Below are 55,597 nucleotides of genomic sequence, written 5' to 3' on the forward strand. Positions count from 1 at the left end.
GCCTCGACGGTGGTGTTCAACGGCGGCACCGGCACCTTCGCCAATGGCGGCAGCACCGCCAGCTTCAACACGATCGAGGCCGTAACCACCGGCGCGGGCGCGGACAGCATCGATGCCAGCCTGAACACCGTGGCCGGCGCCGTGTTCACCACGGGCGCGGGCAGCGACACGATCACGGGCGGATCGGCAGCCGAGACGATCAATGCCGGGGCCGACGGCGACGTCATCGACGGCGGCGCGGGCGCGGATACCATCGATGCGGGTCTGGGTGACGATCGCATCGCCCTTGGCGCCAGCCACGGCAACGACACGATCACGGGCGGCGAGGGTGCCGACACGCTCAGCGGTGGCGGTCTGGCGGGCGCGCAGCCGGCAACCGTGACCTTCTCGAACGGGGCCGGGACCTTCGCCAGCAGCGGCGGGACCGCCAGCTTCAACACCATCGAGACGATCGAGACCGGGGCTGGTGCCGACAGCATCAACGCGGCCGCAAACACCGGCGGGGCCAGCTTCGTGACCGGAGCGGGCAATGACAGCTTTGTCGGCGGCCTTGGCGCGGAAACCGTCAGCGGCGGCGATGGCGACGACACCCTGCTGACGGGCGGGGGAAATGACAGCGTCGTGGCCGGGGACGGGAACGACAGCGTCGAAGCGGGCGACGGCGCGGATTATGTTGATGGCGGCTCTGGCGCCGACACGGTCGATGGCGGTGCGGGCAACGACACCCTTCTGGGCGGGGCCGACAACGACCTGCTGCGGGGCGGGGCCGGCGATGACAGTCTGCTGGGCGGCGCCGGCAACGACATCCTGCTGGGCGGCGATGGCGACGATTTCCTTGACGGCGGTCCGGGGGCGAACACGCTGACCGGCGGCGCCGGCAGCGACACCTTCATCGTGTCCTCGGGCGACATCATCACGGACTTCAGTTCCGGCAATGCCGGATCCGGGACCGATGGCGACCCGACCAACAACGACCGCCTTGACCTGAGCCGCTTCTACAACCAGGCCAATCTTGACATCATCAATGCGCAGCGGGGGGCGAACGGCCTGCAGCCCTACAGGTCGGTCCTGGGCTGGCTTAAGGCCGACCAGGAAGACGACGGCGTGTTGAACAGCCTTCGGACGGCCAACGGCCTGCCGGAAAACTTCACGCTGACGATCCAGAACGGCGGGACGGCGGTTTCCGCGGCCGCCCTGACGGACGAGACGACCGGCGTGGTCTGCTTCGGGGCAGATGCGATGATCGAGACGGCCGACGGACCCGTTCCGGCCGGTTCGTTGAAGGTGGGCGACCTGGTCCTGACCCGCGACGACGGCTATCAGCCGATCCGCTGGGTGGGGCACCGGACCTTGACCGCTTCGGACCTGGCGGCGAATCCGGCCTTCCGGCCAATCAGGATCCGCCAGGGCGCCCTGGGCGGCGGCCTGCCCGATGCCGACCTGATCGTCTCGCCGCAGCACCGCGTCCTGGCACGTTCCAAGATTGCCGAACGGATGTTCGGCACGCGCGAGGTTCTGGTCGCGGCAAAGCAACTGGTGGTGACCGAAGGCATAGACATCGCCGAGGACCTTGCGACGGTCACCTATGTCCACTTCCTGTTCGATGCACACCAGATCGTCATTTCGAACGGCGCGGAAACCGAGTCTCTCTACACCGGGGATGAGGCGCTGAAATCGATCCCGGCCGAGGCACGGGCCGAGATCCTGGGGCTTTTCCCGGAACTGGCGGAGGATGCCGTTCGTCCGGCGGCGCGCAAGATGCTGTCGGGCCGCATGGCGCGAAAGCTTGCGCAGCGCCATGCCCAGAACGGCAAGAAGCTGGTGGCGTGACGGTACCAGGACGCGGCGCCCTTGCGCCGCGTCCGTTCATTACCAAGCCTGCGCCTGTTGGCGGCCTGGCCGACGCGGCTATCTTTTCCTTTGCAGCAGTTTCAGCGTCGCGCTGCCCAGCAGCAGCATCGCCAGGGAAAGATCGGTTCTCGAGGAACTGTGCGCGGGTCTGCCCGACCTGCGCCCTGACCGGCTTCTTCCATTCCGGCTTTCGCCCGCCGAACCTGCATCTCCGGGCGGCGGGGTGTCGGCCTTGACCGCGCCGCGCGCACCCATCGGTTCGGGGGCTCCGGTGGTGGTGTCCTGCGCGGTCTGTTGTTCGGTTTCCGCGTTCAGTTCTGCACCTGCCAGGATGACAAAGGCCGAAAGCCACATCCAGGTCAGCAGCACGATGACCCCCCCAAGCGCCCCATAGGTTTCGGTATAGCTGCCGAAGTTCTGCACATAGATCGAGAAGCCGACGGTGCCGGCCAGCCACAGGGCCGTGGCCACGACCGCACCGACGCTGACCCAACGCCATTTCGGCTCGGATCGCGAAGGCCCGAAGCGATAGAGCGCGGCAAGCGCCAGCATCGCCAGGGCCGCCATCATGGGCCACCGCAACAGGCTGACGGCGGTCTCGAAGACCGGAGGCAGATGGGCCAGGGCCACCAGCGACGGCAGCAGGACCATCAGGGCAATGCCTGCCGCCGTGCCAAGGATGGCGCCCACCGTGATCGCGAAGGCGGTCAGGTAAAGCCTGACCATGCCGCGCGTCTCGGTTTCGTCATAGGCGATGTTCAGCCCCTCGATCAGGGTCATCACGCCCTTCATCGCGCCGTAAAGCGCCACCAGCACGCCGAACACCGCCACGATCCCGGTCCCGGCCTGGCTGCCGCTTGTGACCTTTGTCACCTGGTCCTGCAGGATCGAGGCTGCCTCGGGCGGCAGCATCCCGACGGCCGTCTGCAACTGTCCCGCGATGTCTGCGGGATCCACCACCAGCCCTGCGATGGACACAAGGGCCGCGATGGCGGGAAAGATCGACAGCAGCGCATAAAAGGCGATACCCGCCGCGACGACCGAGATATGGTCGCGCGAAATCTCGTCCTTTACCCGCCACAGGATCTGCTTCCATCCGCCTGCAGGGATGCGGCCTGGCGTTTCCGCGCTATCGTCCGGGTCGTTGCGGGAAACGCTGCGATCCTGGTTTGACATGGCGTGTTCCTTGTAAGGACGGTTCCTGATGGGCCGGTGCGGCGTTGGGCAGGGCGCAGATCTCCCCGCGCATTTCCCCGTGCGGCAAGGCGATTTCCCCGCTCGGGTTGAACGTCCGGGACGCGGCTATTGGTTCCGCGGGTATGTTGAACCGTTCGTCGAGGGAACAATCGAGAAACTGCGTTGTTGTCTCCTCATGACAAGGTTCGAACGCCGTATCCTCGGCGACGATGTCTCAGATATCGGGAGGATTCCCATGAATTCAGATCAACACGACACTTCGACGGGCAATGACCAGTCCACCCTGGGCGGCCTTAAGGAAAAAGCTGGCGAGAAGGTCAGCCAGGTCGCTGACAGCCTGAAGCAAGAGGCTTCCAAGCGGGAAGAAGGCTTCCGCGGCAGCCTTTCCGGCCAGGCCGACCAGCTTGCCTCGGCCCTGCGATCTGCCAAATCCGAAATCGACGCGGATTCCAGCATCGGCAAGATCTTCGACTATGCCGCCGACAGCGTCGGCAGCTTTGCCCAGAACCTCAAGTCCTCGGACACGACCGACCTTGTGGAGGGCGTGCGCGGCTTTGCGCGCCAGCGTCCGGGTGCGTTCCTTGGACTTTGTGCCCTTGGCGGCTTTGCGGCCGCACGCTTTCTTCTGGCCAGCGCTCCGGCGAGCAGCGGGCATGGCAGTGGCGGCGCCAGCTATTCCGGCAGGTCGCAGGGATCAGACTATCCCGGCAGCTATTCGCGCCAGGATAACATGACGGGCCGTTCGGGGGGGACTTCGGGCGTCCAGGCCCGGACCTTGACCGGCGCAGGCCAGTCGGGCCAATCGAACATGGGCCAGTCGGGCGCAGGGCTTGGAACATCGGGGTCCGGCACGTCCGGCAGTTCCCTGGGCCATGGTTCGTCCAGTTCCGGATCCGGCACCGGCGGGATCAGCGGGTCCGGACCGGCCAGCACCGGCATGACCGGCAGCGGGTCGGGGACCACGCCGTCCACGGCCAGCATCGGGTCGAACCCGTCCGCCAGCTCATCAGGGATCGGCGGCAGCGGCACCGGCAGCGAGGCCGGCGGCGATCTGTCGGGCACGTCCGGATCGCAGGGTGGCGCAAGCGGATCCTCGGGCAGCCAGAGCCACCGGAATCCGTCCGCCCCTGACAGGGATGGAGGTCGGAATGGCTGATTTCTCGAACGAAACGGGACGCAACGGCGATTCTGCCCGGCCGCAGGGCCCGGCATCCCTGGCCTCCGAGGCGCTTCGGCTTTCGGGCGATCTTGTCCGAAAGGAGATCGCCCTGGCCAAGGCCGAGGTTGGCCAGAACCTCCAGCGGGCTGGTGTCGGTGTAGGCTTCATCGCCGCCGCCGCCGTCATTGCGATCGTCACGATCAACGTGCTGGTCGCGGCCCTGGTGGCGGCCCTTGCCGAAACCGACCTCGGCCCGATCTGGAGCGCGGTCATCGTCGGCGTCGTGCTGGCGGTACTGGCCTATATCCTTCTGCGCAAGGGCATGAGCGACCTGAAGCCCGAGGCGCTGATGCCGTCGCGCACCGTTCAGAACGTGCAGCGTGACGCCCAGACCATCAAGGGGGCATACAATGACAAATGAGGCTGACAATCCTGAACGCATCGAGCGTGAGATCGAAGAAGACCGCGATGCCCTCCGCCGGACGCTGAACGACCTGCAGGACGAATTGTCGCTGGATGGCTTTGCCCGCCGTCTGACGGACAAGTTCCGCGAGAACGGTTCCGAATGGGCCAATTCCGCCAGCGACGCCGCCCGGTCCAATCCGGTCGCGCTTGCGCTGACGGGCGTGGGGCTTGCCTGGATGATCTTTGGCCGCGGCTACGATCCGACCCACAGCGCCAAGGATCATTACGACAAGCGTCGTGGCAGCACCTGGGACAGGCCGTCAAAGCCCTATTACGCCGGCACCTCGAGCGGCACCTCGACCGGCACTGCGGCCAGCACTGCCGACCGGTTCGAATCTGGGTCCGGCAGCGTTGCAACCAGTGGCTCGGCATCGGCCGGGCACGGGGGCTGGAAGACAAGCGGCGGCGGCACCTGGCACAACTCGGCTGGCAGTTCCAGCCACAACTCTAAGGAAGGGAGCGGCATGACCGATGGATTGCGTCAGAAGGCTCAGCAATGGCGGAGCCGGATCAGCGACGGGACCAGCAGCCTTCACGACCGGCTGAGCGAGGGCACCGAGGGGTTCAGCGAGGAGGCACGGCGCCGCGTGTATGACGCCCGCCGTCGCGCATTGGACGCCCGCGAAGACGCGAGCCGCCGCCTGCGCGAAAGCAGCCGCACCGTGTCCAAGGGCTATGACAAGGAACCCCTGTTCTTTGGCGTCGCCGCCGTGGCGATCGGCGCGGGCCTTGCCTGCCTGCTGCCGCGCACCCGGCAAGAGGACGAATTGCTGGGCCAATATAGCGACCAGCTTTTCCACGAAGCGGAAAGCATCTTCGAGGAAGAAAAGTCCAAGCTTCAGAATGCGGTCTCGGCCGGCCTGAACGAGGCGAAGTCAGCCGCAGGCCAGGTCACCGCTGCCGCCCGGAAGGAACTGGGGCATGGTGACGAAGACGGCGACGGGGGCAGCCAGAACAAGTCCAAGGACGGTTCCGGCACCGGCTCGTCCAGCGTGACGGGCACGGGCGGCCAGTCGGGCCGCTGACGGCCGGAAGGGCACAAGTCCAATCACCTGATGCGCCGTGCGAAGGATATTCGCGCGGCGCATTTTTTTCCGGGGTCGCCGCGCCGTGGCCCGGATGCGGTGCAGGTTATTCCAACAACGCCCCGTCGATGCTTTCGCCGGTCATCCTGCGGTAAAGATGCTCGTTCCAATAGGGCGTCCAGCAGACAAGCGCCTTTCCCGTCCCGCTATAGACGCGCAGCCTTTTCTGGCCGGAAATCAGGTTGCGCGGGAAGGGCGAGGAGTTGCGCGAATAGAACCGCAACCCGTCCGTCCGTCCCAGCACAAGCCTTCCCTGGACGCGTAACTCGCTGTCCGTGACCTCGACCGTCTCGACCGGGCCGGGCGCGTTGATGGCCACCCGCCCGGCATTGCAAAGCGTGGTCTTCCACACAAGCCCGCCATCCCCGGACCACAGGCTGGGCCAGAACCGTTCGCGCCGCATCCCCAGGCTGACGTCCCCTTCCGAGGCCCAGTAGACGCCGGGTTCCAGGATCCAGGTTTCATCGGGCTGCACGTCCAGGATATGATATCCCGACAAGGACGGCTGCAGCACGATCGACCCGCTGCCCTTGTAATAGGGCCGGATCCGCGCCTCGCTGGTGAACATTGACCGGAACACGTCCCCGAAGGACGGCAGCCTGGGGGTCAGCGAGATATCCCCGCGCATCGTCGACAGCGCCCCCCGGCGCGCGCGGATGGTTTCCTTGTCGATCTCGATGCGGACCTGCCGCATCCCCTCGACCTCGCGGATGGTGAAATCGGCCATGCGCGTCCTCCCTCAGGGTTCGTCCCAGATCATCACCCGGTCCCACAGGCGCTTCAGCGGATCGGGCTGGATCGCCGCCTCGCCCCGAAGGGGATCGTCAAGCGCCACGATCACGAACAGGATGACGCCCAGGAAAAAGGCGGTGATCGTGCCCAGAACGAACTGGCGCACCGGCCGCATCCGCAACAGCACGATCAGCAGGATGTTGATCGCCGCCCCCACAAGAACGGCATACCAAAGGACGTTGGGGATCTGGGTATAGACGCCGTTCAGGCGAAGCTGGCGCGCGCGGGTGAATTCCTGGAACGCGGCCAGCATCTGGGCGTGCAGCACCTCTTGTCCCGCCGTCGCGGGCTCGAAGGTTGCAAGCTTCTGGCGCATCGCGTTGACGCGGTTCGCGCCGCCGTCCAGGTAATTGCCCTGGGCATGGGCGGGCCAGTCCTTGTAAAGCGTGAACAGGACGTAATCGCGCATCATTGCCTTGGTCTCGGACCGGACGGGTTCGGGATAGGCATTCACGTCCGAATACAGGGCGGCAAGAACCGTGCTTTCCTGGAGGACGGCTTCCGATATGCGTTCGTTGTTCTGGTAGGCGGACACGGTCAGAAGACCCAGCAGCAAACCGTAGAACAGGTTGAAGCCCGCCGTGCCATAGCTGATCGCCTCGTTCAGGTCTGGCCCCGAACCGATCAGCAGCCGCAGGATCGGCTTGAGGACAAGCATCCCCACCACGATCGAGGCAACGGCTGCCAATGAGAAATACGTAGCAAGATCACGCAGGGGGATGTCATGGACAAAATCCGGCATCATCGGCTCGCAATGGTGACAGGCCCATAGTGAACGCAGGCCCGGATTTCCGCGAGAGAAATTTGCGGACTTGCCGCAAAATGGGCCCTATGCGCAAATGGGCGCAGTGATTGCGGGGGTGACGATGTTTCGCCTGATGCTTGCCTTGCTGATCGGCCCGGGCCTTGCTGCACAGGCCCAGGATCTGCGGCTTTACACGGTGGGATCGGGGGATGTCAGCGGCGGCTATTACGCAGCCGCAACCGCATTGTGCGCCGAGACCAACAGGATCGAACAGGATCTGCGCTGCAGCCCCGAAGCGACGCCCGGTTCGATTTACAACCTTGAAGCCCTGCGGAACCGGCAACTGGACTTCGCGCTGATCCAGTCGGATGTGCAGCGCATGGCCCTGACGGCGGAAGGCCCGTTCGCCGAAAGTCCACCCTTCGACAGCCTGCGCAGCGTCATGTCGTTCTATCCCGAAACGCTGACCGTTCTGGCACGACCCGGCGCCAATATCCTCAGCCTGGGCGGCCTGGTCGGGAAGCGGGTCGATATCGGCCTGCCCGCGTCGGGTAGGCGGGCCACGACGATGCGCCTGTTCGACGCACTGGGTCTGGACCGCAGCGACTTTCTGGCGCTTCTGGAACTGTCGGCCGGCACGGGCCTGGAAGAACTCTGCGCAGGCCGGATCGACGCAACCGTTCTGATCGTGGGCCATCCGAACGAATCCGTGCGGCGGGCCGTCCAGGATTGCGACGCGCGGCTTGTGACCATCGCCGGCCCCGAGGTCCGCGCCTTTATCGAGGCCGAGGGGGATTACGTCTATGCCTCGATCCCCGGCACGCTTTACGGGCGGAAGGGACGGACCCAGTCCCTTGGCGTCATCGCCACGCTTGTCACGCGGTCCGAGATGCCGGACGACATCGTGTCGGCCCTTGTCCGCAACACCATCGCGAACCTGCCTTCGGTCGGTGTCTCGGCCTCGGTCATGGAAAACCTGTCGCCCCAAGGGATGCGCAGCGCAGGGCTGTCCGCGCCGCTGCATCCGGCCGCCGAGGCCGCATTCGTCGAAGGATCGGACTAGGGTGCAGGACAGGCCCCGTCCGGGCCGCGGGACGCCCGGCGGAACCTTCGGATGGTCGCCACGTTGGCCCCGGAACCCGAAACCGGAGGATCCGAGATGCCGACACCCGATGAACTGAAAGCCCGCCTTTGGAAGTCCCTGCGGTCGGACATGACCGTGATGCTGGGACTGGTTGGCGGCGAACATGGCCATACCCGCCCCATGACCTCGCAAGTCGAGGAAGGAGATCACGGCCCGCTGTGGTTCTTCACCTCCAAGGACAACGCCCTGGTCGAGAAGCTGGGGGCAGGCTCGCAGGACGCGGCGGCGCATTTCGTGTCCAAGGGGCATGACCTCTGGGCGTCGATCGAGGGGTCCCTGACCGTGGATACCGATCCCGCCGTCGTCGAACGGCTTTGGAACAGCCATGTCGCCGCCTGGTATGAACATGGGAAGGACGACCCCAAGCTGGCCCTGCTTCGCTTCGATCTGCAGAAGGCCGAGATCTGGCTGGACGCGTCCAGCATCGTCGCCGGGGCCATGGTGGCGCTTGGGATCAGCGATCCCAAGGAAAGCTACAAGGACAATGTGGCCACCGTCCGACTGTAAGAAGTCATCCGGATGCCGGGCTTGGCCCCGGCATCCGCAGGCTTGCCGCAAGCAGGAATGGCCCTTTGCCATCCGTCAGCCTGGCTGCACGATCACGCCAGTGGAAACGGCCCGCCTTGCGACGGGCCGTTCAACTGTCCGGTGCTAGTTGCCGCCCTTGGTCACGGGGTTATGCGTGTGGTGGCTGTCGCGCACCCCGCCGCCGCTCGACACATCCGAGTCCGGGCCGTTGGTCGGCTCGCCGGGCTTCGGTCCCCGGCCCTTGGTCGGATCGGGCAGGTCTTCGCGCTGATGGCTGCTGCCGGGACCGCCGTGATGGCGGTTGGCGGCTTCGGTTTTCTTCGATGTGGACATTGGTCTACCTGTCCTGCTGAAGGCCCTGATTGGTGGTGTTCTGCTTGATGTTGCCCTGCCGCCCCTGCTCGTCCAGGTTCCGCTGATGCGGATCGGGGATGTTGGCATCCTGGCTGGCCTTGGTTCCTGCGGTGTCCCCGGGGCCCTTGTTGCTGCGGTTCGCCGGGGGGACGGGGGGAAGTCGCTGTGACATGATGCTTCTCCTGTTCTCAGGAAGGAACAGTCTGGAGAGGGTTTTGTTTCATCCCGCCCGCCTTTCCGCACCTGCCCGGGCCGGCGCAGGAAGGCGCCTTGCGCCGGTCAGGGCGCGCGTCCCAAGGCCTGGACGATCCTGCCGATGTCGAAGGGCTTCTTCAGGCGCAGGATCGACCCGAAGCGGTCAGGGATCATCGAATCGTCATAGCCGGTCGTGAACAGGAAGGGGATGCCATGCCCCATCAGCATGTCGGCGGCGGGATAGGCCATGGCCCGGCCCAGGTTGATGTCGACGACGGCCCCGTCGAAGGGGGCCTCGGACCTGATCAGCGCAAGCGCCTCGTCTAGGCTGCCGACGGGTCCCAGCACCTCGCAGCCCAGATCCTGAAGCCTTCCTTCAAGGGCATTCGCCAGAAGGTATTCGTCCTCGATCACCAGGATGCGCAGGCCGCGCAGTGACGGATCAGCCATGCTGCTGGTCCTTTCCGGGACTGGCGGACACGGGCAGGGCGATGGTGCAATGCACCCCGTCGTCCGTCAGCGAATAAGTCGTCCTGGCCTTCAGCTGATAGGGCAGGGCGCGTTCGATCAACTCGCGCCCCTGGCCCTTGACGCAGGACGACGCGCCCTCCGCCGGCAGCGTAATGCCTGTCTCGCGCCAGTCGATATGCAGCCACGGCGTGTCCGCATGATCATCGGCGTCAAGCGACCAAGTGACCGCCAGCCGGCCGCCGGTCTGCCCAAGCGCGCCGTACTTGACCGCATTGGTTGCCAGTTCGTGCAGCGCCATCGCCAAGGTCTGCACGGTCGAGGAGCGCAGGCGGATGCCGGACGGCCCATCCAGGGTGATGCGATCCGGGTCGCCGCCCATCGCCTCCAGCTCGTTCTGGATCAGCTCGTCAAAGGTCACCCGGTCCAGATCGCTCAGCCGGGACAACAGCCCCTGGACACGGGCAAGGGCTTCCAGCCGGCTTTGGAACCGCACCCGGAAATGGTCCAGGTCCGTGCTGCTGCGCGCTGTCATGTCCGACAAGGCCAGAACCACCGTCATCAGGTTGCGCGTCCGGTGATGCAACTCGCCGATCAGGACCTTTTGACGTTCTTCCGACTCGCGCCGCTCGGTGATGTCGGTGAACAGGACGGCGACGCGGTTTCGCGGCCTGTCCAGGCTGAAGACGTTGAGGTTGAAGGTGCGCCCCAGCCTGGGCTCCGTTTCCTCGACCCAGATGGGCTGGCCGCTGTCCAGGACCTGCCCGTAAAGCTGCGCCCAGCGGGGATTGGGGGTTTCCAGCAGTTCGGTGATCGTCTTTCCCACCGGCCAGGGCATCGACGTGTGCTTGAGGAAGGCCGCGTTTACCTCGATATAGCGAAAGTCGGACCATGCGCCGTGCTGGTCCTTCAGCGGCTCGACCACGGCATAGGCTTCGTCCATCAACTCGAACAGGTTGCGATAGCGTTGCTCGCTGTCGCGCAGCGCGCGTTCTGCTTCGCGCCGGGCCGTCAGGTCGGCGGTCACCGCCAGCAGGCTGCTGGGGCGTCCGTCGCGGTCGCGCAAAACCGTCAAGGTGCTGCTGGCCCAGATTTCCTCGCCATTTGCCCTGTGGTACCGCTTGTCAATCGAGACGGGCTGGTCGTTGGCGATCGCCTGGGCAAGGGCTTCCTGGCTTGCTCGGACATCATCCGGATGCGTCACCTGCCGAACCGTCGTGGCAAGCAATTCGTCCCGCGAGCGGCCCAGGATCCGGCACAATTCGCTGTTGGCGCGCAGGAAGCGCCCGCCCAGGTCAAGTTCCGAAAGGCCGACCGGGGCGCTTGCGAAAATCGCCTCAAGCCGTTCCTCGCTTTCCTCCAGCAGAATGTTCGCTTCCCGCTTTTGCGTCACATCCTGGCCGATCTTCAGATAGCCCGTCACCAGGCCCCTTCCATCCCGCAGGGGCCGCACCGAGCCGTCGATGAACACGCCAGAGCCATCCTTGCGCAGATGCCACCTGACATCGGGCGCGAAGCCGGTTTCGCGGGCCTGAACGACCTCTTGGACATCGACGCCTGCCTTGCGGTCCTCGGGCGTGAACAGAATGGCACCGGGTTGGCCGACCGCCTCTTCCTCGGTCCAGCCGAAAACCCGTGCCGCGCCCGGAAGCCAGTCGGTGATGCGGTCGTCGTTGTCGGTGATGAAGATCGCGTAGTCCAATGCCTGCGCCACCGTGAAACGGAACCGCTCCTCGCTTGCGCGCAGCGCGGACAGCTTGAGGAGGCGGTCCACAACCGATCCCAGGATGCTGGCATAGGTGCGCAGGAACTGGATATCGTCCTGTGCGAAGTCCCTCGGCTCGGACGCATCCACCTGCAGCAGCCCGAAGGCCCTGCCGCCTGGCAGGAAGATCGGGACATTCGCCAAGGCCCTGACGCCCGCTTCGCGCATGAAGCCGGGCACCTCGAAGCGGTCTTCCCGGCTGATGTCGGTGCTGATGACCGGCTTTCGCTGGTTGATGGAAAAGCTTTCGGACGAATGCTTGTTCATCGAGATCCGCGTCCTGCCGACGATATCCTGCGCCCAGCCGACGCCGGCGCGGACCAGCAGCTTCCTGCCATCCTCCTCGATCTCAAGAACCTTCGCCCGGCCGGTGCCCATCGCTTCGCTCACCAGCCTGCAGGCTTCGGTCAGGATGTCGTCCAGATCGTCGGACTGAAGCGCAAAGTCGCCGAAATCCGCCAGGATCTTCTGCTGCCGCAGCAGCATGTCTTCCCGCTCTTGCGTCAATGCTGGTCTCCCTTCCCGGGATGAAGGGCGCAAAGCCCAAGAACACAACACTACAGCGTCTGCTGCGGTTCGTCAGCCCGAGGATGGGAAGACAGGGGGGATGACCCGAGCTCTTGTGGCCCGGCCCGAGGTCCGCCACCAAAACAGCACTTCCAACACGCACGCCTCCAACCTTTCGAGGCGTTTCTGCCACGCCCGCAGGCGACCAGGCCGCGAAGCAAGGTTGTTGCGCGAATCGGGCGGCGAAACAGGAACGGGCGGCTGGACCCTTTGTCCTGCCACCCGCTTGGATTACTGAACGCGGGCAACCAGGCCCGGTGGCCTACGGCGTCGCGGCCCGCCGGTCGATCCGCCTCAGGTGTGGCGGATTTCGGTTCCCAGGACCTTCAGGCATTCCCGCATGAAGGCAGCCAGGCCGGTCCAGCCCTTGGCCGAAACCATCGTGCCATCCACATAGGCCTCGTGCGGCTTGACGTCGATGTAAGTGCCGCCGGCCAGGATCACCTCGGGCTCGCAGGCGCCAAGTGCCGCGACCTTCTTGCCGCGGATCACGCCATCAACGGCGACCAGGATCTGCACGCCGTGGCAGATGGTGAAGATCGGCTTTCCGGCCTCGTGGAAATGGCGCACCATGGCCTGGATGCGCTTGTCGGTGCGGATGTATTCCGGACCGCGGCCGCCGGCGCAGTAAACCGCGTCATAATCTTCCAGCACGACTTCCGAGAAGGTCTGGTTGATCTCGGCCAGGTGCCCGAAGCGCTCGATATAGGTCTGGTGTCCCTCGAAGTCGTGCAGGCTGGTCTGGATCATCTCGCCCTTCTTCTTGTCGGGGCAGACGACATGGACAGTGTGCCCGACGGCCTCCATGCCTTGCTGGAAAACGAAGATTTCATATTCCTCGGTGAACTCACCGCAGAGCATGAGGATTTTCTTGCCACTCATCCGTGGTCTCCTTGTGTCAAATCGAAGCCGGAGGCCGCTGGGCCTCCGGCACAGTCATCAGAACGGGCTGTCAGGGAAATAGAACTGGTCGGCGTTTTCCGGCGTGATCAGCGGCGCATCCAGCTTGAAGTTGCCGCGCATCGGCGCCTGGCCGGAAAACTGCGCGGCCGTCATGTAGATGGCCGACTTGATCATCGACGGAGGGTAGGGCGTCGAGATGGGGGTGACGGGATCGCCCGCCTTCACCATCTCGATCACGTCCTTCATGCCGTTGCCGCCCAGGGCATACTTGATCTCGGTCCGGCCCGATTGCTTGACCGCTTCCAGCACGCCCAGAAGCATGTCGTCGTCATTGGCCCAGACCGCGTCGATATGGGGATACTTGGCCAGATAGTCCTGCATCAGGCTGAAGGCCTCGTCCTGGTTCCAGTTGGCATACTGGATGTCCAGGATTTCGATGTTGGTGTCCTTCATCACGTCGGTGAAGCCCTGGATGCGTTCGTCGTCGATGACGGTCGGGATGCCACGCAGCACGACGATCTTGCCTTCGCCGCCCAGCTTCTCGGCCATCCATTTCGCGGTGTTCGCGCCCACGGCGATGTTGTCGCCCGCCACATACAGATCCTGGATGGTCGGGTCGGTCAGGCCCCGGTCCACGACGGCAATATAGGTGCCGTTCGACTTGACCTGCTCGACCGGGCCGGTCAGTTCCTCGGAGGTGAAGGGCAGGATCACCAGGGCGTCCAGCGTCTGCCCGGCCGACAGATCCTCCAAGGCCGACACCTGGGCCGTTGCGGAAGGCGAGGTCTTGACGATCACGTCGATGTTCGGAAAGGCCGCCTCGATCTCTTTCTCGGCCTGTTCGGCGTGATAGACCACGCCCCCGGTCCAGCCGTGCGTCGCGGCCGGGATCGACACGGCGATGGTCCGCTTGTCCTGGGCAATCGCCCCGCCTGCGGTCAGGGCCACCAGGCTTGCGGCAGAAAGCAGCCCCAGGGCGCGTCTTGCGGTTCTAGTCATAGTTCACTCCTCCCTTGTGAAAAACTCGTGCCTCTTGACGGGCATTCATTTGATGAAACGGTGGGCCAGCATCGCCAGGATGATGATCACCCCCTGGACGGCCGCGACCAGGTATTCGGACACCATGTTGGACAGCACCATGAGGTTTGCGATCACCTCGAGGATCAGGGCGCCGGCCACCGTGCCCCAGATGCGGCCCTTGCCGCCGCGCAGCAGCGTGCCGCCGATCACCACTGCAGTGATCACCTGCAATTCCCAAAGCTGTCCGGTCGTGGGTGTCGCCGCGCCAAGCCGGGGGATATAGCAGATCGCGGCGATCGCGACGCAAAGCCCCTGGATCACGAAGGCCGTGGTGCGTACCCGCGCCACCGACACGCCCGAGAACCGCGCGACATCGGCATTGGACCCCGCCGCCATGCAGCGACGGCCGTACTTGGTGCGATACAGGATGAAGGCACCGACCAGAACCACCGCCAGCGTGACGACCACGGGCAGGGGGATCCCCAGCACGTTGCCGAAGTAGACGGGGCGATAGGGGTCGCGCAGCGCCCGCTCGATCGGGATCGATCCGCCGTCCGACATCCAGGTGATCAGCGCCCGGAAGATGCCCATCGTGCCAAGCGTGGCGATGAAGGGCTCGATCTTGCCCACGGTCACGATCAGCCCGTTCAGCAAGCCGCATAGGGCGCCGACGATCAGCCCGAAGCCCGCGCCGACAAGGATGGCATTGGCCCCCATCGTGGGTTCCAGCCGGTTCATGGTCAGGATCATGACGCCCGTCACGAAGGCCATCATCGATCCGACCGACAGGTCCAGGCAGCCCGACGAGATGACGAAGGTGGCGCCCACGGCGATGATGGCGATGAAGGCCGACCGGGTGACGACATTGGCGATATTGGTGCCGGTCGCGAAATTGGTGTTGATCAGCGTGCCGATCAGCACGACCAGGGCCAATGCGATGAAGGGGCCCATATCGGCCCAGCGGATGCGACGCGGCGCGTCGGCAATCTCCGTGGTGACGGTTGTCATCCGGGTCTCCTCCCCCTGACGTTTCGGTTCAGGCGTATGTCTGTGCCGCACGGCCCTGCGGCTCGGCTTCATGTCCCTCGCCGCTGGTCGCGGCGTAGACGACGTTCTGTTCGGTGATCGCGTCCCCCGTCAGTTCCGCGACGATGCGCCCCCCGCGCATCACCAGGACCCGGTCCGACAGGCCGACCAGTTCGGGCAGTTCGGACGAGATGACGATCACCGCCTTGCCCGCCCGCACCAGCCGGTCGATGAAATCATAGATCTGGCTCTTGTTGCCGATGTCGATGCCGCGCGTCGGTTCGTCGATGATGACAACGGCCGGGTCGGTCAGCATCACCTTGGCCAGAAGCAGCTTCTGCTGGTTGCCGCCCGAAAGCTGGCCCGCCGAAAGGTGGCGGTTGCGCACGCGGATGTCATAGGTCTCGACCGCCCGGTCCAGGGCGCGATCTTCCCCTGCATGGTCAAGCCGCGTGCCGGGATGCACGCTGTCCAGGGCCTGCAGGGTCAGGTTCGTGGCAAGCGGTTCGTCCAGAAGCAGCCCTTTGCCCTTGCGATCTTCGGTCAGGTAGACCAGCCCGGCCGCCTGCCAATCGCGCACGCTGCGATGCGTCACCTCGTGCCCGCCCAGCGTGATCCGCGCAGCCTGCGAGGGGCGAAGACCCATCAGCCCCTCGAACAGCTCGGTCCGGCCGGAACCGATCATGCCCCCGATGCCCAACACCTCGCCGGGGCGCAGGGCCAGGCTGGCCTGGACCGCGCCGTGATCGACGGACAGGGCGTCGATCACAAGCTGGGGTTCCACTGCGGGCAGGGTCCGCTTGGGCGGGTAAAGCGTGCCCAGTTCCCGGCCCACCATCAGGTCGGCCATGGCGCGCTGCGTCAGCCCGGCGGCGGGCCAGGTGCCGATCATGCGGCCGTCGCGCAGGACGGTCACGCGGTCGGCCAAAGCCTCCACCTCGTCCAGGCGGTGCGAGATGTAAAGAACCGCAGCGCCCCGCGCCCGAAGGCCGCGCACCACGTCCAGCAGGGCCGCAACCTCGTCATTGGCCAGAACGGCAGTGGGTTCGTCGAAGATCACGACGGTGCGAGGCTCCAGCAGCGCCCGCGCGATCTGCACCAGCTGTCGCTGGGCCAGGGGCAGGGAGCCCACGCGGTCGCGCGGATGGCAATGCGCCCCGATCGAGGCCAGGACCTCGGCCGTGCGGCGGTTCATGGCGCGGTCGTCCACCATCGGCCCGCGTGTCAGTTCGCGGCCCAGGAACAGGTTTTCCGCGACGGTCAGGTCGGGGGCCAGCAGGATTTCCTGATGCACCAGCACCACGCCCGCCGCCTCGGCCGCGGCGGCGTCGGGAAACTCTGCCGCGGATCCCCCCATCAGCAGGCGCCCGACAGACGGCGCGACATGGCCCGACAGCAGCTTCATCAGGGTGGACTTGCCCGCGCCGTTCTCTCCGATGATGGCGTGAACCTCGCCCGGCAGGATGTCCAGCGTGACATCGGACAGGACCGTGACTGCCCCATAGGTCTTTCCCAGCCCCTCGGCCCGAAGCGCGGGCTGGGTGGGATCGACGTTTGCCCTGGTCATCGTCGCGCTCATTCGAAGGCCAGCATCAACCGGTCGCGCGACCGCGAGATATGTTCGTGCATCGCCGCCTGCGCCCGCGCAGCGTCGCCCGCCCGGAAGGCCGACAGAAGGTTTTCATGTTCCTGAAGCGCTTCCTGCGTGACGCGGCTGTGGAACATCAGGCGGAACAGGTGCAGATGCACGTGCTGGTCGGCAAGGGCCTGGCGGATCACCTCGTTCCCGGCGACCTTCAGGATCGCGTCGTGGAAATGGGCATCGGCGCGGGCAAAGCGGGAATAGCGGCTGGTCCGGTCCACCGGAGCCTCTCCATGACCCATGTCGGCTGCGGCTTCCTCAAGCTCGCGCAGGCTGGCGGGGGTCAGGTTCTGCGTGGCGATCCGGGCGCATTCCGGTTCAAGCAGCAGGCGGAAGGCGAACAGATCCTCGAAAGCCTTGCGCGACAATTGCGGCGCGGCGCTGTAGCCGATCAGATGGGCCTTGCGAACCAGCCCTTCGCGTTCAAGCCGCGACAGGGCCTCGCGGACGGGGGTCTGGGAGACGCCCAGGTCGCGGGCGACGACATCAACGGGAATGCGGGCGCCAGGCGCAATGTCCAGCGACATGATGCGTTCGTAGATGCTGTCATAGACGCCATCCACGATGCTGGCCGGCCTGACCATCTGAATGCCCTGGCTTTCCGCTGCGCTTCCCAATCCCGCACCCCGCATCTGCGCTGTTTGCAAGACGATGGTTTACAAAGATCGGATCGGATGTCAAATACAATATCATATACGATATGATCCTGGCGGTCCGGGCAAGGCGTCGATGTTACGGTGCCCGCCTGTCCGAACCCCCGATCGAAGCGGCACATAAAAGCGGGAGAGGAACAGAATGGCGCATTTCGGCACGATCAGACCGCCGCGAGAGATCATCTTTGGCCCGGGGCAGCGGCAGGTTCTCGGGCAGGTCGCGGCGGGGCTGGGCCAGCGTGCCCTGGTCGTCACCGATGCCCGTCTGGCTGACGAATCCCAGTTCCAAGCAATGCTCGCCGATCTGCGGGATCACGGGCTGGCGGTGCAGGTCGAAAGCGGAACACTGCCTGACGTGCCGGTGGACAGCGCCCTGGCCGCCAGCCAGGCCGCGCGCGGCTTTGCGCCCGATCTGGTCATCGGGATCGGCGGCGGATCCTGTCTCGACATGGCGAAATGCGTGGCTCTGCTGCTGACGCATGGGGGGCAGCCGCAGGATTACTATGGAGAGCTGAAGGTGCCGGGGCCGATCCTTCCGCTGATCGCGATACCCACCACCGCGGGCACCGGATCCGAGGTGACGCCGGTCGCCGTCCTGTCCGATTCGGCGCGCAGCCTGAAGGTCGGGATCTCCAGCCCGCATCTGGTGCCGACGGTGGCGATCTGCGATCCGGACCTGACGCTGACCTGCCCGCCCGGCCTGACGGCCATTGCCGGGGCCGATGCCCTGACCCATGCGATCGAGGCGTTTACCGCCATCCGCCGCCCCGTCACGCCCATGTTGACCCAGGAACGGGTCTTCGTGGGCAAGAACGCGCTGTCCGACCAGTTCGCCCTGACGGCGATCCGCCTGTTGTGGCAGGGGCTGGAACGCGCCTGCCGGACGGGCGCGGATGCCGATGCCCGCGCCCAGGTGATGCAGGGCGCGCTGTTTGCGGGCCTGGCCTTCGGTGTCGCGGGCACGGCGGCCGCCCATGCGATCCAGTATCCGGTGGGCGCGCTGACCCACACCGCGCATGGGGCAGGGGTGGCCTGCCTGATGCCCTGGGTCATGGAATGGAACCGCCCGGCCATCTCTACCGAACTGGCGCAGATCGCCGACGCCATGGGCCTTGCCTCGGCGGACGAGGTGATCCCCGCGGTCCGGACGCTGTTTTCCCGCATCGGGATACCGGAAACCCTGTCCGGCCTGGGCCTGCCCGAGGATCAAATCGGCTGGGTGGCCGATCAGTCCTGCGGGATCGAGCGGCTGATCCAGAACAATCCCCGGCCCATCAGCCGCGCCGACATGACCCGACTGCTGCACGCCGCCTTTTCCGGCGACGCCCGCATCATCCAGTAAGCCCCGAAAGGATCCGACATGAGCCTTGATACCCTGCACCCTGCGGATTTCGCCGATCCGGGCCTTCACGCGGCCGGACTTTTTATCGGCGGCGAATGGCTGCCCGGCGGCGGCATTCCGGTGGTCAATCCCTCGACAGCCGAAACCTTGGCCGAGGTGCCGGACGCGACGGTCGCCGATGCCCTGCGCGCCGTGGATGCGGCCGAGGCTGCCGCCGCAGGCTGGCGGGCGACCCCCGCCCGCCAGCGGTCCGAGATCCTGCGCCGCTGGTTCCACCTGATGACGGATCATGCCGAGGAACTGGCCCAGCTGATCTCGCTGGAAAACGGCAAGGCGCTGCCCGACGCGCGGGGCGAGGTCGCCTATGCGGCCGAGTTCTTCCGCTGGTATGCAGAAGAAGCCGTCCGCATCGCGGGCGAGTTTCGCCATGCGCCGTCGGGGGCGAATCACATCCTTGTCGATCACGACCCCATCGGCATTGCCGTGCTTATCACGCCCTGGAACTTTCCCGCTGCCATGGCCACGCGCAAGATCGGTCCCGCGCTTGCCGCCGGCTGCACGGTGATCCTGAAGCCAGCCAGCGAGACGCCATTGACGGCCTATGCCATGGCCCGCCTGGGGGCCGAGGCGGGCGTGCCGCCAGGCGTGGTCAACGTCCTGACGACCAGCCAGCCCGCGCCTGTCACCAATGCGATGCTGGCCGATCCGCGCGTGCGCAAGCTATCCTTCACCGGCTCGACCGGCGTTGGCCGCGTGCTGCTGGCCGAGGCGGCGAAAAGCGTCGTGTCCTGTTCGATGGAACTGGGCGGCAATGCGCCTTTCGTGGTCTTCGACGACGCCGACCTGGACGCGGCCCTGAACGGCGCCATGATCGCCAAGATGCGAAACGCGGGCGAGGCCTGCACCGCCGCTAACCGCTTCTACGTCCAGTCGGGCATCCATGACGCCTTTGTCGCGGGGCTGACGGAACGCATGGCCGCGCTGAAGGTCGGGCCCGGCACCGATCCCGCCACCCAGGTCGGGCCGATGATCACGACAAGGGCCGTCCAGAAGATCGGACGTCTGGTCCAGGAGGCGGTGTCGCTTGGCGCCCGCGTCACCACCGGGGGCGCCGCGCTGCCGGGTTCAGGTTACTATTACCCGCCGACGGTGCTGGACAATGTCAGCCCCGATGCCGCCATCGCGCATGAGGAGATTTTCGGCCCCGTCGCGCCCGTCTACCGCTTCGAGACCGAGGAACAGGCGATCCGGCTGGCCAATGCAACGGAATACGGGCTGGCGGCCTATGTCTATTCGGGCGACCTGTCACGCGCGCTGCGGGTCGGCAAGGGCATCGAGGCGGGGATGATCGCGATAAACCGCGGCCTGATGTCCGACCCGGCCGCACCCTTCGGCGGCGCCAAGCAAAGCGGGCTGGGGCGCGAGGGGGGCGTGACCGGGATACTCGAGTTCATGGAGCCGAAGTATTTCGCGGTCGCTTTCTGAACGGTGGCGTGATGCAGGATCTGTATCGCAACCGCGATTTCATCCCGGACTTCGACGCGATCATCGAGGAAACCGCGGCCCGTTCACGGGCCTTGGCCGCCCGGACCCGGATGCAGCCCGACATCGCCTATGGGGCAGGACCGCGCGAGCGGATGGACATCCTCCTGCCCCAGGATCCGCAACCCGGCGCGCCGCTGCACCTGTTCATCCACGGGGGCTATTGGCGGTCGGGCAGCAAGGAGGTCCATCACCTTGTCGCAGGCCCGGTCCTTGCGGCAGGGGGCATTGCCGCGATCGTGACCTATGACCTGATGCCCGGCATGCGGCTGGATGCCATTGTCGGGCAGGTCCGCGCGGCGGCCCGGCATCTTGTCGGAATGGCGCCCGCCCTGGGCGCCGATCCCGCGCGGCTGACGGTCAGCGGCCATTCCGCCGGCGCACATCTGGCCTGCTATCTGGCCGGATGCGGCACGGGCGAAGAAGATTGTCCGCCCCTTCCGCCGCTGCGCGGCTTGCTGCTGGTCAGCGGAATCTATGACCTGTCGGGCATCCCGGACAGCTTCCTGAAGGACGAGGCGAAGATGACGCCCCAGGAAGCCCTGGCCTGGTCTCCGCTTACCTCCCGCCACGACCCTGGTCCGCGCCGGATCGTCACCTGCGGCGAGAAGGAGACCCGGCCCTTTCACCAGCAGGCCTCGGCCATGGCCGCCTTGCTTCAAGCCAAGGGCGCGGCGGTGGACTTGCGCACCGAGCGCGGGTTGAACCACCTCGACATCGTGCTGTCGCTGGGCGACCCCGCATCGCCGCTGGGACGACTGCTGTCAGGGATGGTCGCCACTTCCTGAGGCGGCGGGGGACGATCCCGCCTAGGCAGCTTTGTGGAACGATAGCTGGTTCTAACCTTGCGGCCTTAGCGGCTTTGGCCGGCGGAGTGCGGGGGGATCGCGCGGGCGATCTGCGCGGCGTCATAGGGCTTTTGCAGGACGGGGACCGCCGAATAGGCCTCGGTCAGGCCGGCCCGGCCATAGCCGCTGGCAAAGATGAAGGGGATGCCGCGTCGCATCAGGCGGTCTGCGACCGGAAAGGACTGCTGCCCGGCCAGGTTGATGTCGAGGATGGCAAAGTCGATTTCCTCGCGCTCGGCCGCGTCCAGGGCGGTCTGCAGGCGCATCATCGGGCCGACCGGATCGTGGCCAAGATCGGTCACGATATCCTCGAGCAGCATGGCGATCAGGATCTCGTCCTCGACGATCAGGATACGCGCCATGCCGGTCTCCGCTCAGGCTGCGTGGTCGCTGATCGCCTCGACCGCCGCAGTCAGTTTGAACACGATGCCCGTGGGCCGGAAGTCCAGTTCCGCCTTGCCCTGCAACTGGTCTGGCAGGACTTGCAGGATCAGGCGCGAGCCGAAACCACGGTGGTCGCCCTTGGTAACGACCGGTCCGCCCGTTTCGATCCATTCCAGGGTGAAAACGGATTGCCCGCTGACGTTCCAACGCACCAGGACGGTTCCGCCCGGCACCGACAGGGCGCCGTATTTGACGGCGTTGGTGCCAAGTTCGTGCAGGGCAAGCGCGATGGAAATGGCCGCATAGGGGCCGACCCGCATGTCCGGCCCTTCAAGTTCGATGGTGTTGCGGTCCGGCGCCTGGAACGGGCGGATCGCTGCCTGGGCCAGGGTGCGCAGGTCGGCGCTGTCCCAGCTTTCTTGCGTCAGCACGTTATGGGCAGCCGACAGCGCCATGATGCGGGCCGTGATCGCCTGCGCGGCCTGGCCGGGATCTGTGGCGTGGCGCAGGGTCTGGGTCACGATGGACTGCACGGCCGCAAGGCTGTTCTTGACGCGGTGGTTCAACTCGTTGATCAGCAGCCGCTGGTGGTTTTCCGCCCGCACCCGCTCGGTCACGTCCGAGCCCTGGACGAAGATATGGGCGACCGTGCCGTCCTGGTCCCGGATGGGCTGATACACGAAATCCACGAAGCGTTCTTCCAGCGGACCCTGGTCCCGCCATCGCAGCAGGACGCGCAGCGAGGTCCGGGTTATCGCCTCGCCCGTGGTAAAGACATGGTCCAGCAGGTCGAAGAAGCCTTGCTCGGTCACTTCGGGCAAAGCCTCGCGGACCGGCATCCCGATCACGTCGCGGTTGCCGATCAGCTTGTTGTATTCCGGGTTGACCAGGGTGAAGCGATGGTCGGGCCCGCTGACCATTGCCATGAAGGTGGGTGCCTGGGCGAACAGGCTTTGCAGCCGCTGGAACTCCTGGCGGTTGCGGCGTTCGGCCAGGACGCGCTCGGTCGTCTCGATCACGACCGCAATGACGCCGGCGGGCCTGCCGGTTTCATCCAGCACGGGGGAATAATCCAGGTTCATCCAGACCTGTTCGGGATAGCCTTTCCGATGCAGCGTCAGTTCCTGGTCCTGATAGGCCAGCGTCTGCCCGGCCAGGCCCACCTTCATGACATTGTCGTTGAAGTCCGCGACCTCGGGCCAGCCTTCGCGCACGTTCGACCCCAGCAGCGCGGGGTGGCGATGGCCGGCGAAGACCGAATAGGCATCGTTGTAGATCATCACGCCCTGTTCGCCCCACAGCATCACCATGGGCACGGGCGAGTGGATCAACAGCGCGGTCGCCGTCTTGAGCGACTGCGGCCAGGTCTCGACCCGGCCCAGGCAGGTCGTGCCCCAGGGGAAGTCCTTCACCAGCCTTGCCACCGGACCGTCATGGCCCAGGAAATAGAAGGGATCGGCACCGGGCGCGTTCAGGGGGGTCATGCTGGTCCTCGGCTTCCTCGATGCAGGTCACTTGCGGCGAAAGTCGGACGGGCGTCAATCCGTCATGGCCTGACGGGCGGGCTGCAGGGCCGATATGATGCGCCAAAGGGCAGACGTTCCATGGCCGCATTGCTTTTCTGACGAAACCTGGGGGCGGTTTTGGGTATTGTCGTTCTGGGCTTGTGCCGGACAGCGTCGCTTGCACGCTGCGGCACGCTGTCGCCTGATGGGAAAGAGAGGGATCCATGAGCCAACCCTATTGCGGGCCGGGCGCTGCGCCTGACGAGATATGGGCGGCGTGGAATCCTGATCCCGTGGTGCTTGCCGCTCTGGCGCTGCTGGCGGCGGCCTTGTGGCGGCGCGGGTCCGGCAAGGCCGGGCTGATCGCCGTTCTGGCGCTTGCGGTGGCCTTCGTCTCGCCACTTTGCGCGCTGACGGTGTCGCTGTTCTCGGCCAGGGCGCTGCACCACATCCTTCTGGCGGGGGTCGCGGCGCCCGCCCTGGCCCTGGCCTGGCCCCTTGCCCGCCGGGTGACGGCCCAGGCTGGCGGGGCGGGCATGGCCCTGGCGATGGTCGCCTGGCATCTGCCGCCGGTTTACGACGCGATCTGGCGGTCAGATGCCGTCTACTGGCTGATGCAGGGGGCGTTGCTCCTGCCTGCCTGGGCCTTCTGGTCGGCGGTGCTGACCGGACCGCGCCGGGCGGCGGTGGGCGACAGCTTCCTGACAATCGGCCTTGCGGGTCTGATGGGGATGCTGGGCGCGGTGCTGACCTTTGCGCCTGGGGTGCTTTACATCCAGCACGTGGACGGCGCCGCTGCCTGGGGCCTTGGCGCGCTTGACGACCAGCGGCTGGCCGGGCTGATCCTCTGGGTGCCCGGTTTCCTGCCGATGGCGGCATTCGCGGGCTGGATGCTGCGGCGCGGCTGGCAGCGGGATTTCGCGGCATGATCGCGGCGCTGAAGGCCATCCACATCGCCGCCATGCTGTGCTGGTGCGCCGGGCTTGTGGCGCTGCCGCTGTTGCTGATCAGCTATGGCCATGCGCAGCGGCAGGTCCGCTATTCCGAGTTCCGGCTGTTGACGCATTACGGCTATGTCGCCTTTGCCACGCCGGCCGCCGTCATTGCCGTGGTTGCGGGCACGGCCCTGATCTTCGCGGCCGAAGTGTTCGACCTGTGGCTGATCGCCAAGCTGGCCTTTGTCAGCGTGATGGCGATGGCCCATGCCTGGATCGGCCACCTGATCGAGCAGTCGGGCCAGCAGCGCCGGGGGCAGGGCGTCGATCCGGCGCGCGGATACCGGATGCCCTATCCGGGCATCGCGCTGGCCGCGATCCTTCCCGCGATCGGGGCGATCCTGTGGCTGGTGCTGGCCAAGCCGGACCTGACCTGGGTGGTCGAGCTGATGCCCCAGATCGTCCAGGAGCCGCGGGGTCAGTTGCCGTGATCCTGCTGCGTTCCGATCTGATAGTCGAAGACCAGCTTGCCGCCGTGCCAGCCCGTGATCGTGGTCATCAAGAGCCCCAGGGCCGAGATCAAGATGCCCACCGGCAGCACGGCTTCTTGCGGGTCGGGCAGCCGATAACCCCAGTTCACGCCCAGAACCGACAGCAGCGTGCAGGCCAGGATGAAATGCGTCCAGCTTGGCGCGCGGATGCGGATGCCGGGCACGATCAGCAGTTCCACCGTGCCGCTGATGCCCGCGACGACGCCCATGATGAAGCCGATGCCGGCCGTCCAGACGGCGGCGCGCGGCCAGAAGGCGTCGCCCGTCCACCAGAACATCGCGTCAGCGCCAAAGGTCAGGAAGGCCAGGGCGATGGGATAGGTGATCAGCATCGCGTGCAGCGGATGGCCCGCGATGGCAAACTTGGATTCGGTGTCGTCAAAGGCCGCATGTTCCTCGATCGGGTCGGAAAGCCTGCGGCGTTGCTGCCAGGTTCGCTTGGGTCTCATCGGCACCATCCTTTCGGTTCGCGCAAGGGGAAGGCATGCGCCGGGCTTGCGGTTCCCCTTCTGGCCGGTTGCGACGGCGCCGTCAGCACGCTGGCCCCGGCCGGGCCCGCCGCCGCGCAGATCGCCGCGCTGTGGTGGGCGATGCTGATCGGGTCGGGGCTGATCACGGTCCTGGTCCTGACCCTGGCAGGGCTTGCCATCTGGCGCGGGCCGCGTCCCTCGGACGAGAGGCGTTGGACGATCTGGTGGGGCCTGGGCTTCAGCATGTCCGTCTTGGCCGTGCTTCTGGCCTTTGCCCTGCGCGCGGGGGAACGGATCATCGCGCGCGACGACGGCACCCTTCAGGTCGAGGCCGAGGCGCAGCAATGGCGTTGGCGCTTCGTCCAGCCGGGACCGGACGGCCCAGTCCAGACCGAGGGCGTGTTGTATGTCCCCGCAGGCCAGCCCTTCGACATCGTCCTGACCAGCCGCGACGTGATCCATTCCTTCTGGGTGCCGCAGCTTGGCGGCAAGATGGACGCGATCCCCGGCCATCGCAACGTCCACCGCCTGATGGCCGACGCGCCCGGCACGCATGAAGGGCTGTGCGCCGAGTTCTGCGGCATCGGCCACGCCGCCATGCGATTCGAGGTGGTGGTCTACGACCCCGCCGACCCGCCCCCCTTCGTTTCCGCCGAAAGCCTTCCATGACCGAAGATCCCCACGCCATCGCGCCGAACCCGCCCCAGAGGGCCCTGCCGCTGCACCGGCAGATGGATCGGATCTGGTCGGACCTGCCGGGCTGGCGGGGCTCTGTCGCCTCGGTCAATCACGGCACGATCGGGCTGCGCTTCATGGCGACGTCCTTCCTGTTCTTCTCGATCGGCGGCGTGCTGGCGATGCTGATCCGCGCGCAGCTTGCGACCCGCGACGGGGCCTTCCTGGACACGCAGCTGTATAACCAGATCTTCACGATGCACGGCAGCATCATGATGTTCCTGTTCGCCATTCCGATGCTGGAGGGACTGGCGATGTGGCTTTTGCCCAAGATCCTGGGCGCGCGGGACATGGCCTTTCCCCGGCTGGGGGCGCTTGGCTATTGGTGCTATCTGTTCGGGGGGATCATCATCCTGTCCTCGCTGCTATTCGGCGTGGCCCCGGACGGCGGCTGGTTCATGTATGTGCCCTTGTCGGGCAAGACCTATACCCCCGGCATCAGCGCCGATGTCTGGCTGCTGGGCGTGACCTTCGTCGAGATCTCGGCCATGGCTGCGGCGGTCGAGATCATCGTGACGATCCTGCGCCTGCGCGCGGCGGGCATGGCGCTGACCCGGATGCCGCTGATGGGCTGGTACATGCTGGGGACGGCCGCGATGATGCTGGTGGGCTTTCCGCCGCTGATCCTGGGGTCGATCCTGCTGGAACTGGAACGCGCCTTCGACTGGCCCTTCTTCGACGTGTTGCGCGGCGGCGACCCGATGCTGTGGCAGCACCTGTTCTGGCTGTTCGGCCACCCCGAGGTCTACATCATCTTCCTGCCCGCCGCGGGCGTCCTGTCCACGATCATCCCGGTCTTTGCCCGCACACGGATCCTGGGCTATGGCGCGATCGTTGCCGCTATCGTGGGGCTGGTGTTCCTGTCCTTCGGGCTTTGGGTGCATCACATGTTCACGGTGGGCATCCCGCACATGGCGCTTGCCTTCTTCTCGGCCGCGTCGGCCTTGGTGGCGGTGCCGACCTCGGTCCAGATCTTTGCCTGGATCGGGACGATGTGGGCGGGCAGGGTGGACCTGCGCCTGCCGATGCTGCATGTCATCGGCTTCTTCGCGACCTTCGTGATGGGCGGCCTGACCGGCGTGATGCTGGCGATGGTGCCCTTCAACTGGCAGGCCCATGACACGCATTTCGTGGTGGCGCACCTGCATTACGTGCTGGTCGGCGGCTTTGTCTTTCCGATGCTGGCCGGGATCACCTACTGGATGCCGATGATCAGCGGACGCTTTCGCGTGCGGGCCCTGGGCGAGGCCGCCTTCTGGCTGATCTTCCTGGGCTTTCACGGTACCTTCTTCATCATGCACCTGACGGGCCTTCTGGGGATGCCGCGCAGGGTCGACCGCTATCCCGACAATCCCGAATGGGAATGGCTGAACCTTGTCTCGTCCATCGGGGGGATGGTCATGTCGGTGGGCTTTGCGCTGTTCGTGCTGGACATCGCGATGCAGTGGCTGTTCGGGCGGCGCAGCCACCGCAACCCGTGGAAGGCGCAGACGATGGACTGGGCGATGGCGCTGCCCGCGCCGTCCTACAACTTCGCCTCGCTGGCCGGGGCGGGCCGCCACGATGCAAGCGTGACGCTGCCCCTGGCGCGGGGCGAGGGGCTGCTGCCCGGCGCCCCCCGCGACCGCCGCGAGGTCTTGGTGACCGAACCCGGCACCGGCCGCCCGGACCATGTGGCCGTGCTGCCGGGCAACACCCGCCTGCCGATCTGGACGGCCGCGGCGATCGGCAGCTTCTTCCTGCTGATGCTGGCGGGGCTTTACTGGGCAACGCCGCTGGCGATCCTGCTGATCCTGTGGGCCGCCTGGCAATGGGGTGGCTTCATGGGCAGCAGGCGGGACGCTGAACCCCTGGCCGTGGCGCCGGGCCTTGCGCTGCACGAACACTGGCAGATGCGCAACACCCTGGCCTATAGCGGTACGGTGACGCTGCTGGTTGCGGATGCCACGCTTTACGCCTCGCTGCTGTTCGGGGTGGCCTTCCTGACGGTGATCGCGCCGAACTGGCCCCCGCCCGACAGCGGGCTGGGCTGGCCCGTGCTGCTGACCGGGGCCGCCGCCCTGCTGATGATGGGCCTGGGCCTCGTTGCCAGCCTGCTGGCCGAGGCGCAGCGCGCCGCCCCGCCGGGCCGCCTGGCGGCCCTGGCCGGCGTTGCGGCGGCGGGGCTGGCATTGCTGCTGCTGGCGGGGGTGGCCTGGCAATTCGACGATCCGACCCGCCATGCACGCGATGCGCTGCGCGCGGCCCTGCTGGGGTACGCGGGCTTCCACGGCGTCGTCACCCTGATGCTGGCGTTGCGCAGCCTGGCGGATGTGCGGCAGGGCCGGACCTCGGCGATGCGGCGGGGGGCGGCGCCGGTCTGGCAGTTGTTCCAGGCCTTCTGGCTGGGAACCTCGGCCCTGTCGCTTGGCGTCGTCGCCCTGCAGGAGATCGGCTGATGATCTGGATGGCGCGGGTGCTGGCTGGGCCGATCCTGTGGGGGGCGCTGTTTTCCGGGATCTATGGCCTGCACGGGCTGGGCTGCGGCCTGGACTGGCCGAATCGTGAAACGCCTCTGGGCGCGCTGCATCCGCTGGCGATGATCGGGGCCTGGCTTCTGGGGCTGGCGCTGCACGCGGCCCTGATCCGCTGGAACCGGGCGTTGGGCGACGCGCGGCAGGCGATGCTGGTCAGGGCCGGGAACTGGATCGGCGCCGTGGCAAGTGCCGCCACGCTGTTTCCGGTGATCGCGACCTCGACCTGCGGGTGATCAGGGCTGCACCATCTGCGCCGCCGCCAGCCAAAGGGGCAGGCTGGCCGCCGCCAGAACCGTCTGCCAGGTGAAGATGTCGGCGAAGAACTCGGCATCGCCGCCCATCTGCCGCGCCAGGATGTATCCGGCCGAGGCACCGGGCGCCGCCGTGGCCAGCAGCCCGGATGCGATTTGGCTGCCGGGCAGCGACAGCATCAGCCCGCAGACCAGGAAGATCGCCGGACACAGCGCCAGGCGCAGCGCGACGCCCGCCCACATCGCGGCGTCCGTCTGCCACAGGCGGCGCAACTCGATCCCCGCGCCGACGCTGAGTAGGCCCAGGGCAAGCGCACCTTGCCCCAGCCAGTCCAGCGGCGACATCGCCCAGTTCGGCAGGGCCACGCCTGACAGGTTCAGCAAAAGCCCCGCCGCACATCCCAGGACCAGGGGATTTCGCGCGATCTCGGACCCGATCCGGCGCATAGAGCCTGGCCCGGGACGGATTGCGTCTGCCCCCGGCAGCAGGGTCAGCGCCACAATGGCCGCGATGTTGAAGGCGGGGATCAGGAAGGCAAGCGCCACCGCCAGATCGCCAAGCGCCGCCGGTCCCAGCCCCTGCGCCGCCACCGCCAGGATCAGAAGCGAATTGAACCGCAGCGCCCCCTGGAACAGCGATGTCGCACGCCGATTGTCCAGCCCCAGCGGGCGGCGCAGCAGCAACGCCACCGCCCCCGTCAGCGCGAAGGCCACCGCCATCGCCCCAAGATAGCGACCAAGCACCCCGACCGACAGTTCCGCGCGATAGATCGAGACCAGCAGGATTGCCGGGAACAGGACGCGAAAGCCCAACTGCTCGATCCCAGGCCAGCTTCCGGGGGCGATGATGCGCCAGCGGCGCAGCAGGTGCCCAAGCGCCACAAGCGCGATGACGGGCAGGATGGACAGGATCGGCTGCATCGGACCTTTGCGCAGTTCTTGCAGGGGCGCGTCCGGGGTTGTAGACCCGCGCCCAACGAAAGGAAACGCCATGTCGATCACCGAGGATCAGGCCCGCAAGGTCGCGCATCTGGCGCGCATCGCGGTCGATGACGCCGCCCTGCCGGCGCTTGCGCGCGAATTGAACGGCATCCTGCATTTCATGGAACAGCTGAACGAAGTGGACGTGACCGGGGTCGAGCCGATGACCGGCGTCACCCCCATGCGCCTGAAGCGGCGCGAAGATGTCGTGACCACCGGAGAGATGGCCGACAGGATCCTGTCCAACGCCCCCGACGCGCGCGAGGGATTCTTTGCCGTGCCGAAGGTGGTGGAATGACTGATCTGAACAGCCTGACCGTCGCCGACGCCCGTGACGCGCTGCGCAAGGGCGAAACCACGGCCGTCGAACTGACCGAGGCTTGCCTTTCGGCCATCGACGCCGCAGGTGCGCTGAACGCCTTTGTCCACCACACGCCCGACATGGCCCGCGACATGGCGCAGGCGGCGGACGCCCGGATCAAGTCGGGCGATGCGACGGCGTTGACGGGCATCCCCCTGGGCATCAAGGACGTCTTCTGCGTCAAGGGCGTGCCGTCGCAGGCCGCAAGTCGGATCCTGCAAGGCTTCCGGCCTGAATATGAATCCACCGTGACGCAGAACCTGTGGAACGCGGGCGCGGTGATGCTGGGCAAGCTGAACCAGGACGAATTCGCGATGGGCTCGGCCAACGAATCCAGCTGCTACGGCCCCGCCGTGAACCCCTGGAAGGTCGATGACCGGCAGTTGACGCCGGGCGGATCCTCGGGCGGGTCGGCGGCGGCGGTGGCGGCTGATCTGTGCCTTGCGGCGACCGGGACGGACACCGGCGGCTCGATCCGCCAGCCTGCGGCCTTCACCGGCATCGTCGGGCTGAAGCCCACCTATGGCAGGGTCAGCCGCTGGGGCGTGATCGCCTATGCATCGTCCTTGGACCAGGCCGGGCCGATGACAAAGACGGTGCGCGACGCGGCGATCATGCTGGGCGCGATGGCATCCGTCGATCCGCAGGATTCGACCAGTGCCGACGTGGCCGTTCCCGACTACGAATCCCTGCTGACCGGCGACATCCGCGGCAAGCGCATCGGCATCCCGCGCGAATACCGCGTGGAAGGGATGCCCCCGGAAATCGACGCGCTGTGGCACAAGGGCGCCGAGATGCTGCGCGACGCCGGCGCCGAGATCGTCGATATCAGCCTGCCGCACACGAAATACGCGCTGCCCGCCTATTACGTGATCGCGCCTGCCGAGGCGTCCTCGAACCTCGCCCGTTACGACGGGGTGCGCTATGGCCACCGCGCGAAGCTGGGTCAGGGCGACGGCATCACCGAGATGTATGAAAAGACCCGCGCCGAGGGCTTCGGGCTTGAGGTTCAGCGCCGCGTGATGATCGGCACCTATGTGCTGTCGGCGGGCTTCTATGACGCTTATTACAACCGCGCCCGCAAGGTTCGCGCCTTGATCAAGCGCGACTTCGAGAACGCCTTTGCCCAGGGGATCGACGCGATCCTAGCGCCGACCACGCCCACCGCGGCCTTTGGCATCGGCGCGATGGACAGCAGCGATCCGGTGCAGATGTATCTGAACGACGTCTTCACCGTCACGCTGAACCTGGCTGGGCTGCCGGGGATCGCGGTGCCCGTGGGTCTGGACAAGCAGGGCCTGCCGCTGGGCCTGCAGATGTTCGGCAAGCCCTTCGAGGAAGGCGAGTTGCTGAACCACGCGCTTGTCCTGGAACGCGCCGCCGGATTTGTGGCAAAGCCCGATCGCTGGTGGTAGGGTCGCCCCAGTGGCATATCCAGGAGGCGTGATGCGCGGCTGTCTGATCCTTTCGGTGCTGGCGCTTGCCGGCTGTGGCGAACACCTGGGCTGGAACCCGAACTACAATTTCGGCCCGACCCGCTACGGCGAATACCGCGCCGCGCGCGAGGCTGCCTTGGTGACGGCCGCCGAACCGCCACAGACCATCCCCGTCGCGCGCCCCTTCTACGCCCCGACCGCCGCCGAAATCGCGGGCCAGAGCCCCGTGCCGATCCCGCCCACGATGGGGGTGAACCGCGTCCGCGTGGTCAAGAAGGTCCCGACTGCGCCTGCGCCGCGCGCGAACGCCCCGGTGGTGATCGTTCCCCAGTCCATGCGGGCGGGCGACCAGCCCCCGCTGTGAGCGTGGGCTTTCCCAGCCCCAACCACGGCGACCGCCGGGGTCAACGCCCCGAACTGGTCGTGCTGCACTATACCGGCATGGCCGACACGGCCGAGGCGCGCGCGCGGCTGTGCGACCCCCTGGCCGAGGTCAGCGCACATTGGCTGGTCCATGAGGATGGCCGTGCCGAGGCCCTGGTCCCCGAGGATCGCCGGGCCTGGCACGCGGGTGCGGGGTCCTGGCAAGGGCGCGATGACGTCAATTCCCGCTCCATCGGGATCGAGATCGCCAATCCCGGCGACCGCCCCTTTCCCCTGCGCCAGATGGACGGGCTGGCCTGCCTGCTGCGTCAGGTCATGGCCCGCTGGCAGATCGGCCCTGGCGGCGTGATCGGCCATTCCGACATGGCCCCCGGCCGCAAGATCGACCCCGGCCCCCGCTTCGACTGGACCCGCCTTGCGCACGAAGGCCTGGCGCTGCCGGCGGGGCAGGGGTTCGACCTGCCGCTGCCACCTAGCCTGGACCGCATCGGCTATCCGCAGGTGGACCAGGACATCCGCCTGGTCGCCTTTCGCCTGCGTTTCCGCCCCTGGGCGCAGGGCCCGGAGGACGAGGCCGACCGCCGTTGCGCGGCCTTCGTGGCAGCTTCGGCGCCTGCGCCTCATCCCGTTGTTCGCGCCTGACAACCTGTCCGAAACCGGCCTGTTCTGCCCCGCGAAGTTTTTTGTCCGGCAGCCGAAATTTCCGCTTGCACCCCCCCGCAGCTTTGCCTAAACACCGCCCCACGCCACCCGGGAAAGACGGGCAGCGCGAAAAAGTGGCCCGTTCGTCTATCGGTTAGGACGTCAGGTTTTCAACCTGAAAAGAGGGGTTCGACTCCCCTACGGGCTGCCACTTCCTCCTTTTTCCTGACATGACAAAGCACCGCCCGCGCGGTTGCTTTTGCCTTGGTGCCCTTTGCGATGATGCGTTGGGGCAGGGTTATTCCTGCTGAAACGGCGTCCCGTCACGCCTGCCCTTGAACAAAGCGAAAACCCCCTGCGCGCCGGGACGCACAGGGGGCGGATCGCTATCGAGGGGGTGGTCGCGTCAGCTGCAGCCGCTGGTCCCACCGCAGGTGTTGCACTTCATGCAGGTTCCGTTGCGGACCAAGGTATAGTTTCCACATTCGCCGCAGGGATCGCCTTCATAGCCCTGCATCCGGGCCTTGGTGCGCAGGTCGATTGCTGCGCCGCTGTCGCCCGCAACGATCGCGGTGGTCGAGACGCCCGATTGCAGGACCATCAGATCCTGGGGCAGGCGCTTGCGCAGGTATCCCGCGCTGCTGATCTGCTTCAGCATGGTCAGGGACTTCAACTCGGCCTGTTCGCTGACGGGGGCGACGTTCAGGCCCTCGCGTTCTCCTCCGCCCATGTCGTCGAAGCGGGCGCCTTCGGGTTTGACATGCGCAAGGTCGGTGCGGTCCAGATAGGACACAGCCAGTTCCCGGAAGACGTAGTCCAGGATCGAGGTCGCGTTCTTGATGCTGTCATTGCCCTGCACCATGCCCGCCGGCTCGAAACGGGTGAAGGTGAAGGCGTCCACGAACTCCTCCAGCGGGACGCCGTATTGCAGGCCCACGGATACGGCGATGGCGAAGTTGTTCATCATCGCCCGGAAGCCCGCGCCTTCCTTGTGCATGTCGATGAAGATCTCGCCCAGCTTGCCGTCGTCATATTCGCCGGTGCGCAGGTAAACCTTGTGCCCGCCCACGACCGCCTTCTGGGTATATCCCTTGCGGCGCTGCGGCAGCTTTTCGCGGTGGCTGCGGACGGCCTCCTTGACGATGATCCGCTCGACGATCTTCTCGGCGATGACGGTGGCCTTTTCCTGGGCGCTGCCGGTGGCGAGGATCTCCTCTGCCTCCTCGTCATCCTCGACCAGGGCCGCCGCCAAAGGCTGGGACAGCTTGGAGCCGTCGCGGTAAAGCGCGTTGGCCTTGATACCCAGCGACCAGGACAGTTCATAGGCCGCAAGCGCATCGGCGATGGTCGCGCTGTTGGGCATGTTGATCGTCTTGCTGATCGCGCCCGAGATGAAGGACTGCGCCGCCGCCATCATGCGGATATGGCTTTCGACCGACAGGTAGCGCTTGCCGGTCTTGCCGCAGGCGTTGGCGCAGTCGAAGACGGGCAGGTGTTCGGCGCGCAAATGAGGCGCGCCTTCCAGTGTCATGGTGCCGCAGACATGGTCGTTGGCCGCGTCGATCTGGGCGCGGGTGAAGCCCAGGTGGCGCAAAAGGTCGAAGGTGGGATCGGCCAGCTTGTCGGCGGGGATGCCCAGCGTGCCCTTGCAGAAATCCTCGCCCAGGGTCCACTGGTTGAAGACGAAGCGGATGTCGAAGGCGGTGGCAAGCGCCGCCTCGATCTTCTCGATCTCGGCCAGGCCGAAGCCGTGGCCGGCAAGCGCGGTGTGGTTGATGCCGGGGCAGTTGCCAAGCGTGGCGTGGCCGACGGCATGGGCCACGATCTCCTCGACCTGCGCGGGGGCATAGCCGAGGGTCGCCAAGGCAGCGGGAACCGACTGGTTGATGATCTTGAAATAGCCGCCGCCCGCCAGCTTCTTGAACTTGACCAGGGCGAAGTCGGGTTCGATCCCCGTGGTGTCGCAGTCCATGACCAGGCCGATGGTGCCGGTCGGCGCGATCACCGTGACCTGGGCGTTGCGGTAGCCGTGATCCTCGCCCAGGGCCAGGGCCTCGTCCCAGGCCTGGCGCGCGATGGCGGCAAGGCGGGCATCGGGGCAGTTGTCGCCGTCCAGTTCCACCGGGGCCACGTTGACGCCCTCATAGGCGCCGGTGCCAAGGGCGGCCGCGCGGTGGTTGCGGATCACCCGCAGCATATGACCGGCGTTCCGCGCGTATCCGGGGAAGGCACCCAATTCCGCCGCCATCTCGGCGCTTGTCGCATAAGCCACGCCGGTCATGATCGCCGTCAGCGCGCCACACAGCGCGCGGCCCTGGTCGCTGTCGTAACCCAGGCCCATGTTCATCAAGAGACCGCCGATATTGGCATAGCCCAGACCCAGCGTGCGGAAGTCATAGGAACGCTGCGCGATCTCCTTCGACGGGAACTGCGCCATCAGCACACTGATCTCCAGCGTGACGGTCCATAGCCGGGTGGCGTGGACATAGGCATCGGCGTCGAAGCGCGCTTCGTCGAAGAAGGTCAGCAGGTTCATCGAAGCCAGGTTGCAGGCCGTGTCGTCCAGGAACATGTATTCGCTGCACGGGTTGCTGCCCCGGATCGGCCCGTCCTCGGGGCAGGTGTGCCAGGCGTTCACCGTGTCGTGGAACTGGATGCCGGGATCGGCGCAGGCCCATGCGGCATGGCCGATCTGGTCCCACAGCTCGCGCGCGCTGACCGTCTTGGCGACCGTGCCGTCGGTGCGGCGGATCAGCTCCCAAGGCGCGTCGTCGCGCACGGCCTGCAGAAAGGCATCCGTCACCCGGACCGAGTTGTTCGAGTTCTGGCCCGAGACGCTGACATAGGCTTCCGAATCCCAGTCCGTGTCATAGGTCGGGAATTCGATGCTGTCGAAGCCCTGGCGCGCGTATTGCAGCACGCGGTTGACATAGGTTTCGGGGATCATCGCGCGCTTGGCGGCGCGGATGGCGGATTTCAGGCCGTCGTTCTTCGACGGGTCCGTCTCGCGGTCGCCCGAACGGATGGCGGCGAAGATGTCGTTCAGCCGCGCCTCATGCGCCTTGGACCCGGCGACAAGGGATGCGACCTTCTGTTCCTCGATGACCTTCCAGTTGATGAAGGCCCCGATATCGGGGTGATCCATGTCGCAGATCACCATCTTGGCCGCGCGGCGCGTGGTGCCGCCCGACTTGATGGCGCCCGCCGCGCGGTCGCCGATCTTGAGGAACCCCATCAGGCCACTGGACTTGCCGCCGCCCGACAGCCGTTCCCCTTCGCCACGAAGCGAGGAGAAGTTGGTGCCGGTGCCCGAGCCATACTTGAACAGCCGCGCCTCGCGGACCCACAGGTCCATGATGCCGCCTTCGTTCACCAGGTCGTCGCTGACCGACTGGATGAAGCAGGCATGCGGCTGGGGATGTTCATAGGCGCTGTCGGATTTCACCAGCTTGCCGGTCTTGTAATCGACGTAGAAATGCCCCTGCGACGGGCCGTCGATGCCGTAAGCCCAGTGCAGCCCGGTGTTGAACCATTGCGGGCTGTTCGGCGCTGCCATCTGGCGCGCCAGCATGAAGCGCATCTCGTCGTGATAGGCGCGGGCGTCTTCTTCGTTGGAAAAATACCCGCCTTTCCAACCCCAATAGGTCCAGGCGCCAGCCAGCCGGTCAAAGACCTGCCGGGCGCTCGTCTCTCCGCCGTAGCGCTGGTCGGCAGGCAGGGCGGCCAGGGCATCCTCGTCCGGGATGCTGCGCCACAGGAACTCGGGAACGCCCTTGTCCTTGACGCGCTTCAGGCAGGCCGGAACGCCCGCCCTGCGGAAATACTTCTGGGCGATCACGTCGCTGGCGACCTGGCTCCACCCTGCGGGGATCTCGACCTGGTCGTTGCGGAAAACGATCTTGCCGTCGGGATTGCGGATTTCGCTGGTCGTGGTCGTGAAGCCGATGTCGCCATAGGCGCCCCCTTGGGGGGTGGTGAAACGCCGTTCGATCTTCATGCGCGTGGCCCTTTCATGTCCTCGTCCCTCGATCCGCGACCTGCGCCCGGCAGCAGTGTGCCAACCCCATCCCGCAATGCGAAAAGGGTGCAGGCAGATGCCCGCCAGCGCCGGTTGCAGAGGCGTCGGCCCTTTGGGGGTGGTCGTTCCAGGTGCCACCACATCTAGTATGACCAACGCTACAGACCACTAGATTGATCCCGCAGAAGGGTTGTTTCAACCCAATTATTTGGTTAACAGACCCCGGAATCCCGTTGACACAAGGTCACCGGAAGGCGCCGCAGATTCGCACACAGGCCCATGCGCCGCGGCGTCATCAACAGCCCGATGATCCGGAATCCGCCATGTTGCGCAGGGGCTTGCGAACCAGTCTCCCAAGCTTATCCACAGCCTTGTCCCAAGGTCATCCCAGGCTTTTGCACAACTGTTGCAAAAGCGCGACAAGCCTGCGGATTTATCGGCAGGGGACCATGCAGCCGCGGTCGGTGACGATCAGGTCCAGGGGCTGATCGAAGGGCTCGGCGGGGATGGCGGGAAGCTGTTGCACCGCGAAGGCCAGGCCAATCGCGGCCACGGGACCGGATTCGCGCAGCAATTGCAGCGTGCGGTCGTAATACCCGCCGCCATAGCCGATGCGGTTTCCCTGCCGGTCGAAGCCTACCAGCGGCACGATCAGAACCTGGGGCGTCAGGACGGGCTGCGATTCGGCGGGATGAAAGGTGCCGAAGGGGCCGGGTACCAGCGGCTCTCCCTGCCATTGGCGAAACACCAGCGGCACGGCCTTGCCCGGCACCACCGGCAGGCAGAGGGGCCCGTCATGCGCCTCCATCGCAGGGCGCGGGTCGGGTTCCCCCCGCATCGGCCAGTATCCCGACAGCACCCGTCCCCGATGCGGCGCCAAGGCGGCGATCAGCGCCTGGGTCAGCGCGTCCTGATCCCCGCCCTTGTCACGCGCCGCCAGGGCCTGGGCGCGCAGGGCGGCCTTGTCGGTGGCGGTCATAGCAGGATCACCGTGGCCAGGCCCAGGAAGGCGAAGAAGCCCACGACATCGGTGACGGTCGTCACGAAGGTGGGCGAGGCAAGCGCCGGGTCCGCCCCCATCTTTTCCAGCGTCAGCGGCACGAGGATCCCGGCCAAGGCCGCAATGGTCAGGTTTATGATCATCGCCAGCCCGATCACCGCCCCCAGGCCGAAGTTGCCGAACCACAGATAGGTGACGGTCCCGATGGCCAGCCCGAAGATCGCGCCGTTCAGGATTCCCACCAAGACCTCGCGCCGGATCACGCGGACCGAGTTATCCTTGGTCAGCCCCTTGGTCGCCAGTCCGCGCACGGCGACGGTCAGCGTCTGCGTGCCCGCATTGCCGCCCATGGAGGCCACGATCGGCATCAGGACCGCAAGGGCCACAAGCTGCGCGATCGAGCTTTCGAACAGCCCGATCACGGATGCCGCCGCGACCGCGGTCAGGATGTTCGTGGCAAGCCAGGGCACCCGCTGGCGCGCGGTCTGCATCACGCTGTCGTTCAGGCTGGATTCGTCGCCCACCCCGGCAAGGCGCAGGATGTCCTCCTCGTGTTCCTCGTCCAGCACCGACATGGCGTCGTCGATGGTGATAACCCCCACCAGCCGGTCGTCGCGGTCCACCACGGGGGCCGAGATCAGGTGATACTGGTTGAAGACATAGGCCACGTCGCCCTCATCGGCAAAGGCGCTGATGGTGCGGAAGCTGTCCTCGGTGATGTCGCGCAGCGTCGTGGAATGGGCCGAGGCCAGCAGCCGGCCCAGCGTGACATAGCCGATGGGATGGCGGCGCGGGTCGACCAGGACGATGTGGTAGAACTGCTCGGGCAGCCAGTCCTCGGACTGCAGGAAGGCGATGGCCTCGCCCACGGTCCAGTGCTCGGGGGCGGTGACCACCTCGGACTGCATCAGCCGGCCGGCGGAATATTCGGGATAGGCCAGCGACTGCTGGACGGCGGCGCGGTCGGTGGCGTCAAGCGCGGCCAGGATCTCCTGCCGCTCTGGCTCGTCCATGTCCTCGACCAGGTCGACGACATCGTCGCTGTCCATCTCGCGGACGGCCTCGGCCACGACCTCGGGGGGAAGCTGCTCGATCACCTCGTCCCGGATCGAGTCGTCGATCTCGGACAGGATCTCTCCGTCGATCTCGCCGGAATAGAGCGTCAGGAAGGCACGGCGTTCGGCCGGGGCCAGGCGCTCGATGATGTCGGCGATGTCGGCGCCGTGCATCGGCTCCAGCAGGCTGTTCAGCAGGGCGGTGTCGCCAGCCTCGATGGCGGCGTCGATCCGGTCCAGAAGCTCTCGCCGGGGCAGGAACTCGTCGCCATCGTCCGTCTGGTCGTCGAGGATCGGTGTCTGGTCGTTCATGCCGCCCCCTGGCCGTTCAGCAGCCCAAGGGCCGCGCGGTGCAGGGCAGGGGTGGCCGCGGCGATGACCTGGCCGCCGCCTTGGGCGGGCCCGCCCTGCCAGTCAGTGACGATGCCGCCCGCCGCCCGCACCACGGCCAGCGGCCCCGCAATGTCGTAGCTTTGCAAGCCGGCCTCGATCACCAGGTCCACCTGGCCCAAGGCCAGCAGCGCATAGCCATAGCAGTCCAGCCCGTATCGCGTCAGCCGGACCTGCGCGGCGACCCGGCGGAATGCCGCGGCCTCGTCCGGGGTGCCCACTTCGGGATAGGTGGTCAGCAGCGTCGCGCCCGCCAGATTTGCCGCCTGCCGCACGGCCAGAGAACGCGCGCCGGCATCGGTCAGAAGACTGGCCTGGCCCAGGCCGCCCTCGAACCGCTCGCGTGTATAGGGCTGGTCGATCAGGCCATAGATGATGTCCTGGCCGTCCGACAGGCCGATCAGCACGCCCCAGCTTGCCGCGCCGCACAGGAAGGCGCGGGTGCCGTCGATCGGGTCGAGGATCCAGGTCAGGCCGCTTGTGCCGGGGCTTGCGCCATATTCCTCGCCCAGGATGGCGTCGTCGGGGCGCAGGCGGGCCAGGACATCGCGCATGGCACGTTCGGCGGCGCGGTCGGCCTCGGTCACGGGGTCAAAGCCGGTCTGCCACTTGTTGTCGGCCGAAATGTCGGTGCGGAAGTAAGGCAGGATGGCCGTGCGTGCGGCGTCGGCCATCCGGTGCGCCGTGTCGATGATGTCCTGCGCGTCCCGCATGGCTGCCCCCTGATCCGATCCACCACGGGTCAGGACTAACCCGAACGGGATTGCCCTGCCAGTGGCGGCGAAGCGGATTTGGCGGCGAAAGCCGTGACAGAACCGTGACGGCGCATGGGCCCGCGCCGTCGCCTTTGTCAGGCCGCGTCGGACAGGACGCGGGCCAGTTCGAAGATCTGGCGGCGCTGCGCGACCGGCATCGTGTAATAGGCGCGGACCAGTTGCAGCGCCTCCTTGTCGGCCAGGATGTCGCCCGCCACGCCTTCGGGAATGTCGCCCTCGTGCAGGCCTTCGAAGAAGAAGCTGACGGGCACGTCCACCGCGCGGGCGATATCCCACAGACGCGACGCGGAAACCCGGTTCATGCCAGTTTCGTATTTCTGGATTTGCTGGAACTTGATACCAACCTTGTCGGCCAGCTGCTGTTGGGTCATCCCGATCATCCAGCGACGATGGCGAATGCGCTTTCCAACATGAACATCAACACCGTGTTTCATCGTTACCACCTTGAACCTCGTGCAATCTAAGGAAGCAGTATCTTAACTTTCCTCAATTTTCGAGTGTTAACCTGGTTAACGGCCCCGGTTCTGACCAAAAAGACAGGTCCGACGCGGGCGGCGGTGGTCTTCTGGTAAGGGGATAAAAGACTTGGCGAAAACTTCCACGTCCGAAGGTTCGGCCCGGATCCGAATCGCAACGGTTGAACAACTGGGGGGAGATCCGGTGCTTTCGTCCGGTCCCGCGCCCAAGCCCGGACCCGACGAGGTCCTGGTGCGCGTCCGTGCCGCCGCGCTGAACTTCGCGGACCTGCTGAAGGCGCGGGGCGAATACCAGGAACGCCAGGACCCCCCTTATGTGCCGGGCCTGGAAGGCGCGGGCGAGGTTATCAGGGCGCCAAGCGGCAGCGGCCTTGCCCAAGGGGACCGGGTTGCGGTTCTTTCGCCGGGCACCCTTGCCGAGGTCGTGGCCGTCCCTGCCGCAGCCTGCCTTCCGATCCCCGCGACGATGTCATTCGAACAGGCGGCCGGGTTCCAGATCGCCTACGGGACCAGCCACCTGGCGCTGACGCATCGCGCGAACCTGCAGCCGGGCGAGACGCTGGCTGTCCTGGGCGCGGCGGGCGGCGTGGGCCTGACCGCGGTCGAGATCGGCCGCGCCCTGGGCGCGCGCGTCATCGGCGTGGCGCGCGGCGCGGACCGGCTGGAGGTGGTGCGCGCGGCGGGGGCCGAGGCGGTCATCGACAGCGCCGATTGCCCCGACCTCAAGTCCGCGCTGCGCGACCTTGGTGGCGTGGATGTGGTCTATGATGCCGTGGGCGACAGCGCGGGCGAGGCCGCGTTTCGCGCCATGCGCCCGGGCGGACGCTTCCTGGCGATCGGATTTGCCGGCGGCAAGCCCCCGGTGCTGCCGCTGAACCATGCCCTGGTCAAGAACATCGCCATCCATGGCCTGTACTGGGGCGGCTATTCCGTGCTGGATCCCCAGGCCATGTCATCCAGCATGAAGGCCCTGTTCACCATGTTCCAGGAAGGCCGCCTGAACCCCGTGGTGGGGGAGGCCATGCCCCTGGAACGGGTGGCGCAGGCCTTTGATCTGCTGCGCAGTCGCAGGTCGGTGGGCAAGATTATCCTGACAATGTAACATCTACGTAAGTCGGCGCTGCTTTGGCGCCATACCGGCATTGAATCACGCCGATATCATGCCAATATGGAGGCCATAAACCGGCCATGTCCGGCAGATCTTATGGGAGAGGTTGATGGCAGATTACAACACTTACCGCACCACGCAGAGTGTCGGCGCCCGCCAGGGTGTGATCGACGAAGGGCTGCGGGCCTACATGAACAAGGTTTATGGGCTGATGGCGGTCGGCATGGGTGTAACCGCCGTCGCCGCCTATGGCATCAGCACCGCCGCTGTTGACGCGTCGGGGCAGCTGACCCAGCTGGGAACGGCGCTTTATGCCTCGCCCCTGAAATGGGTGGTGATGTTCGCGCCGCTGCTGGTCGTCTTTGCCTTCGGGGCGGCGCTGAACCGCTTGTCGGTGCAGGCGGCGACGATGCTGTTCTATGGCTTCGCGGCGCTGATGGGCGTCTCGATCAGCTCGATCTTCCTGGTCTTCACCGGAACCTCGATCGTGCAGACCTTCCTGGTGACGGCGATCGCCTTTGCGGGCCTGTCGCTGTGGGGCTATACCACGAAGAAGGACATCTCGGGCTGGGGCAGCTTCCTGATCATGGGCGTGATCGGCCTGATCGTCGCCTCGATCGTGAACATCTTCCTGCAGTCGTCGGGGATGCAGTTCGCGATCTCGGTCCTGGGCGTGCTGATCTTCGCCGGCCTGACTGCCTATGACACGCAGAACATCAAGAACACCTATCTGCAACTGGCGGGTTCCGACCGTGACTTCCTGGGCAAGACCGCCATCATGGGCGCCTTGCAGCTGTACCTGGACTTCCTGAACCTGTTCATGTTCCTGCTGCAGTTCATGGGCAACCGCGAATAATCCCCTCGCACAGCCTGACCGCTTCGACCCCCGCCCCAAAGGCGGGGGTTTTTCCTTGTGCGGCCGTCATTGCAGGCAAGACCTTCGGCAATTGGTCTGCGCGCCCGGATCGGCTAATCCTGCCGCCAGAATCACGACAAGAGAAGACGATGGGCTATTTTCCAAACTGGCGGCCGGCCACTGGCGCGACGGTCCTTCCCGATGAACGGCTTCCCTGGGCCGCCGCCGTCCCGATGAGCCTGCAGCACCTGCTGGCCATGTCGGGATCGACGATCCTGGCGCCGCTGATCATGGGCTTCGATCCCAATGTGGCGGTGTTCTTTTCCGGCATCGGCACGCTGCTGTTCTTTGCGATCACCGGCGGGCGGGTGCCCAGCTACCTCGGGTCGTCCTTCGCCTTCATCGCCGTGGTGATGGCCGCGACAGGCTTTACGGGCGGCGGGGCCAACCCTAACATCGGCGTGGCCTTGGGCGGGATCATCGCGGCGGGGCTGGTCTATGCGCTGATCGGGCTTCTGGTCATGGCGATCGGGTCGAGCTGGGTGGAACGGCTGATGCCGCCCGCCGTGACGGGCGCGATCGGCGTGTCCATCGGCCTGAACCTTGCGCCCGTGGCAGTGGGGCAATTGAAGGGCAGCATGGCGCATCTGTTCATCGCCCTTGCCACGGTCCTGTGCATGGCGATGGTGTCGGCCTATGGCGGCCGGACGACGCGCCGGATCGCGGTCCTGATCGCGCTTGGCTTCGGCTACCTGCTGGTGCTGGTCTTCGGCAATGGCGCGGGGGTGGTGCCCGGCATCGACTTCGGCCGGGTCGGTGCTGCTGCCTGGTTCGGGATGCCGAACTTCACGACGCCGCAATTCGACTGGACCGCGATCAGCATGATCGCCCCCGTCGCCGTTGTCCTGGTGGCCGAGAACCTGGGCCATATCAAGGCGCTTGGATCCATTACCGGGCAAAACATGGACCGCTATATCGGCCGGGGTTTCCTGGGCGACGGGCTGGCCACGATGATCGCCGGGGCAGGGGGCGGGACCGGCGTCACGACCTATGCCGAAAACATCGGCGTCATGGCGATGACCAAGGTCTATTCCACGCTGATCTTCCCGGTGGCCGCCGCCATCGCGATCCTGCTGGGCCTGTCGCCCAAGTTCGGCGCGATCCTGCAGACGATCCCCGCGCCGGTGCTGGCGGGGCTGGCCGTGTCGGTCTTCGGGCTGATCGCATCCGCGATGGCGCGGATCTGGGTGGACAACCGGGTCGACTTTTCGGACCCGCGGAACCTGTTCACCGTGGGGGTCGCGCTGATCCTGGGCGCGGGCGATTTCACCGTGAACATCGGCGGCTTCGCCCTGGGCGGCATCGGCACGTCGACGCTGGCGGCCCTGGTGATCTATCAGCTGCTGGGCATCGGCCGCGACCGGCGCGCGGCCTGACCGCCATCAGGCTTCGGCAAGCTGCGACACCAGCAGCTTGTCGATCCGGCGCCCGTCAAGGTCCACGACCTCGATCCGCCAGTTGGCCAGCGTGACATGCGCGCCCACGTCGGGCAGGACGCCCGCCCGGTCCAGCACAAGGCCCGCGACCGATTCATAGCCCCGATCCTCTGGCAGCGAGATGCCGATCATCTCGGCGAACTCATCGGCGGGCATCCAGCCCGCGACCAGCCAGCTCCCGTCCTCGCGCTGCACGGCCTTGGGTTCGTCGTCGCCGGGTTCGGGGAAATCGCCTGCGATTGCCTCGAGCAGGTCCATCGCCGTCACGACCCCTTCGAAGTGGCCGTATTCGTCATAAACCAGCAGCATATGCGCGGGACTGGCCTTCAATTCCTCGATCACGCTCAGCGCGGGCAGCCCTTCGCGGATGACTGGCACTTCCTGCACCAGCGGGCGCAAGTCGGTCGTATCCTCGGTCAGAAGTTCGCGGAGGGTGATGACGCCGATGATGTCGTCGTCCGTCCCGTCGCGCACCAGAAGGCGCGACCGGCGGCTGTCGCGGAAACGCTGCAGGACCTCGGGGGCGGGGTCGGCCACGTCCACCGTCTCGACCTCGTGGCGGGGGGTCATCAGGCCGCGGGCGGATCGGTCGGCGATCCGCATCACGCCGGCGATCATCTCGGTTTCGGCGGGTTCGATGACGCCGGCGCTGCGGGCCTCGGACAGCATGACGCGGATTTCCTCGTCCGAGATGCCGCGGTCGGATTCGCCGGACTGTCCCAGCAGGCGCAGCACCAGCCGGCCCGAGATGTCCAGGATCCAGACGATCGGCGCCGCGATCCGCGAGATGAACAGGATCAGCGGAGAGATGCGGCTGGCCACACCCTCGGGCGAACGAAGGGCGATCTGCTTGGGCACCAGTTCGCCGATGATCAGCGACAGATAGGTGATCAGCACGACCACGCCGCCGACGCCCAGGGCTTGGGACAAGGCGGGCGAAAGGCCGTTCGCCATCAGTGCCGCGGACAGCCGCGCGCCCAACGTGGCACCTGAGAACGCACCCGACAACACACCCACCAGGGTGATGCCGATCTGGACGCTGGACAGGAAGCGGCCGGGTTCGGCCCCAAGTTCCAGTGCCGTCTGCGCCCCGGTGCTGCCTTCGGCCGCCATCACCTTCAGGCGCGCCGGCCGGGCCGAGACGATGGCCAGTTCGGACATGGCCAGAACGCCATTGAACATCGTCAAAAGCAGGACGATGAGAATTTCCAGAAGCATCGGTTCACTTTGTCCAACTAATCGGGCTTTACGCAATCTGCACGAAGCGCGCGCCAGTGCAAAGGCATGAAGGCCGCTTGCTGGACGGAATCGGCAGACAAGGCGCCGGTCGGGCGCCTTGCCGGTGTGTTTCGGTTACTTCGCCGACGGTCCCGACGGCAGCGGTTCCGGCTTGGTCCCGTTGGTCTTCCACAACGAGAAGACGATGCCCGCGCCCAGGATCGCGAAGGTGATGCCCAGCGACCAGGTCGGCGGAAACTTTTCCCAGCCCATCAGGTCGGCGATGAAGATCTTGGACCCGATGAAGACCAGCAGCAGCGACAGCGCATACTTGAGGTAGGCAAAGCGGTGCAGGATCGCGGCAAGGGCGAAATACAGTGCCCGAAGGCCCAGGATCGCGAAGATGTTCGAGGTGTAGACGATATAGGGATCGGTGGTGATCGTGAACACGGCCGGCACCGAGTCGACGGCAAAGACCAGGTCCGCGATCTCGATCATGATCAGGGCCAGCAGCAGGGGCGTCGCATGGCGCACGATCTTGCCGGTCTTGGGATCGGGCAGCTTCACGATGAAGTTGTGGCCGTGGAACTCGTCCGTGACATGGAAGCGGCGGCGCATGAACTGCACCAGCTTGTTGTCATGCAGGTCGTGCGAGCCTTCCTTGGTGAACAGCATCTTGATGCCGGTAAACACAAGGAACAGCGCGAACAGGTAAAGCACCCAGTGATAGTTCTCGACGATCGTCGCGCCCAGGCCGATCATGATGCCGCGCAGGATGATCACGCCCAGGATGCCCCAGAACAGCACGCGGTGCTGGTATTCCCGGGGGATGGCGAAAAAGCCGAAGATCAGCGCGATGACGAAGATGTTGTCCATCGCCAGCGTCTTTTCGACCACGAAAGCGGTCAGGTATTGGGCCGTCGCCTCGGTCCCCATCTGCCAGTAGATGAAGCCCGAAAAGCCAAGGCCCAGCACGATATACATCGCCGACATGCGGAGGCTTTCCGCAACGCCGATCTCGTGGTCGTCCTTGTGGAGAACCCCCAGGTCAAAGGCCAGCAGCGCGACCACAAGTGTGATGAACAGCAGCCACATCCACAGCGGCTTGCCGAGCACCAGCAGAAACAGAAATTCCATATTGCCCTCATCGTTGCTTTAGTGCTTCGATGCCAAGGGCTTCGTCGGTCAGGGCCACTTGCATCGAGGCACGCTCGATGCGGTCCGACATCACGACACAGTGTCGCCAGAGGGGCCCGGTCCCGCTGGGACGCAATCTGGACCAGGCTGCGACAAATTGCAAGGGGTGGATCACAAAATTGTTTGCAAGCGGTCAGCGCTGCCTGCAAGTTCGGCCCCTGAACAGCAGGGGGGCAGGATCATGGACAGGACGACCTTGGGCGGCGAAGGCGGATTTTGGCTGGACGATGCCGCCCACCGTGCTTTTCTGGTGCAGGATGCCCTTCGCGCGCTTGATGCCTTTGATGCCTGCATGGGACCGGGCGGGGGCTTCCTGCCGCTGGACGATGCGGGACGCCCGGTGGAAGGCGGCCTTCAGGAACTGCATGTGACGACGCGGCTGGTCCATTCCTTTGGGCTGGGGCATCTGGCCGGCCGGCCGGACCGGGCCGGGATCATCGACAGGGGTATGGATCAACTGTGGCGTGCCCATCGCGACGACCGGCACGGCGGCTATGTCTGGTCGCTGCGGGACGGGCAGGTGGCTGACGACACCAAGCTGGCCTATGGCCATGTCTTCGTGCTGCTGGCGGCCTCGACCGCGAAGCTGGTGGGCCATCCCGACGCGGACCGGCTGCTGGCCGATATCGCGCAAGTGCTCGATGATCGTTTCTGGGACGCGGAGGCGGGCCTGTTCCGCGACGAATTCACGCGCGACTGGCAGCCCTTTTCCCCCTATCGCGGCATGAACGCCAACATGCACGGGGTCGAGGCGCTGCTGGCCGCCTTCGAGGCGACGGGCGAAGGGGAATACCTGCGACGGGCTCAAGGGATCCTGGACTTCTTCATCGCCGGGCAGGCGGCGCGCAACGGTTGGCGCATCCCGGAACATTACGACGCGGATTGGCGGCCCGATCCGGGCTATGAAGGCAACCCGATGTTTCGCCCCGCCGGCACCACGCCGGGCCATTCGCTGGAAATGGCGCGGCTGCTGCTGCATTGCTGGGATCTGGCGGGCCGTCCGCAGGGCGACGCGCCCGCCCAGGCCCGGCTGCTGGTGGAAACGGCGCTTCGTGACGCGTGGCTGGACGGCGGAGGGCTGGCCTATACGCTGGACCACGACGGCCGGGTCGCGCGGCCCGACCGCTACTGGTGGCCCGTGACCGAGGGGATCGGCGCGCTTGCAGCCCTTATCAAGCTGGACCCGCGCCCCGAGGACGAGGCATGGTATCGCCGCCTGTGGCGTTTTGCCGATGACCGGTTGATCGACCATGACCGGGGCGGCTGGTTCCCCGAGCCGGGTGGGCCGGCCCCCGGCGCCCAGTTCCAGGGCAAGCCCGACATCTACCACGCCCTGCAGGCCGACCTGTTCCCGCTGGTGCCCGACCTGTCGCGGCTTGGCGACGCCCTGGCCCGCGACAAACCGCTGGGATCCGGGCTGGGGGGTGACATCTTCGTCCGGCCGCCTATCTAGAAACTTCAAGGGGCAGACAGGACAAGACGCAACATATGGTTCAAGACAAGGGTTTCGCGGGTCCGATCCTGCATTTTCGGGGCTGCGATGCCAATGGCCTGCACCTTGCGGCCGTCACGGTCACGCCGCAAGGCGCTGTGTCGCCCGGTTCGCTTCGGACTGCCGGGGGTGACTGCCAGCCGGTCCTGCTTGCCCAAGTCGCCGGGCTGGCAGTCTGGCGGCACGACTTTACCTTGACCACGGCCGAGGGCGGCTATCACCTGAACGGGCGCGACCACGCCGTCGTCACCCGGCTGGACGGCGACATCCGCATCGCCTTCGTGTCCTGCAACGGCGAGGAGAACGGCGACCTGGACCGCGAATCGGCCGAGCGGAACCTGATGTGGGCGCGGCTGGAAGCGGATCACCGCCGCGCGCCCTTCGCGCTGCTGTTGCAGGGCGGCGACCAGATCTATGCGGACGAGGCGACCCACGGCCATCCCCTAACCCAGGACTGGCCGGACCATGTTCCCGAAGACCCGTCGCCCGACGATCTCGACGACCTGACCCTTTACCTGCAGCGCAAGTTCGCGGAACGCTACATGATGGTGCTGGCTGCCGAAGGCTGTGCGAACCTGCTTGCCAGCGTGCCGTCGCTGTCGGTCTGGGACGACCACGACATCTGCGACGGCTGGGGATCCTTGCCGGAAAGCCGCACGGCTTCGGCGGTGGGGCAGGCCCTGTTCCGCGTGGCGCGGCAGATGTATCTGCTGTTCCAGCACGGCGCGACCGAGGCTGACGTGCCGGCGCTGTTCACTGACCCGACGGGCAGCGCCCTGGGCTGGCGGCGCGACCTGCCGGGCGCAACGCTGTTCGCGCCGGACCTGCGGTCGGAACGCCATCGCCACCGGATCATGGGCGAGGCGGGATGGAAGGCGATGGATGCGCTGCAGCCCATGGGCGATCACGTCTTCATGGTGTCCAGCGTGCCGCTGCTGGGGCCGCGACTGTCGCTGCTGGAATCGGCCATGATGATGATCCCCCGGATGCAGCATTACGAGGACGACCTTCGCGACCAGTGGCAAAGCCACGCGCATCGCGACGAATGGCGGCGGATGCTGGGCGCTGTCCTGCGGATGCGCAAGACGGCCCCCGTTACCGTGCTGTCGGGCGAGATCCACCTGGCCACGCGGGCCGAGATGGGGCCGGATGACAGCCTGGTCCACCAGCTCGTCGCCTCGGGCATCTCGCACCGCGCTCCGCCCAAGGCCTATGCGAGGGTGCTGGGGCTGTTCGCAGGCTTGGGCGATGCGCCGCTCAAGGGCCATCCGATCCGCATCAAGCCGCTGCCAGGGCAGAAGCACCGCTATGTCGCTGAACGGAACTACCTGACGCTGGACCGCCGCGCGGGACGGTGGCAGGCGGTCTGGCATCTTGAAGAAAGCGGCGATACCCCGCCCCTGCCGCTGGACTAGACCACGATGCCGTGCCGGCCGGCCAGGTCCGTGAAGAACTGCCAGGCCACCCGGCCCGACCGCGCGCCGCGCGTGGCCTGCCATTCGATCGCCTCGGCCCGCAGGGCGTCGGTCGTGATCCCCAGGCCATAGGCGTCGCAATAGGCGCGCACCATCGCCAGGTATTCGTCCTGCGAACAAGGGTGGAAGCCCAGCCACAGCCCGAAGCGGTCCGACAGGGATACCTTTTCCTCGACCGCCTCGCCGGGATGGATGGCGGTGGCGCGTTCGTTGTCGATCATGTCGCGCGGCATCAGGTGGCGGCGGTTCGAGGTGGCGTAGAGGATCACGTTCGCGGGACGCCCGCTGATCCCGCCGTCCAGCACCGCCTTCAGCGACTTGTACTGTGTATCGTCGTGGCTGAAGGACAGGTCGTCAGAAAACAGCAGGAACCGCTTGTCCGTCGCACGTCCCAGGATCGCCAGCAGGCGACCGACCGAACCCAGGTCGTCACGGGCGATTTCCACCAGGACCAGCGGCAGGCCCTGGGCCACGGCCTCGGCATGGACGGCCTTGACCAGCGACGACTTGCCCATCCCCCGCGCGCCCCACAACAGGGCGTTGTTCGCCCCGAAGCCGCGCGCGAATTGCAGGGTGTTGTCCAGCAGGGTCCGCTTGGCCCGGTCGATGCCGATCAACTGCACCAGATCGACGCGGCTGACCGTCTGCACGGCTTCCAGCCTGTCGGGATCGGGATGCCAGACATAGGCCACGGCTTCCGAAAAGCTGGGCGCGGGAACGGGGGGCGGGGCCAGCCGCTCCAGCGCCGCTGCGATGCGGGTCAGGGCATCGGTTTCGGGCACGTCCCGCATCACTCGTCCTCGACCCACAACCCTTGGGCGCGCAGTTCCTTTTCGCGCTTCTTCTCGATCTGGCGGACGATCTGGATCGAGATCTCGTAAAGCCCGTAGATGACCGAGAACAGCACAAGCTGGCTGCCCACGTCCGGCGGCGTCAGGCAGGCGGCCAGCGTCAGGATGATGACGATGGCATAGCGCCGCGTGCTGGCCAGCGTCTGCGCGGAAACAAGCCCTGCCCGTCCCATCAGCGCAAGCGCCACCGGCAACTGGAAGGACAGCCCGAACGCCAGGATGAAGCGGGTAGTCAGGTTCAGGTATTCACTGACCGAACCCTGGAAGACGATGCCTGCCAGGTTGGTGCTGTTCGCGGGGGCCGCGGCATCGTCGGGCAGCGACAGCGGCCCTTGCTGGAAGCCCAGGAAGAAGGAAAACACCATCGGCAGGATGACGTAATAGGCGAAGGCGGCCCCGATCGCGAACATCACGGGCGAGGCCACGAGGAAGGGCAGGAAGGCCCGCTTCTCGCTGCGGTAAAGCCCCGGCGCGACGAAGCGCCACAATTGATAGGCGATGATCGGGAAGGCCAGGATGAAGCCCCCGAAGAACGAGATGCGCAGCGCCACGGTGAAGCCTTCCTGCAGCTTCAACAGGATCAGGCCGCATTCCTGCCCCCGGTCTTCAAGCGCGGCGCAGATCGGGACAGTCAGGAAATTGTAGATCGGGTTCCAGACCAGATAGCACAGGATCATCGCCACCACGAAGGCCAGGGCCGACCAGACCAGCCGGGTCCGCAGTTCCTTGAGATGCTCGATCAGCGGGGCCGAGCTGTCGTCCAGCTCATCGACGTCTTGCGATGCCACTTAATGGTCCTTCATGTCCGAACGCCGGACGCCTGCAATGCGGCGGGGACTGTCCGTTGCGGCCAGGGCCGGTGCCGGCGTGGGTTCGTTCGCGGCCTGCAAGGCGGCGGGAACCGGCGGCGCGTCCATCGGCCGGGTATCGGCAGGCGCGGGTGCGGCAGGATCGGGCGTGGCGCGGGTCGTCTTGTCCAGGCTGGCCTTGGGATCCCACTGCTCGAACTTGGTGGCCGCGCGGTCCAGCGCGTCCAGCCCCAGCGACTTTTTCGAAGTGAGGGTCTTCAGGTCCTTGGTCACGTCGTTGATGCCGCTGCCCTTGGCCGCATCCTCCATCGCACTTGTGAATTCGCGCGCCATGGACCGTGCCCGGGCCGTGATGCGGCCCAGGGTGTGAAACAGCTTCGGCAAATCCTCGGGACCGATGACGATCAGCGCGATGACGCCAATCAGCAGCAGTTCGCTCCACCCGACATCAAGCATTCTGGAACCCCTGTCCCGGTTTCGGGATCAGACGCGCGTGTCGTTCTGCGGGGTCACGTCGCGGGCCTCGGTGCCCGGGACGGGCTGGGCCTGATGAACCGGCTGCACGGGCTGGGCGTGCTGGACAGGCTGGACGGGCGGAACCGGCTGGTCGAGTGCGGCATTGCGCTCGGCCTGGGTTTCCGCGTTGCCATCGTTGATGCCCTTCTTGAAGGCGGTGATTCCCTTGCCGACTTCGCCCATCAGCGAGGAAACCTTGCCACGGCCGAACAGGACCAGGACCACGACGGCAATGACGAGCAGAGCCATGGGGGACGGCATGTGCATTTCAGTTCTCCAGTTCCAGGATCAGGCCAATGACCTGGGTTCAACCAATCTGCCGGAATATAGAGCCTCGCACCCCGCAGCGAAACCCCACTTGCGGCAATTCAGGGCGCCGATGCTTGTTCTGAAACAAACTGACGTGATTTTGACATGGCGCCCGACCCGTATCCGGGTTGGCAGGACACGAGGGGCGGGCGATAAGCACCCATGGATCTGTCGCTTTATGTCACCGCCTTCGTCACGCTGTTCGTGGTGATCGACCCCGTGGGTCTGGCGCCGGTCTTCATCGCCCTGACCCCGGGGATGAGCGCGGCGCAGCGTCGGCGCATCGGCTTCCGGTCGCTGGTCATCGCGGGCCTTCTGATGATGATCTTCGGCTTTGCGGGCGAATCGATCCTGACCACCATCGGTATCTCGATTTCCGCCTTCCGCATCGCCGGAGGCTTGCTTCTGTTCCTGACCGCACTTGACATGCTGTTCGAGCGCCGGACCGAGCGGCGCGAGAACCAGGGCGACGGCGACCCGTTTCATCACGACCCTTCGGTCTTTCCGCTGGCCATGCCGCTGCTGGCGGGGCCGGGGGCGCTTGCCACGATGATCCTGCTGATGGGCGAGGCGCCGGGCATCGGCCACATGGTCATGGTGAATCTGGTGATGCTGGCCGTCTTGGCCATCGCCATGGCGTTGTTCGTCATCGCCACGCCGCTGGCCCATGCGCTTGGCCGGACCGGCGTGATGGTCGTCACCCGCCTGCTGGGGATGCTGCTGGCCGCGCTGTCGGTGCAGTTCGTGATCGACGGGCTGAAGGGATCGGGGCTGGTGCCATGACCAACGACGACACGATGCAGCTTGTCTATTACGGCGTCCTGCTGCTGGTGATCGGCGGCGCCATGATCTTCGAGCTGGCGGGCCGTGGCGGGCAGGTTCTGCGCCAGTTGATGCTGTGGGCCGTGATCTTCGCGGGCGCGGCCCTGGCGGCCGACTGGTGGATCGCCGGCAACGCACCGCGCCAGCAGATGCTGGATGGCGGCCGGATCGAGATTCCGGTGGCCCGCGACGGCCATTTCCACCTGACCGCGCAGGTGAACGGGCAGGAGGTGCGCTTCATGGTCGATACCGGCGCGTCCTCGATCGCGCTTGGTCCGGCGGATGCGCGCCGCGTGGGGCTGGACCCGGACGATTTGGCCTATATCGGCACGGCCATGACCGCGAACGGGCAGGTGCAGACCGCGCCCGTCACCATAGACGAGATCGCCATCGGCGACATCGTGGACCGCAACGTCCGCGCCTGGGTGATCGGCGGCGACCTGGACGGGTCGCTGCTGGGCATGTCCTATCTGCGCACCTTCGCCCGTGTCAGCTTCGAGGGCGACCTGCTGATCCTGGAGCGCTAGGCCTCAGCCCTCGTGCCGCGACAGCGCGGCTTCTCGCATCTGGGTCAGGGTCTGGCGCGGGGTCAGCGCCTCGGGCGAGATGTCCAGATCCAGAAGCGCGCCGGTCCTGGACTGCATGGCGCGGCCGAAGGCCGCCGCGAAATCGCCGGTCGCGCCCACGCGTTCGGCATGGAAGCCATAGGCGCGGGCCAGCATCACGAAATCCGGGTTCTGCATGGTCGTGCCGGACACGCGGGCGGGATAGTTGCGTTCCTGATGCGCGCGGATGGTGCCGTAGATGCCGTTGTTCAGGACCAGCACGATGGGCTGAGCCCCGGCCTGCGCGGCGGTCGCCAGCTCGGCGCAGGTCATCTGGAAATCGCCGTCGCCCGCGAAGCAGACCACGGTGCGGCGGGGATGGGCGACCTTTGCCGCGATCGCCGCGGGCAGGCCGTATCCCATCGCGCCCGACTGCGGGGCCAGCAGCCGCGCCTTGGGGCCGAAGGCGAAGAACTTGTTGGGCCAGACCGCGAAGTTGCCCGCGCCGTTCGTCAGGATCGCGTCCTCGGGCAGGGTGGCGCGCAGGTGGTCCATCACCGCGACCATGTCCACGGGCGAGGGTTGCGCCGGCGCCTGCATCGAGGCCAGGAACCCCGCCCGCGCCGCCCTGCGCCAGTCGGCCCAAGGGCCGGTGACCGGGCGCAATGCATCGGCAAAGGCGTTCGGACCCGCCTGGATGCCAAGCTGCGGCTGATAGATCTTGCCGATCTCGGCATCCGAGGCATGGACATGGATCAGCACCTGTTCCGGCTGCGGCACCCGCAGCAGCGTATAGGCGTCCGTGGTCATCTCGCCGAAGCGCACGTTCACGGCCAGCAGCAGGTCGCATTCCGCGATCAGGCGGCGCACATGGGTCGGCATCCCCACGCCCGCCTCGCCCGCATAGACCGGCGAGGTGTTGTCGACGCAATCCTGGAAGCGGAAGGCCGCTAGGACGGGGATGTCGGACGCCTCGGCAAAGCGTTGCAGCGCGGCCTTGCCCTGCGCGGTCCAGGTGCAGCCGCCGGTCAGGATCAGCGGGCGCCTGGCCCCGGCCAGCATGGTCAGCGCCTTGTCCAGGGCGGCAGGCAGGGGCGCGGGCTCGGCGATCTCGGCCGGGCCGGTCAGTGGCGGGGTGTCGGTCTGGCTGGTCAGCATGTCCTCGGGCAGGGCGATAACGACGGGGCCGGGGCGGCCGGTCACGGCGGTCTTCCAGGCGCGGGCCAGGATTTCCGGGATGCGGTCGGCGCGGTCGATCTGGACGGCCCATTTCGCCATGCTGCCGAAGACGGCGGGATAGTCGATTTCCTGGAAGGCCTCGCGCCCGATCATGTCGGTGCCGACCTGGCCCACCAGCACCAGCATCGGCGCGCTGTCCTGCATGGCGGTGTGGATGCCGATGGCCGCGTTGGTGACCCCTGGGCCACGGGTGACAAGGCAGATGCCGGGCTTGCCTGTCAGCTTGCCCCAGGCCGAGGCCATGAAGGCCGCGCCGCCCTCGTGCCGGCACAGCACGAAATCCAGCCGCCCCTGCGTGTCGTGCAGCGCGTCCAGCACCGCCAGATAGCTTTCGCCCGGAATGCCGAATGCCTTGGTCGCCCCAAGCGCCATCAGGCAATCCACCACCAAAGCCCCGCCCGTCCGTGTCATGTCCTGCCCCCTTGTTGTTGGGGCAGCTTATCGGCGGGTTGCTGCTGCTGCCAGTGTCAGTTCGACGCAAAGGCCGGGGCGGGTGTTGGTCAGGGTCAGGTCGCCCCCCGCCGCCTCGGCGATGTCGCTGACGATGGCAAGGCCGATGCCCTGCCCGTCGCCGCTTTCGTCAAGGCGCATTCCCCGCTGCGGCAGGCTTGCCAGGGCCGTGTCGGGCACGCCGGGGCCGTCGTCGCAGATGGCGATCCTTACGCGGCTGCCCTGCCGGGTCACGACCGCCTCGACCACGGCGTCGGCGTGATGCATCGCGTTTTCCAGAAGCGCGCCAAGCGCCTCGGTCAGGTCGTCGGGGTCGATGCGCGCGCGCGGGGCGGGATCGTCGACGCGGGTCTGCCAGTCAATCGTCCCGCCCTTCGGCGTGCGCTTCAGCACCTTGACGAGCCGGGCCAGCACGGCGGCGGGATCGGCCTCGGCCGCGTGGCGGTCGGACTGGATGCGCGCGCGGGTGAGTTCGCGTTCCACCAGCCGCCGCATCGAGGTCACGACCGTCTCGATGCTGCCGGCGATTTCCGGCTCTCCCCGGCCGCGCAGGGTGCCGGCGTCGCCCAGAAGCGCCTGAAGCGGCGTCTTGAAGCCATGCGCCAGATCCCCCGCCCGGTGCCGCGCGCGCAGCAGTTCGGCATCGCGGGCGTCCAGAAGCGCGTCCAGTTGCCGCGACAGGGGCAGCATCTCGTCGGGCAAGTCGGTGCCGATCCGCGACCGCTGCCCCTGGGTCAGCGCCTTCACGCGGTCCGCGACCTCGGCCAGGGGCGACAGGCCGATGCGGATCTGCAGCCAGGACGCGATGCCCAGCAGCAGGCCCAGGAAGGCCAGGTATGGCATGAGGTCGGCCAGGAAATCCTGCCGCGCCGCCGTCAGCACCGCCCGGTCCGAGGCAACGATGATCCGCAGGGAAAGGGCTTGTGGGCCGCGTCCCACCAGCAGGCTTTGCTCCACGGCCAGCAGGCGTTCCCCCTGCGGTCCGGGCAGGTCCAGCACCTCGGTCCGGCCCGGCGGAGGGGCCGCGCGATCCATGGGCAGGCTGTAATCCCACAGC

The 55,597-nt window shown here is 66.5% G+C and carries 54 protein-coding genes and 1 tRNA gene (1 of these 55 cut by a window edge); 26 read left to right on the plus strand and 29 right to left on the minus strand.

Annotated features, from left to right (window positions below; translation table 11 throughout):
- Window positions 1-1,830, plus strand: a 1,830-nt coding sequence (locus IE224_RS16100) for a Hint domain-containing protein (RefSeq protein WP_191311840.1), incomplete at its 5' end; no start/stop codon positions are given.
- A 78-nt stretch (window positions 1,831-1,908) separates the two neighbouring features.
- Here IE224_RS16100 and IE224_RS16105 read toward each other — a convergent pair.
- Window positions 1,909-3,027, minus strand: a complete 1,119-nt coding sequence (locus IE224_RS16105) for a YihY/virulence factor BrkB family protein (protein WP_191311842.1) — start codon at window positions 3,025-3,027, stop codon at window positions 1,909-1,911.
- A 256-nt stretch (window positions 3,028-3,283) separates the two neighbouring features.
- On the opposite strand from IE224_RS16105, the gene IE224_RS16110 reads away from it, so the two are divergent.
- Genes IE224_RS16110 through IE224_RS16120 form a run of 3 tightly spaced genes read left to right on the plus strand, consistent with a single transcriptional unit; the run spans window position 3,284 to window position 5,697 of the window.
- Entirely contained in the window at window positions 3,284-4,204 is a 921-nt protein-coding gene (locus tag IE224_RS16110; protein ID WP_191311844.1) for a hypothetical protein, read from the plus strand.
- Entirely contained in the window at window positions 4,197-4,628 is a 432-nt protein-coding gene (locus IE224_RS16115; protein WP_191311845.1) for a phage holin family protein, read from the plus strand. The genes IE224_RS16110 and IE224_RS16115 overlap by 8 nt, the downstream gene beginning before the upstream one ends.
- On the plus strand, window positions 4,618-5,697 hold the full coding sequence (locus IE224_RS16120; protein ID WP_191311847.1) for a DUF3618 domain-containing protein: 1,080 nt from the start codon (window positions 4,618-4,620) through the stop codon (window positions 5,695-5,697). The genes IE224_RS16115 and IE224_RS16120 overlap by 11 nt, the downstream gene beginning before the upstream one ends.
- A 106-nt stretch (window positions 5,698-5,803) precedes the next feature.
- Here the strand turns inward: IE224_RS16120 and IE224_RS16125 are convergent, their stop codons facing one another.
- Entirely contained in the window at window positions 5,804-6,484 is a 681-nt protein-coding gene (locus IE224_RS16125) for an AIM24 family protein (protein ID WP_191311850.1), read from the minus strand.
- Between the two features lie 12 nt (window positions 6,485-6,496).
- Complete coding sequence (locus IE224_RS16130; protein ID WP_167621411.1) at window positions 6,497-7,294, minus strand: bestrophin-like domain; 798 nt, start codon at window positions 7,292-7,294, stop codon at window positions 6,497-6,499.
- Window positions 7,295-7,415: 121 nt separating this feature from the next.
- On the opposite strand from IE224_RS16130, the gene IE224_RS16135 reads away from it, so the two are divergent.
- Both IE224_RS16135 and IE224_RS16140 read left to right on the plus strand, forming a co-directional pair.
- Complete coding sequence (locus IE224_RS16135; RefSeq protein WP_167621412.1) at window positions 7,416-8,357, plus strand: TAXI family TRAP transporter solute-binding subunit; 942 nt, start codon at window positions 7,416-7,418, stop codon at window positions 8,355-8,357.
- Window positions 8,358-8,453: 96 nt separating this feature from the next.
- Window positions 8,454-8,945, plus strand: coding sequence for a pyridoxamine 5'-phosphate oxidase family protein (locus IE224_RS16140; protein WP_167621413.1), 492 nt, complete (start codon window positions 8,454-8,456; stop codon window positions 8,943-8,945).
- 144 nt (window positions 8,946-9,089) lie between these two features.
- On the opposite strand, the gene IE224_RS16145 is transcribed toward IE224_RS16140, so the two are convergent.
- The 9 genes from IE224_RS16145 to IE224_RS16185 all read right to left on the minus strand — a co-directional run bounded on the left by IE224_RS16145 (window position 9,090) and on the right by IE224_RS16185 (window position 17,490).
- The gene (locus IE224_RS16145; RefSeq protein WP_167621414.1) at window positions 9,090-9,299 is read right to left on the minus strand and encodes a hypothetical protein; all 210 of its coding nucleotides are present in this window, start codon (window positions 9,297-9,299) and stop codon (window positions 9,090-9,092) included.
- 4 nt (window positions 9,300-9,303) lie between these two features.
- Window positions 9,304-9,492 carry a hypothetical protein gene (locus tag IE224_RS16150; protein ID WP_167621415.1) on the minus strand — a complete coding sequence of 63 codons (189 nt, stop codon included), beginning with the start codon at window positions 9,490-9,492 and terminating at the stop codon, window positions 9,304-9,306.
- A 107-nt stretch (window positions 9,493-9,599) separates the two neighbouring features.
- Window positions 9,600-9,965, minus strand: a complete 366-nt coding sequence (locus tag IE224_RS16155; RefSeq protein ID WP_191311852.1) for a response regulator — start codon at window positions 9,963-9,965, stop codon at window positions 9,600-9,602.
- Window positions 9,958-12,255 (minus strand): PAS domain S-box protein, encoded by a 2,298-nt coding sequence (locus tag IE224_RS16160; protein ID WP_191311854.1) that lies wholly within the window; start codon window positions 12,253-12,255, stop codon window positions 9,958-9,960. Before IE224_RS16160 ends, IE224_RS16155 begins: the two co-directional genes overlap by 8 nt.
- Window positions 12,256-12,609: 354 nt before the next feature.
- Window positions 12,610-13,197 carry a DJ-1/PfpI family protein gene (locus tag IE224_RS16165; protein WP_167621418.1) on the minus strand — a complete coding sequence of 196 codons (588 nt, stop codon included), beginning with the start codon at window positions 13,195-13,197 and terminating at the stop codon, window positions 12,610-12,612.
- A gap of 57 nt (window positions 13,198-13,254) precedes the next feature.
- Window positions 13,255-14,217 carry a substrate-binding domain-containing protein gene (locus tag IE224_RS16170; RefSeq protein ID WP_167621419.1) on the minus strand — a complete coding sequence of 321 codons (963 nt, stop codon included), beginning with the start codon at window positions 14,215-14,217 and terminating at the stop codon, window positions 13,255-13,257.
- 45 nt (window positions 14,218-14,262) lie between these two features.
- A complete protein-coding gene (locus IE224_RS16175) occupies window positions 14,263-15,246 on the minus strand; it encodes an ABC transporter permease (protein ID WP_167621420.1) in 984 nt (327 codons plus the stop codon).
- Window positions 15,247-15,274: 28 nt separating this feature from the next.
- Complete coding sequence (locus IE224_RS16180) at window positions 15,275-16,831, minus strand: sugar ABC transporter ATP-binding protein (RefSeq protein ID WP_202380221.1); 1,557 nt, start codon at window positions 16,829-16,831, stop codon at window positions 15,275-15,277.
- An 8-nt stretch (window positions 16,832-16,839) separates the two neighbouring features.
- On the minus strand, window positions 16,840-17,490 hold the full coding sequence (locus tag IE224_RS16185) for a GntR family transcriptional regulator (protein WP_229849416.1): 651 nt from the start codon (window positions 17,488-17,490) through the stop codon (window positions 16,840-16,842).
- A 211-nt stretch (window positions 17,491-17,701) separates the two neighbouring features.
- Here IE224_RS16185 and IE224_RS16190 point away from each other — a divergent pair, with 211 nt between their 5' ends.
- Genes IE224_RS16190 through IE224_RS16200 form a run of 3 tightly spaced genes read left to right on the plus strand, consistent with a single transcriptional unit; the run spans window position 17,702 to window position 21,231 of the window.
- Window positions 17,702-18,901, plus strand: a complete 1,200-nt coding sequence (locus tag IE224_RS16190) for an iron-containing alcohol dehydrogenase (RefSeq protein WP_191311857.1) — start codon at window positions 17,702-17,704, stop codon at window positions 18,899-18,901.
- Window positions 18,902-18,919: 18 nt separating this feature from the next.
- A complete protein-coding gene (locus tag IE224_RS16195; RefSeq protein WP_191311859.1) occupies window positions 18,920-20,386 on the plus strand; it encodes an NAD-dependent succinate-semialdehyde dehydrogenase in 1,467 nt (488 codons plus the stop codon).
- 11 nt (window positions 20,387-20,397) lie between these two features.
- Window positions 20,398-21,231, plus strand: coding sequence for an alpha/beta hydrolase (locus tag IE224_RS16200; protein WP_167621425.1), 834 nt, complete (start codon window positions 20,398-20,400; stop codon window positions 21,229-21,231).
- A gap of 65 nt (window positions 21,232-21,296) precedes the next feature.
- Here the strand turns inward: IE224_RS16200 and IE224_RS16205 are convergent, their stop codons facing one another.
- The gene (locus IE224_RS16205; protein ID WP_167621426.1) at window positions 21,297-21,653 is read right to left on the minus strand and encodes a response regulator; all 357 of its coding nucleotides are present in this window, start codon (window positions 21,651-21,653) and stop codon (window positions 21,297-21,299) included.
- Between the two features lie 12 nt (window positions 21,654-21,665).
- Complete coding sequence (locus IE224_RS16210) at window positions 21,666-23,159, minus strand: sensor histidine kinase (protein ID WP_191311861.1); 1,494 nt, start codon at window positions 23,157-23,159, stop codon at window positions 21,666-21,668.
- 245 nt (window positions 23,160-23,404) lie between these two features.
- On the opposite strand from IE224_RS16210, the gene IE224_RS16215 reads away from it, so the two are divergent.
- Together IE224_RS16215 and IE224_RS16220 are read left to right on the plus strand one after the other, a co-directional pair.
- A complete protein-coding gene (locus IE224_RS16215; RefSeq protein ID WP_191311863.1) occupies window positions 23,405-24,109 on the plus strand; it encodes a cytochrome c oxidase assembly protein in 705 nt (234 codons plus the stop codon).
- On the plus strand, window positions 24,106-24,606 hold the full coding sequence (locus IE224_RS16220; RefSeq protein WP_167621429.1) for a CopD family protein: 501 nt from the start codon (window positions 24,106-24,108) through the stop codon (window positions 24,604-24,606). Before IE224_RS16215 ends, IE224_RS16220 begins: the two co-directional genes overlap by 4 nt.
- Here the strand turns inward: IE224_RS16220 and IE224_RS16225 are convergent.
- Window positions 24,594-25,115 (minus strand): DUF2231 domain-containing protein, encoded by a 522-nt coding sequence (locus tag IE224_RS16225; protein ID WP_167621430.1) that lies wholly within the window; start codon window positions 25,113-25,115, stop codon window positions 24,594-24,596. The two genes, IE224_RS16220 and IE224_RS16225, sit on opposite strands and share 13 nt — an antisense overlap.
- Between IE224_RS16225 and IE224_RS16230 the strand changes: the two genes are divergently transcribed.
- From IE224_RS16230 to IE224_RS16240, 3 genes are read left to right on the plus strand one after another with little or no spacing between them, the layout of a single operon-like run.
- Window positions 25,089-25,805 carry a cytochrome c oxidase subunit II gene (locus IE224_RS16230; RefSeq protein WP_229849417.1) on the plus strand — a complete coding sequence of 239 codons (717 nt, stop codon included), beginning with the start codon at window positions 25,089-25,091 and terminating at the stop codon, window positions 25,803-25,805. The two genes, IE224_RS16225 and IE224_RS16230, sit on opposite strands and share 27 nt — an antisense overlap.
- Window positions 25,802-28,309 carry a cytochrome c oxidase subunit I gene (gene ctaD, locus IE224_RS16235; RefSeq protein WP_191311867.1) on the plus strand — a complete coding sequence of 836 codons (2,508 nt, stop codon included), beginning with the start codon at window positions 25,802-25,804 and terminating at the stop codon, window positions 28,307-28,309. Before IE224_RS16230 ends, ctaD begins: the two co-directional genes overlap by 4 nt.
- Window positions 28,309-28,620 (plus strand): hypothetical protein, encoded by a 312-nt coding sequence (locus tag IE224_RS16240; RefSeq protein WP_191311869.1) that lies wholly within the window; start codon window positions 28,309-28,311, stop codon window positions 28,618-28,620. Before ctaD ends, IE224_RS16240 begins: the two co-directional genes overlap by 1 nt.
- On the opposite strand, the gene IE224_RS16245 is transcribed toward IE224_RS16240, so the two are convergent.
- The gene (locus IE224_RS16245; protein ID WP_191311870.1) at window positions 28,621-29,559 is read right to left on the minus strand and encodes an AEC family transporter; all 939 of its coding nucleotides are present in this window, start codon (window positions 29,557-29,559) and stop codon (window positions 28,621-28,623) included.
- A gap of 70 nt (window positions 29,560-29,629) precedes the next feature.
- On the opposite strand from IE224_RS16245, the gene gatC reads away from it, so the two are divergent.
- From gatC to IE224_RS16270, 5 genes are all read left to right on the plus strand, one after another.
- Window positions 29,630-29,917 (plus strand): Asp-tRNA(Asn)/Glu-tRNA(Gln) amidotransferase subunit GatC, encoded by a 288-nt coding sequence (gatC, locus tag IE224_RS16250; protein WP_167621435.1) that lies wholly within the window; start codon window positions 29,630-29,632, stop codon window positions 29,915-29,917.
- Window positions 29,914-31,395, plus strand: a complete 1,482-nt coding sequence (gene gatA / locus IE224_RS16255; protein ID WP_191311872.1) for an Asp-tRNA(Asn)/Glu-tRNA(Gln) amidotransferase subunit GatA — start codon at window positions 29,914-29,916, stop codon at window positions 31,393-31,395. Before gatC ends, gatA begins: the two co-directional genes overlap by 4 nt.
- Before the next feature lie 31 nt (window positions 31,396-31,426).
- Complete coding sequence (locus IE224_RS16260) at window positions 31,427-31,780, plus strand: hypothetical protein (RefSeq protein ID WP_191311874.1); 354 nt, start codon at window positions 31,427-31,429, stop codon at window positions 31,778-31,780.
- On the plus strand, window positions 31,777-32,442 hold the full coding sequence (locus IE224_RS16265) for an N-acetylmuramoyl-L-alanine amidase (protein WP_191311876.1): 666 nt from the start codon (window positions 31,777-31,779) through the stop codon (window positions 32,440-32,442). The genes IE224_RS16260 and IE224_RS16265 overlap by 4 nt, the downstream gene beginning before the upstream one ends.
- Window positions 32,443-32,578: 136 nt before the next feature.
- Window positions 32,579-32,653 (plus strand) — tRNA-Glu (locus IE224_RS16270).
- Window positions 32,654-32,848: 195 nt separating this feature from the next.
- Here IE224_RS16270 and IE224_RS16275 read toward each other — a convergent pair.
- The 5 genes from IE224_RS16275 to IE224_RS16295 all read right to left on the minus strand — a co-directional run bounded on the left by IE224_RS16275 (window position 32,849) and on the right by IE224_RS16295 (window position 40,115).
- Window positions 32,849-36,439 (minus strand): vitamin B12-dependent ribonucleotide reductase, encoded by a 3,591-nt coding sequence (locus IE224_RS16275; RefSeq protein WP_191311877.1) that lies wholly within the window; start codon window positions 36,437-36,439, stop codon window positions 32,849-32,851.
- Window positions 36,440-36,893: 454 nt separating this feature from the next.
- On the minus strand, window positions 36,894-37,439 hold the full coding sequence (locus tag IE224_RS16280) for a 5-formyltetrahydrofolate cyclo-ligase (protein ID WP_191311879.1): 546 nt from the start codon (window positions 37,437-37,439) through the stop codon (window positions 36,894-36,896).
- Window positions 37,436-38,827, minus strand: coding sequence for a magnesium transporter (mgtE, locus tag IE224_RS16285; RefSeq protein ID WP_191311881.1), 1,392 nt, complete (start codon window positions 38,825-38,827; stop codon window positions 37,436-37,438). Before mgtE ends, IE224_RS16280 begins: the two co-directional genes overlap by 4 nt.
- Complete coding sequence (locus IE224_RS16290; RefSeq protein ID WP_191311883.1) at window positions 38,824-39,618, minus strand: inositol monophosphatase family protein; 795 nt, start codon at window positions 39,616-39,618, stop codon at window positions 38,824-38,826. Before IE224_RS16290 ends, mgtE begins: the two co-directional genes overlap by 4 nt.
- A gap of 137 nt (window positions 39,619-39,755) precedes the next feature.
- On the minus strand, window positions 39,756-40,115 hold the full coding sequence (locus IE224_RS16295) for a helix-turn-helix domain-containing protein (protein WP_167621442.1): 360 nt from the start codon (window positions 40,113-40,115) through the stop codon (window positions 39,756-39,758).
- Window positions 40,116-40,302: 187 nt separating this feature from the next.
- Between IE224_RS16295 and IE224_RS16300 the strand changes: the two genes are divergently transcribed.
- The 3 genes from IE224_RS16300 (at window position 40,303) to IE224_RS16310 (ending at window position 43,557) form a co-directional block, all read left to right on the plus strand.
- Window positions 40,303-41,259: an NADPH:quinone oxidoreductase family protein gene (locus IE224_RS16300; RefSeq protein WP_191311922.1), complete on the plus strand. Its 957-nt coding sequence runs from the start codon at window positions 40,303-40,305 to the stop codon at window positions 41,257-41,259.
- A gap of 115 nt (window positions 41,260-41,374) precedes the next feature.
- Entirely contained in the window at window positions 41,375-42,121 is a 747-nt protein-coding gene (locus IE224_RS16305; protein WP_167621443.1) for a Bax inhibitor-1/YccA family protein, read from the plus strand.
- Between the two features lie 149 nt (window positions 42,122-42,270).
- Complete coding sequence (locus IE224_RS16310; RefSeq protein ID WP_191311885.1) at window positions 42,271-43,557, plus strand: solute carrier family 23 protein; 1,287 nt, start codon at window positions 42,271-42,273, stop codon at window positions 43,555-43,557.
- A 6-nt stretch (window positions 43,558-43,563) separates the two neighbouring features.
- On the opposite strand, the gene IE224_RS16315 is transcribed toward IE224_RS16310, so the two are convergent.
- Together IE224_RS16315 and IE224_RS16320 are read right to left on the minus strand one after the other, a co-directional pair.
- Window positions 43,564-44,835, minus strand: a complete 1,272-nt coding sequence (locus tag IE224_RS16315; RefSeq protein WP_167621445.1) for a hemolysin family protein — start codon at window positions 44,833-44,835, stop codon at window positions 43,564-43,566.
- Between the two features lie 135 nt (window positions 44,836-44,970).
- The gene (locus IE224_RS16320; RefSeq protein ID WP_167621446.1) at window positions 44,971-45,972 is read right to left on the minus strand and encodes a TerC family protein; all 1,002 of its coding nucleotides are present in this window, start codon (window positions 45,970-45,972) and stop codon (window positions 44,971-44,973) included.
- Between the two features lie 241 nt (window positions 45,973-46,213).
- Between IE224_RS16320 and IE224_RS16325 the strand changes: the two genes are divergently transcribed.
- Together IE224_RS16325 and IE224_RS16330 are read left to right on the plus strand one after the other, a co-directional pair.
- Window positions 46,214-47,485 carry an AGE family epimerase/isomerase gene (locus IE224_RS16325; protein ID WP_191311886.1) on the plus strand — a complete coding sequence of 424 codons (1,272 nt, stop codon included), beginning with the start codon at window positions 46,214-46,216 and terminating at the stop codon, window positions 47,483-47,485.
- A gap of 35 nt (window positions 47,486-47,520) precedes the next feature.
- Window positions 47,521-48,939, plus strand: a complete 1,419-nt coding sequence (locus IE224_RS16330) for an alkaline phosphatase D family protein (RefSeq protein WP_191311888.1) — start codon at window positions 47,521-47,523, stop codon at window positions 48,937-48,939.
- Here IE224_RS16330 and IE224_RS16335 read toward each other — a convergent pair.
- From IE224_RS16335 to tatA, 4 genes are read right to left on the minus strand one after another with little or no spacing between them, the layout of a single operon-like run.
- Entirely contained in the window at window positions 48,936-49,790 is an 855-nt protein-coding gene (locus tag IE224_RS16335; RefSeq protein WP_191311890.1) for an ATP-binding protein, read from the minus strand. The genes IE224_RS16330 and IE224_RS16335 overlap by 4 nt on opposite strands.
- Complete coding sequence (tatC, locus tag IE224_RS16340; protein ID WP_167621450.1) at window positions 49,790-50,638, minus strand: twin-arginine translocase subunit TatC; 849 nt, start codon at window positions 50,636-50,638, stop codon at window positions 49,790-49,792. The genes IE224_RS16335 and tatC overlap by 1 nt, the downstream gene beginning before the upstream one ends.
- Window positions 50,639-51,115 carry a Sec-independent protein translocase protein TatB gene (tatB, locus tag IE224_RS16345; RefSeq protein WP_167621451.1) on the minus strand — a complete coding sequence of 159 codons (477 nt, stop codon included), beginning with the start codon at window positions 51,113-51,115 and terminating at the stop codon, window positions 50,639-50,641. It lies immediately after the preceding gene.
- Between the two features lie 27 nt (window positions 51,116-51,142).
- Complete coding sequence (gene tatA, locus IE224_RS16350) at window positions 51,143-51,442, minus strand: twin-arginine translocase TatA/TatE family subunit (RefSeq protein WP_167621452.1); 300 nt, start codon at window positions 51,440-51,442, stop codon at window positions 51,143-51,145.
- A gap of 204 nt (window positions 51,443-51,646) precedes the next feature.
- On the opposite strand from tatA, the gene IE224_RS16355 reads away from it, so the two are divergent.
- The gene (locus IE224_RS16355; RefSeq protein ID WP_167621453.1) at window positions 51,647-52,267 is read left to right on the plus strand and encodes a MarC family protein; all 621 of its coding nucleotides are present in this window, start codon (window positions 51,647-51,649) and stop codon (window positions 52,265-52,267) included.
- A complete protein-coding gene (locus IE224_RS16360) occupies window positions 52,264-52,833 on the plus strand; it encodes a retropepsin-like aspartic protease family protein (protein ID WP_191311892.1) in 570 nt (189 codons plus the stop codon). Before IE224_RS16355 ends, IE224_RS16360 begins: the two co-directional genes overlap by 4 nt.
- A gap of 3 nt (window positions 52,834-52,836) precedes the next feature.
- On the opposite strand, the gene IE224_RS16365 is transcribed toward IE224_RS16360, so the two are convergent.
- Together IE224_RS16365 and IE224_RS16370 are read right to left on the minus strand one after the other, a co-directional pair.
- The gene (locus tag IE224_RS16365; RefSeq protein ID WP_191311893.1) at window positions 52,837-54,501 is read right to left on the minus strand and encodes a thiamine pyrophosphate-dependent enzyme; all 1,665 of its coding nucleotides are present in this window, start codon (window positions 54,499-54,501) and stop codon (window positions 52,837-52,839) included.
- Between the two features lie 27 nt (window positions 54,502-54,528).
- Window positions 54,529-55,597, minus strand: partial view of a sensor histidine kinase gene (locus tag IE224_RS16370; RefSeq protein WP_191311895.1) — the 3' portion only. 287 nt of this gene lie beyond the right edge of the window; the window shows 1,069 of its 1,356 coding nt (coding positions 288-1,356); its start codon lies beyond the right edge, outside the window; its stop codon occupies window positions 54,529-54,531.

This window comes from Paracoccus aerius (genome assembly GCF_014656455.1).
In the GTDB taxonomy this organism is placed as follows: domain Bacteria; phylum Pseudomonadota; class Alphaproteobacteria; order Rhodobacterales; family Rhodobacteraceae; genus Paracoccus; species Paracoccus aerius.

Bases quoted from the DNA above. Each gene is read 5' to 3' on its own strand.
- IE224_RS16105 (WP_191311842.1), bottom strand. From the start codon at position 3,027: ATGTCAAACCAGGATCGCAGCGTTTCCCGCAACGACCCGGACGATAGC.
- IE224_RS16110 (WP_191311844.1), top strand. From the start codon at position 3,284: ATGAATTCAGATCAACACGACACTTCGACGGGCAATGACCAGTCCACC.
- IE224_RS16115 (WP_191311845.1), top strand. From the start codon at position 4,197: ATGGCTGATTTCTCGAACGAAACGGGACGCAACGGCGATTCTGCCCGG.
- IE224_RS16120 (WP_191311847.1), top strand. From the start codon at position 4,618: ATGACAAATGAGGCTGACAATCCTGAACGCATCGAGCGTGAGATCGAA.
- IE224_RS16125 (WP_191311850.1), bottom strand. From the start codon at position 6,484: ATGGCCGATTTCACCATCCGCGAGGTCGAGGGGATGCGGCAGGTCCGC.
- IE224_RS16130 (WP_167621411.1), bottom strand. From the start codon at position 7,294: ATGATGCCGGATTTTGTCCATGACATCCCCCTGCGTGATCTTGCTACG.
- IE224_RS16135 (WP_167621412.1), top strand. From the start codon at position 7,416: ATGTTTCGCCTGATGCTTGCCTTGCTGATCGGCCCGGGCCTTGCTGCA.
- IE224_RS16140 (WP_167621413.1), top strand. From the start codon at position 8,454: ATGCCGACACCCGATGAACTGAAAGCCCGCCTTTGGAAGTCCCTGCGG.
- IE224_RS16145 (WP_167621414.1), bottom strand. From the start codon at position 9,299: ATGTCCACATCGAAGAAAACCGAAGCCGCCAACCGCCATCACGGCGGT.
- IE224_RS16150 (WP_167621415.1), bottom strand. From the start codon at position 9,492: ATGTCACAGCGACTTCCCCCCGTCCCCCCGGCGAACCGCAGCAACAAG.
- IE224_RS16155 (WP_191311852.1), bottom strand. From the start codon at position 9,965: ATGGCTGATCCGTCACTGCGCGGCCTGCGCATCCTGGTGATCGAGGAC.
- IE224_RS16165 (WP_167621418.1), bottom strand. From the start codon at position 13,197: ATGAGTGGCAAGAAAATCCTCATGCTCTGCGGTGAGTTCACCGAGGAA.
- IE224_RS16170 (WP_167621419.1), bottom strand. From the start codon at position 14,217: ATGACTAGAACCGCAAGACGCGCCCTGGGGCTGCTTTCTGCCGCAAGC.
- IE224_RS16175 (WP_167621420.1), bottom strand. From the start codon at position 15,246: ATGACAACCGTCACCACGGAGATTGCCGACGCGCCGCGTCGCATCCGC.
- IE224_RS16180 (WP_202380221.1), bottom strand. From the start codon at position 16,831: ATGACCAGGGCAAACGTCGATCCCACCCAGCCCGCGCTTCGGGCCGAG.
- IE224_RS16185 (WP_229849416.1), bottom strand. From the start codon at position 17,490: ATGGTCAGGCCGGCCAGCATCGTGGATGGCGTCTATGACAGCATCTAC.
- IE224_RS16190 (WP_191311857.1), top strand. From the start codon at position 17,702: ATGGCGCATTTCGGCACGATCAGACCGCCGCGAGAGATCATCTTTGGC.
- IE224_RS16195 (WP_191311859.1), top strand. From the start codon at position 18,920: ATGAGCCTTGATACCCTGCACCCTGCGGATTTCGCCGATCCGGGCCTT.
- IE224_RS16200 (WP_167621425.1), top strand. From the start codon at position 20,398: ATGCAGGATCTGTATCGCAACCGCGATTTCATCCCGGACTTCGACGCG.
- IE224_RS16205 (WP_167621426.1), bottom strand. From the start codon at position 21,653: ATGGCGCGTATCCTGATCGTCGAGGACGAGATCCTGATCGCCATGCTG.
- IE224_RS16210 (WP_191311861.1), bottom strand. From the start codon at position 23,159: ATGACCCCCCTGAACGCGCCCGGTGCCGATCCCTTCTATTTCCTGGGC.
- IE224_RS16215 (WP_191311863.1), top strand. From the start codon at position 23,405: ATGAGCCAACCCTATTGCGGGCCGGGCGCTGCGCCTGACGAGATATGG.
- IE224_RS16220 (WP_167621429.1), top strand. From the start codon at position 24,106: ATGATCGCGGCGCTGAAGGCCATCCACATCGCCGCCATGCTGTGCTGG.
- IE224_RS16225 (WP_167621430.1), bottom strand. From the start codon at position 25,115: ATGAGACCCAAGCGAACCTGGCAGCAACGCCGCAGGCTTTCCGACCCG.
- ctaD (WP_191311867.1), top strand. From the start codon at position 25,802: ATGACCGAAGATCCCCACGCCATCGCGCCGAACCCGCCCCAGAGGGCC.
- IE224_RS16240 (WP_191311869.1), top strand. From the start codon at position 28,309: ATGATCTGGATGGCGCGGGTGCTGGCTGGGCCGATCCTGTGGGGGGCG.
- IE224_RS16245 (WP_191311870.1), bottom strand. From the start codon at position 29,559: ATGCAGCCGATCCTGTCCATCCTGCCCGTCATCGCGCTTGTGGCGCTT.
- gatC (WP_167621435.1), top strand. From the start codon at position 29,630: ATGTCGATCACCGAGGATCAGGCCCGCAAGGTCGCGCATCTGGCGCGC.
- gatA (WP_191311872.1), top strand. From the start codon at position 29,914: ATGACTGATCTGAACAGCCTGACCGTCGCCGACGCCCGTGACGCGCTG.
- IE224_RS16260 (WP_191311874.1), top strand. From the start codon at position 31,427: ATGCGCGGCTGTCTGATCCTTTCGGTGCTGGCGCTTGCCGGCTGTGGC.
- IE224_RS16275 (WP_191311877.1), bottom strand. From the start codon at position 36,439: ATGAAGATCGAACGGCGTTTCACCACCCCCCAAGGGGGCGCCTATGGC.
- IE224_RS16280 (WP_191311879.1), bottom strand. From the start codon at position 37,439: ATGACCGCCACCGACAAGGCCGCCCTGCGCGCCCAGGCCCTGGCGGCG.
- mgtE (WP_191311881.1), bottom strand. From the start codon at position 38,827: ATGAACGACCAGACACCGATCCTCGACGACCAGACGGACGATGGCGAC.
- IE224_RS16290 (WP_191311883.1), bottom strand. From the start codon at position 39,618: ATGCGGGACGCGCAGGACATCATCGACACGGCGCACCGGATGGCCGAC.
- IE224_RS16295 (WP_167621442.1), bottom strand. From the start codon at position 40,115: ATGAAACACGGTGTTGATGTTCATGTTGGAAAGCGCATTCGCCATCGT.
- IE224_RS16305 (WP_167621443.1), top strand. From the start codon at position 41,375: ATGGCAGATTACAACACTTACCGCACCACGCAGAGTGTCGGCGCCCGC.
- IE224_RS16310 (WP_191311885.1), top strand. From the start codon at position 42,271: ATGGGCTATTTTCCAAACTGGCGGCCGGCCACTGGCGCGACGGTCCTT.
- IE224_RS16315 (WP_167621445.1), bottom strand. From the start codon at position 44,835: ATGCTTCTGGAAATTCTCATCGTCCTGCTTTTGACGATGTTCAATGGC.
- IE224_RS16320 (WP_167621446.1), bottom strand. From the start codon at position 45,972: ATGGAATTTCTGTTTCTGCTGGTGCTCGGCAAGCCGCTGTGGATGTGG.
- IE224_RS16325 (WP_191311886.1), top strand. From the start codon at position 46,214: ATGGACAGGACGACCTTGGGCGGCGAAGGCGGATTTTGGCTGGACGAT.
- IE224_RS16330 (WP_191311888.1), top strand. From the start codon at position 47,521: ATGGTTCAAGACAAGGGTTTCGCGGGTCCGATCCTGCATTTTCGGGGC.
- IE224_RS16335 (WP_191311890.1), bottom strand. From the start codon at position 49,790: ATGCGGGACGTGCCCGAAACCGATGCCCTGACCCGCATCGCAGCGGCG.
- tatB (WP_167621451.1), bottom strand. From the start codon at position 51,115: ATGCTTGATGTCGGGTGGAGCGAACTGCTGCTGATTGGCGTCATCGCG.
- tatA (WP_167621452.1), bottom strand. From the start codon at position 51,442: ATGCACATGCCGTCCCCCATGGCTCTGCTCGTCATTGCCGTCGTGGTC.
- IE224_RS16355 (WP_167621453.1), top strand. From the start codon at position 51,647: ATGGATCTGTCGCTTTATGTCACCGCCTTCGTCACGCTGTTCGTGGTG.
- IE224_RS16360 (WP_191311892.1), top strand. From the start codon at position 52,264: ATGACCAACGACGACACGATGCAGCTTGTCTATTACGGCGTCCTGCTG.
- IE224_RS16365 (WP_191311893.1), bottom strand. From the start codon at position 54,501: ATGACACGGACGGGCGGGGCTTTGGTGGTGGATTGCCTGATGGCGCTT.